This is a genomic window from Rhodococcus sp. WB9 (genome assembly GCF_007558985.1).
Lineage (GTDB): Bacteria > Actinomycetota > Actinomycetes > Mycobacteriales > Mycobacteriaceae > Rhodococcus_F > Rhodococcus_F opacus.
In genome coordinates, this window is the sequence record NZ_CP041769.1 from 4327508 (window position 1) to 4383573 (window position 56066).

Below are 56066 nucleotides of genomic sequence, written 5' to 3' on the forward strand. Positions count from 1 at the left end.
TTCTGGCGCGCGTTGCGCCCCTACGGTGACGGCGCCTACGTCAACGTGCCCAACGCCGCCGCGGCGGACTGGGAACGTGAGTACTACGGCTCCCACCGCGAGCGGCTGCGCGAGGTGAAGGCCACCTACGACCCGGAGAACGTGTTCAACTTCGAGCAGAGCGTGCCCCTGTCACCGGCTGACCCGTCCCGCGTCCTACGCTGGGGCGATGGCGGTCAACCGGAGTCGCAGGGCCAGGGGCGCCCGTAAACGCAAGCTTCGGATGGAGAGTGTCGAGCACGATCTCACCACCGAGCAGTGGAGTGCACTCACCGAGGCGTGGGGCGGCTGCGCGTACTGCGGCGCGACCGACAAGCCGCTGCAACGCGACTGCGTGCAGGCACTGTCCCGCGGCGGGCGTTACACCCTCGACAACATCGCCCCGGCCTGCGGCTCGTGCAACGCCAGTAAATGCAACGACGAAGTCACCGGCTGGCTGCGGCGCAAGCGGCTTGACGAGCGCGCCTTCCTGTTGCGTCACATCGAAATCAAGACAGCACTCGCGCTGCGGTTCCCCACGCAACCGGGCACCGAACTCGAGGCGCCGGAAATCACCGGCCCGTAATCGCAGACCCGGGTGACGACCGCGTCTACTACTTGGTGCCGAAGAGTCGGTCGCCGGCGTCCCCGATGCCGGGCAGAATGTACCCGTGCTCGTCGAGTTGGCGGTCGACGGCGGCGGTGTAGATCGGGACGTCGGGGTGCGCCTTGTGCAGGGCGGCAACGCCTTCGGGGCAGGTCAGCAGGCAGACGAACTTGATGGATTTGGGACCGCATTCCTTCAGCCGCTCCACCGCCGCGACGGCGGAGTTGCCGGTGGCCAGCATCGGGTCGATCACCACCACGTCGCGCTCCAGCAGATCGCCGGGCATCTTGAAGTAGTACTCCACGGCTCCGAGGGTTTTGGGATCGCGGTAGAGACCGATATGGCCGACGCGCGCACCCGGCACAATTGTCAGCATGCCGTCGAGGATGCCGGTACCCGCGCGCAGGATGGAGACGAAGACCAGCTTCTTGCCGTCGATGACCTTGCCGGTCGTGAATTCCAGCGGTGTCTCGACGTCAATCTCCTGCATCGGGATGTCGCGGAGGACCTCGTACGTCATCAACGCGGAGATCTCGTTTGCCAATCGTCGAAAGCTATTGGTGGAAGCATCCTTACGGCGCATCATCGTGAGCTTGTGCTGCACCAGCGGGTGGTCGATCACGTGTACCGTGCCCATGTATTCGTCCTCGTTTCGTTCTAGAAGACCGTGCCGTCGCTGACGACGTTCAGCGGCGGCAGCCCACCACGCGAGCGCTGTGCCAGCGCACGGCCCGCCGCCCAGGTGCCGCCCTCCAGGACGCAGGCCAACGGCATCGCTCGGGAATCCACACCCAGACGTGCGCGCACCAGCGGGGCCAGCTCGTCCAGGAGCGCTACCGTCAACGCGCGCCACTCGACCACCAATTCGTCTCCCGCCGTCCAACTTTGCGCAGCCCACGCCGGATCGTGCAGGCGGAGCACGCCGGTGTCGAGAAGCAGACCGCCGTTCCGGTACTCGGGCAGGCCGGTCAGCTCGTCCAACCCGACCACCTCGACACCGGCCCACTGGAAGGGCTCGAGCAACGAATAGCTCAGCCACTGCGACAGTTTGTGAAACGGTATCCAGCCCTGGGTCAGGCCCGGACCGGCCACCGCGCCATGGCGCCAGCAGTCGCCCAACGGCTCCGCGCCGATGGTGTTGTCCGCCGGCCAGATGCCCGACAGCGACGTCAGGAGCTGCGACAGGATGTCGTGGGCGGCGACCGTCGCCGGGGCCGCACCCTGCTGGGCGACCAGAAGGTCGAAAAGGCCACCCGGCCGACCCTGCGGTCCGAACACCTCGGGCTGTGCGGAGAGCGCCTCGCCCAGTCGTCGCAGCAGCAACACGCGACCGTCGAGGCCTACCAGCGGATTGGACGGGCCGGCCTGGAACACCTCGGCCAACCGGTCCGTGTCCAGACCACGCAGTCCTGCCGCATCGACCTGCAGCGGGTGCGCCGCGTCGCTCGAGAACAGGCCGCCCAGGAACGCGTGCCAGCTCGCGACGCCCAGCCCCTCGGAACGGGCGAAGCGCTGCCCGCCGGCAACCTCGTGGTAGTGCCAGTCGGGTCCGGCTCCTGCATCGAGCAGCACGCTGACCACGGCCAGGTCGATCATGGCGCGGGCGCGGCCCGGTGCATCCAGCGCGGTCAGCCGTGCATCCAGCTCGGCTTTACGGTCGACGCCGCCGGCTTCGAAATGGCGCCAGCGGCTGTGGTACGGGATCTTCAGGTCTGGATAGCGGGCACGCGTGACGTCGGCGACCTCGGCAGCGGCCGTCTGCAACGCGTAGTCGTCGACGTCGAACCAGAGTGAATCGCCCTCGCGGGCACGGGACAGCAGCTGTCGCGCGCGCTCCCGCACGGCCGACGTGGTACGCAGAGCCGCGACCGCGCCCTCGGCCCGCCCGGTGTCCAGGGCAGGACCGACGCCGATCACGCTCATCCGTCCAGCTCCCGGCCCTTGACCTTCGCCAATTCGTCAGCGTCCGGCACCGCGCCCGGGGTGAAGTAACCGGCGGCCATCTTGGCGTCGATCTCCACTCGCGCGTCGGCCGGGATCAGACCCGCGGGGAGGTCCACCCGCTCCACGACCTCGATACCCGAGCCGGTAATGGCGTCGTACTTCATGTTGCTCATGGACACCAGACGGTGGATCTTTCTGACGCCCAGCCAGTGCAGCACGTCGGGCATCATTTCCTGGAAGCGCATGTCCTGCACGCCGGCCACGCATTCGGTGCGGGCGAAGTACTGATCGGCCGTGTCGCCGCCCACTTGGCGCTTGCGCGCGTTGTAGACCAGGAACTTGGTCACCTCGCCGAGCGCACGGCCCTCCTTGCGGGAGTACGCCACCAAGCCCACGCCACCGCGCTGCGCACCCTGGATGCACTCCTCGATCGCGTGCGTGAGGTACGGGCGGCAGGTACAGATGTCGGAGCCGAAGACGTCCGATCCGTTGCACTCGTCGTGTACGCGTGCGGTGAGCTCCACGCCAGGATCGGCAAGATCACGAGCGTCGCCGAAGATGTACACGGTCTGACCCCCGATCGGGGGCAGGAACACCTCGAGGTCCGAGCGCGTCACGAGTTCGGGGTACATGCCGCCGGTCTCCTCGAACAGCACGCGGCGTAGATCCGTCTCGCTGCAGTGAAAGCGCTCCGCCACACCCGGCAGGTGCCAGACGGGCTCGATGGCCGCCTTGGTGACCAGCGCAGCACCGCTGGGCAGCAGGAAGCGGCCGTCCGGGTGCAGGCGACCCTTCTGGATGGCCTCCATGACCTCCGGCAGGATCACGTGCGCCTTGGTGACGGCGATGCTGGGGCGGATGTCGTGACCGGCCGCCAACTCGGCGGCGAAGACCTCGGCCACCATGGCACCCCACGGGTCCAGGCTCACGATCTTGCCGGGCTCGCTCCACTGCAGGTACGGGCCGATGATGTTCGTGGGCGCGGTGTTGGTGAGGTCGGCCTTGTGATGGCGCGACAGCGCGCCCGACGCCACCGCCAGTGCCCGGTAGATGCTGTACGAGCCGCTGTGCGTTCCGATCACGTTGCGGTGGGCGCGGTTGGTGGTGGTGCCGACCACCGGTCCGCGCTCGGACGCCGTGGGTGCTCCCCAGCGGATCGGCAGGGCCCCGACACCGCCGCTGTGTGAAGTCAATCGGATGTGGCCGCCGGCAGAGTCGGGCGTGGCGGCGACGGATTCAGCGGACATGGCGTTCCTCCGTTAAGGAAGGCCCGGCGGCACGGCATGCCGCCGGAACGTGTCTCCGGCGCCGGATGCTGCCGACCACCGGAAACCGAAGCATAACCACTCTGTCGCCACAATGTCGTGTGGCGAACACGGGGACCCGTCCAGGCGATCCGGCAGCATGAGCGAACCGACTCGCGAGGCCCATCCTTCGCAGGTCACCGACGTCATTCACGCGTTCTGAACTGCCCGGGCCGACCTCAGGCGGACCGGCCCGCCGTCGTCGTCGCGGAGCACCACCAGCTAGCCGATCCCATCGCGCGCGATGGGTTGGCGCCGACGAGCGGAAAGCCTCGAGGACCTGGGATAGTGTCGCCGAGGTGACGAAGAATCGAACGCGAACCGTCGACCTGCGAACCCAGATCGAGGCGGACGACGTCTTCGCGCGTGGCGACGCGTTGCAGGCCACCGTGCCGTCGAGTGCGCACGGGAGCGCCGCGGTCGGCGCTGGACGGCCGGATGTGCTCGATTTCGTCGAGGCCAGTAACCAGGGGAGGCTGGCGGATCTGATTCCGCTGCGAATCGGTCGAATGATCGCCTCCCCGTTCGCGTTCTTCCGCGGCGCCGCCGGCCTGATGGCGGCCGACCTCGCCACCTCTCCGGTCACCGGATTGACAGCGCAGTTGTGCGGTGACGCCCATGCGGCCAACTTCGGCCTGTACGGGACACCGGACGGTCAGATCGTCATGGACATCAACGATTTCGACGAGACCCTCCCCGGCCCGTGGGAGTGGGATCTCAAACGCCTCGCCGCGAGTCTGGTCCTCGCCGGACGTGAAGGCGGTGTGTCCGAGAACGGTTGCATCGAGGCCGCCGAAGATGCCGTCAAATCGTATCGGCGCACCATCCGCGATCTCGCCGAACTGCCATTCCTTCAGTCCTGGAATGCGCTGCCGGACAAGTCGGTGCTCGAGCGGGCCAAGGCCGACGCCCTGCTCGACGACTTCGACAAGGCCGCGCAGAAAGCGCGACGCAATACCAGCGAGAAGGTGGCGGCGAAGTGGACCGCCCACCTCGAAGATCACGAGACCAGGATCCGCCGGCGACGGTTCATCGACGACCCGCCGGTCCTCACCCACGTCGACCGCGCAACCGCCGATGCCGTGACCGATGGTCTGGAACTCTATGTCGAGTCATTGCGCGAGTCCCGCAGGAACCTGATCGCCCGATTCGCCGTGGCCGACGTCGCGTTCCGGATCGTCGGAACCGGCAGCGTCGGTCTGCGCAGCTATATCGCCCTGCTGCACGGTAATCGGGACGAGGTGCTCGTACTTCAACTGAAACAGGCCCGGCCGTCCGCACTGTCGGCGTTCCTACCGGTCGACGAGCCGAAACACGAGGGCAAGCGGATAGTGCACGGCGCCCGGCTGGTGCAAGCGGAATCGGACATCCTGCTGGGCTGGACGACGATCGACGGCCTCCCCTACATCGTGCGACAGTTCCGAAATCTCAAAGGGGACATCGATCCCACCGGTCTCGAGCAAGACCATCTCGACGACTACGGCCGGCTCGCCGGCGCCCTGCTCGCGCGTGCACATACCCGCTCGCTCGATCCGCGGGTGCTCGCCGGTTACTTCGCCAGCGACACGGAACTGGACGAGGTGATCGGGCGGTATGCCGTCAGCTACGCCGATCAGACCGAAGCCGACCACGCAACACTGGTCGCCGCGGTGAAATCGGGGCGAATCGCCGCCGAGCCGGCCTGATTCGGCACGCAAGCACCACGAGCAGCTGGTGGCGAATCCGAGAGAGGCCGCCACTCCCCAAGATACGAGGCGCAGGTGCACCTCGTATCCACCCGAGCCGAAACGCCTCGGATTCGTGAGTGTGAGTGGCGACCTCTTTCGTCGCAACGAGAACGTACCTCGCACCTCTGACATGATCTGCACCGAACTACTTGTTCCGACGCCGACCCCATCAATATTCACTGGATTCTCCGGCGGCAGAGCGCCGGCGCCGCCAGATCGTCCACCGGACGGACAGGGCAAGCACACGCGGCACGACGAAATACACCGCGGTCGGAACGACGACACCGGTGAGCGACAGAGCCCGCAGCCAGGTCGGCCAGGTGGCCGTGATCGGGCCCGACAAGGTCATGACGGTCATGCCCACCGTGACGAGCGGGAAGATGGACACCCAGGTGACGACCACCCGCAAGTGGATGGACGCGGCCCCCAGCGGCATGAGATCCCGAGGGCGCCCGTCGGCACGTTCCGTTCGTGGAGGCCGGCGCTTCGTGGTCGTCGGAGCGAGATATTCGACCACTGTCGATGCGAGAGCAAGAGATTCCATCCTGAGTAGCCCTTCTCGTAACTCCAACTATTCAGTTGCCGTTCGACCGTAGAGGCTGGACATGCGGATTGCAACCAGACAGTTGGAGTTGTCGTAGGATGCAGCCGTGGCGTGGGATACCGAACGAACCAAGCGACTTCTCATCGAGGCCGGAGTTGCAGAATTCAGTTCGTTCGGTCTGGCCGGTGCTCGTGTCGATCGGATCGCCGAGAAAGCAGGCGTGAACAAAGAGCGCATCTACCAGTACTTCGGCAGGAAGGAAGCGTTCTTCAGCGCGGTCCTCGAACATGAACTCGCAACCACGCTGGCCGCTGTCGAACTGTCCGGTCACGGGGTCGCCGCCATCGCCGACTACGCCGGTCGCCGATTCGACTACCAGCGCGAGCACCCCACCTTCACCCGTCTGCTGTTCTGGGAGGGACTCGAACTCGAGGCACCTGTCGCGGAAGCATCGCGACAGAAGCACGCTCAGGCGATCGTCGCCAGCGCACGGGAAGCTGTCCCCGAACTTTCCGAGAGCGACGCCCAGGAACTGCTCATCACCGTGATCACGCTCGTCGACGGCTGGGTAGCTCTCCAGACCGCAGACCGGCTGTTTTCGACACCTCGTCCGCGTGGTCGCGACCGGGACGCGCGCCGACGCGATTTCATCGTGATGACAGTTGAGGCCGCCACGCGGGCCGCACTCACCCGAACCCCGTCGGCCCGGACCCAACTCGCAGCCGGCTCGCCGCGGATGGGTGATGCGGGTTCCGCATTGCGGTCCACCCGAGCGAATGGAGCCGGCAAGGTCTAATCATGGCGTTCGGGTGGCGGTCGGTCACTGCGGAGTGGCCGCTGGTGATACCACCGGTCTCCGTCGCGGTGCTGGGCCTGACGTGGGGCCGAGACATCGGCACCGTTCTGGTGCTCGTCGTGGCGGTGGTGCTGGTCGGTGCGGTGCTGGCTGCCGTTCATCACGCCGAGGTGGTTGCGCACAGAGTCGGCGAGCCGTTCGGATCGCTGATCCTCGCTGTCGCGGTCACCGTCATCGAGGTCGGATTGATCGTGACGTTGATGATCTCGGGTGGCCCGGCGACGGCCTCGCTTGCCCGCGACACGGTATTTGCTGCGAATTCTCCTCGGCTCAATTGATATTCGCGGCAGTGGCGTCGCTGGTTCTGTACGGGATGTTCGTCATCACCCAGACCGGACCGCATCGGCACTTTTTCCTGCCCGTCATAGCCGACGAACCTGTGAGCATCGACGACCGGAACGCCGCACCCCCGACGGGCAGGATGGCAGGCATGAGCCTCGCCCTGCTGGTGCTGGCTCTGTGCGCAGTCGTGGGATTGGCGAAGGTCGAGTCCCCAGCGATCGAGGACGCGGTCGCGGATGCCGGATTGCCACAATCCATCGTCGGCGTCGTCATCGCACTGCTCGTACTCCTGCCGGAAACCCTCGCCGCGGTGCGGGCGGCGCAGAGAAACCGGATCCAGATCAGCTTGAATCTCGCCCTGGGATCGGCGATGGCCAGCATCGGGTTGACCATCCCCGCCATTGCCGTCGCCTCGATCTGGCTGGACGGCCCACTCCTGCTCGGTCTCGGTCCCACCCAGGTCGTGTTGCTCGCCATCACCGTGGTGGTGGGCATGCTGACGGTGGTCCCCGGCCGTGCCACCCGACTCCAAAGTGGCGTCCACCTGGTGCTGCTGGCCGCCTACGTGTTCCTTTCCGTCAACCCTTGACCATCGTCCGGCGCGTCACCGCTCGCGGAGACATCACCAGCGAGCCTTCCCGATATGCGGTCGGGTAAGTTTCCGCGCATGAGAACCGCATCGTGGGTCAGCGCGGCGGCTGCGGTGCTGTTCGGTGCCACCACTGCCGCAGCGTGGCGGAAGGCAACCCTCGCCGATCAGGCCAGGCGCGAGGCCGAGGCTGCACTGGACGCGGCGCTCGAGCAGGTCACCGTGTTGACCCGGATCGCCGAAGCCGCGCAGCGAGCATTCCCACAGCCGCAGGACGTCCAGTTCGAAGTCCAGCGGATCCGTGGACCCGTCGACCGCTTCCGGCTCCGCAACGTCGGAACCGGTACCGCCACCGACGTGCGATTCATCGTCGATCCCGCCGAGGAGCAGAACCGCCGGATTCCCACGCCGCAATGGCTGCAGGAAGAACCCGTGACGTTGCTGCCGAAGGAAGGGGCCGATTTCGCCGCGAGCGCGTTGTCTCCCGTGGGCGGCTCGTGGCGAATAGTCTTTCCGGCCTTCGTCACCGTGATCTGCGACGAAGCCGGCCCTCCACGACGGGTGGACCTGCCGACCGCTGTCGTTGCCGAAGACGGCGTGATCGGCTGACTCTCCGAAACCCGCACCCGGCGAACAGCGGGGCCGTCAGCGACTTCCCTGTCCCAGACGGTTCCCGACGCGATCGAACCACTCGAGTACCGCACGTTCGTACACGATCCCGAAGTCCAGTGTGGCCAGCGCAAATCGGTTGGATCCGTGCACCGCGGCCTCATGCTCGTATTCGGCGAGCTGACTCTCGTGCGCTGCACGGTGCGAGTGCAGCATCGCGGCCAACCTCTCGGGCGGAAGGTGCGCGCCGAACGCGACGGTGAGAAGCATCGGATAACGGATGTTCTCCGGGCCGGGGTCGCGCTCGATCCACTCAGCGAACGCCCGGCGACCGTCCTCGGTGAGCGTGTACGGCTTGCGCTCGCGGGCGCCTCGCTCCCCCGCCTCGATCAACCCGGCACGCTCCATCGCGGCCAGCTCCCGGTACACCTGGCTGGTCGTGATCGACCAGAACTTGCCGATGCGTTCCTGTGCGGTCACCACCAGGTCCCATCCCGTCTTGGATCCCTCGTGCAGGAATCCGAGGAGCGATGCCGCAGTGGCGTTGAGGGGGCGTTCGGCCATGGCACGGTCCTTCGCGCAGTCGGGGGTTGACATTCCACTGTGGCATATCGATCATGGTATAAGCGACATTCCACAATGGAATGTCATCGCTGAGGAGGGTCCGATGCAGAACGCGGACAACATCCGGATATCCGATTCCGAACGCGAGCAGGTCGTTGGTGAACTCGGGCGGCACCTCACCGCCGGGCGACTGACCATCGGCGAGTTCGACCAGCGGGTGGCACAGGTATATCGATCGACCACCCAGCAGCAGGCGCATCAGGTGTTGCGTGATCTTCCGCCGGCACCCCAGGCAGTTGCCACCGCCAGGCCCGGGGCACCGACGACCCGCCCCTCGCGTCGCCGCATCCCGGGGCACCAGCGGATCGAGTGGCTCGCCTGGCTCGCCGCCGGTGGGATCAACATCGCGATCTGGGGCATCGTCTCGCTCGCAACCGGCAGCTTGATCTACCCCTGGCCGATCTGGGTGATTGGCCCGTGGGGGCTAGTGCTGCTGGGCAGGACACTGCTCGGCCGCGAGGGCGGGTGCAGCAAGATCACCGATGCTCTGCACGACGATCGGATCAGAGTCGTGGCGGGTCGCTGAACGCGTGCGGAACGAAGGGCGTTGGGCCCCGGTCCGTCGGTCACCCGGCGAAGCGCGCGATCCAGAGTCGGATCGTCTCGTCGGTGGCACCGTGCGCCCGTAGCCACGCGCGCACACCACCCGGGTGGGCGTTCCAGATGGCCAGGACACCCTCGATGGCCTCGGGGACGGCACCTCGGAGATCACGGTCGTTGGGATGCGCCCGACCCAGCTCGGGAGCGCAACGGGTGATTCGGGCCAGGACGGCGCCCATGTGCTCATTGGTCGCTTCGTAGTCGGCGACGATGTCGTCGGGTTCGACTCCGGCTGTACGCAACAGCAAGGCCACCGCGACGCCGGTGCGGTCCTTGCCTGCGGCGCAGTGCAGCAGCACCGGGCCCGGGGCGGTGGCTGCCACCTGCAGGACGTCCACGAGTCGCTCCCCCGCGTTGGTCAGAATCCCGAGGTAGATGTCGGCGAGCCGGGCACCCTGGTTAGGCGCTGCGACCTCGGCATCGGACAGCAGCGAGATCTGGTGCACGACAGTTTTCTGCGACCGCAGCGGATGCCCCCGGGTCGCGTATTCCCGGGGACTGCGCAGGTCGACGACGGTGCGGGCCGGCCATTCGTCGACCGCAGTCGGGCGGGCGTCGCCCGGTGCCGGCAGAGCGCTGCGGTAGAGCACCCCGGACCGGGTCCGGCGCCCCTCGGCGAGCGGAAGGCCGCCGAGGTCGCGCAGGTTGGGGAGAACATCGAGGTCCGTGACGGTCATGGAGCTTCCTTCCGAGGCGAGAGGCCGTGACCAGGCCAAACGGTCCGTGTCCCCGCCGGACGCGGGCTGCGAGGACCAGAAGATAGGTATACCCCCCGGTGATTCGGCCGATGCGCCGTGTCCCCGCAGTGGGCGACGATGTGACCTGTCTCATACTCACGAACCGGGGTCGCCCGTTGGTCCGACGCCGCCACTGACGGAGGGTGCTCGCACCGATGAATGCAGAACCGATTACCTGCGGTGACTACGTCACGGCGACCTTTGCGCGTGATTTCGTCGCCGAGGGATTCGACCACGACGCTGTCGAACGCATCCACAGCGGTCTGTTCGACGAGTGGAGTCACGCCCTTGCTCAATCGGGTCTGTTCACCAACCGAACCGTCGCGGCCGCGCTGCACTCCTGGCAGGACGATCCACACTCCCTCCTCGACGCCCTGCTCGCGAACGCGGACGAGATGACCCTCAAGCGCTACGACCTCGTCTGGGAGGCACTGGAACGCGCCCACGTCGGTTCGGCCGAGCGCCTCTCCGAATACGCATGACGCGGCCGCCGGCGGCCGCGGCGCCGCGAAGTCCACCGCAGCCGTTTTCACCCCCACTTTCACAGACACCACCGACCACACCGACGAACGAGAACAATGAGCACCAACACGTATCCCACCATCGAAACCATCCGCATCGGGCAGTCCGGTCACGAATGCCGCTACTGCGGGCACGCCGTCGCGAAGGACGGCCCAGGCTACCGGCACACCACTACCGGCCAGTACCGCTGCGATCCCGCCAGTCGAGCATTGAACGAAGCCCGTCTGTCCAACAGCATGGTTCGGAGCTGAGCACGATGAACGTGCAAGCGATGCAGGTGAGCGCGGCACCTGAAGGGCTCGGCCGGTACCGCGACGCGGTCGATGCGCTACGCGCCTTCGACAGTCCCGGCCACCGAACCGACCCCCACACGGCACTGCTGTTGGACAGTCTCACCGATGATCTGATCGAGGCAGCCCAGACGGCCGCCTGGGGCGACACGGTTCCACAGCACGACATCTTCGCAGTGATCGACACCGCGATCTCCCGCCCACGCCCGTCACTCTGAATCTCCTACGCCACGAGAGTGGGCAGTGACGGTCAACTCGATTCCACTTCCCCGCCTGATGGTGTCGTAGATCGGGCAGGACGTCGCGAACTTCGCGGCCAGTGAGTCGGCCGTCGGCTGGTCACCCCGTGAATCTCGATGCGCACTTCGGTGAAGTCGGAGCGGGGGCGCACCATGAGTCCGTCGCAGGACGCTGCCCGAACGATTCCCGCAGTCCGTCGGCGACTTCTGTTGCAGTGCCGATGAATCCACCTTCCACACGACCGCCGTAGCCCTTCTCTGCTGGTCATGGCCTTCGACGCCGGGTACCTCGACAAGCCTGGCGCTACACAACGAATGGCACAGCACGCTTCGCAGCGCGGCTCGCAAGAGGAAGCACAGGCTTCCTCCAATCTGCAGCAGATCGAAACGGAGCACCGAGATCCTGACCGCCGTGCAGAGCGGCGACGCCGCACCGTCGAGGATCCGGGCGTTACCTCACCGTCTACTACCATGCTTCACAGATGGGGATGCGCGGTCAGGGCGCCCGGTGAGACGAAGGATCGGCAATGACGAACGACCGCAGCGTGGACCCGAAATCTCGACTGTCCCCAGGACTGCGGCGGCGCCTGCCCTGGCTGCTGCTCGCCGCCGTGGTGGTCGTCGTGGGAGCGGTCGCTGTCGTCGCCTACGCGTTGACCTCCGGAGCCGACGAGGGCCGCGAAGCCCACGAGTTCTCGCCGAACGCGGACAATCCTGACCCGTCACCGGGAATCGAAGGGATCGTCACCGTCGACTATCCGCCCGCCGCCCATGTGCAGGCACCGCAACGAGTGGCCTACGACCAGAGTCCCCCGTTCGGCGGCGCCCACGACCAGTACTGGGCAACGTGCACCGGCATTGTCTATCCCGAAGCCATCCGCAGCGAGAACGCCGTCCACTCCCTCGAACACGGCGCCGTGTGGGTCACCTACGACCCGGACCGGCTGGACGACGACGACATCGCGGCGCTGGCAGAGAACGTCGACGGCGCACCGTACACCCTGATGTCGCCGTACCCCGGTCTCGATTCGACGGTGTCCCTGCAGTCGTGGGGTCACCAACTGAAACTCGACGACGTCCACGATCGCCGCATCTCCGACTTCCTCACGGCCTTGCGACAGAACCCGAACACCTACCCGGAACCGGGGGCAACTTGCTCGACGGTGCGGGGTGGATTCGATCCGGCCGACCCGCCACCGTTCGATCCGTCCGCACCGGGTGCGGATGCATTTCCGGTCGACGGTAAGTAGTCGCTTCAGCGAACGTTTCCACACCACTTCGCACGCGACTGGGATCCTGCGGTCGAAGCCGAAAATTACCTACCCGAAAATGTGCTCCGTGTGTCGATATCGCGATCGCCGATTCGACGTATCAGTAGGAGCACATGAGGAGGTGAGAGCGATGTTGGCGCCACATTTGTTGTCCGGCCTGACCAGTGAAGAGGTCGATCTGATCGTGGCGGAGGAACTGCATCTGCTCGGCGCCTCCGCATGAGGGGCGTCGACGCCGTGTCGAATACCGACCGGTGACGAGCGGGCACTGCTAGACGGTGCCCGGTCGGGGGATATCAGCGTCGAGCGTGGCGGCGATCCGCGTCCTGATCGAACGGTAATCGAGGTCGGTCACGAATCGGTGTGCCGGCCCCCGTACTGGAGTGACGCCCCACACGCCGGCGCGGCCGTCCTCGTGGATCACCCGGGGTCGGGCGTCGGTGGCGGACAGCACGACCGTGGGGTCGAGCATCACAGCGGCTGCGACGGAATCGTGTGCGGTGTAGATCGGATCCTCGGCACGATATGTGCTGGTGCAGTAGCGGTGATAGTCCTCGGTGATGTCACGGACGAAGGTCGCCGTCTTTCCCACCTCCGAACGAGCAACGAGATCGGCCCAGGCCAATCGAAGTCGGCCGGTGACATTCATTCCCACCCACGTAATCTTTCCAGGCGCTGCAGAAACCACCGTCGCCGCGTTTGGATCATGATTGGTGTTGGTGTCACCTTTCTCGAGAAACTGTGGTTGTACTGCGGCCTCGACGTCTCTACGAGAGGCGGGTCCCATCCCGCCCATGATGGTCACCGAACGGTAGCGGGTCAGGACACGTGGCTCGCGCGTGACGGCGGCGGCGATGTTGGCCAGCGGACCCAGGCACAGCAGGTCCACCGCACCGGGTCGGTCCGCGGCGACGCGCAGCAGTTGATCGACGGCGGACTCGGGCGCCGGGCCCACGCCGGGTCGTGGCCGATATCCGCGGTCACCGAGTCCGTCGAGTCCGTGTGGCGAACTGGTGGCAGGTGGCGGCCCGGGACGTGGTTGTCCGATGCACACCGGAACATCGCGTAGGCCGGCGACGGACAGAATGGTGAGGGCGTTCCGCGCGGCCTGCTGTTCGGTGCAGTTCCCGAACACTGTTCCCACACCGATGATCTCGGTTCCGGAGTGCTGCGCGATGGTGAGCATGGCGAGGGCATCGTCGACGCCGGTGTCGGTGTCGACGAGTACGTAGCGGTCGGTCACTCCCGGTCCTGTGTTCCGTGATCCATGATCGGATCGACTCGATTACATTCGCGCGCAGTGTAACCGGACCCCGGCCCCGGCTCGTTCCGCCGGTCAGTAGCTGAAGGTGACTGCCCCTTCGCCGCCGATCCACTTCCACATCGGCACCGTCCCGGCGAGTTCGGCATTGGATACCAGTGCGTCCTTGTCGAGGTGCTTGGCCTCGAAGCAGATCGGACACACCATGTAGATGGCGCCCGCGGTCTCGAATCGTGCCGCCAGATCGGGAAGCGGCGGACAACCTTCGCAGGCCACGCCCTGAATCGTGCCGTCGAGCACGAGCCGTACCGCTTCCTTCGTGAGAAACATCAGTGTCTCGAGCTATTGTTCTGCCGCACCGACCGCGACCAGAAACGCAACCGTCACCTTCTCGGCGTCCTCGAGACCGGTCGTGAGACTGACCACTGCCTTATTACCCATGGATTCGAGTCTTCGCCGCGCGAGGACTGCCGACAAGGGGGCTCATCGAGTCACAGGACTCGCACGTCGAGATCGGTGGCGGTTGCCTGTTTCGACCGCACCCGCAACTGATTCTCGCCTAACCTGAGAACGTGTTCGAACAGCGTCCGTTTCAGCAGGTTTCGATGACGTTACGCCTCGCAGTCCGTCACGATGGCTCTACCAACGCATCCGCCGACGAACGTATCGGGATTCACCCGCGGATGCTGACCGGGATCGGAGCCCAGCCGCGTCAGCAAGCTCGTGTGAACCATAGGGGGACGACCGCGCTGTTCACACTGATCTCAGCCGACGATACGGAAGACGACACCATCCGGATAACGGAGGGGGGCTGTCGTCGGCTCGGCGCGGAGCCGGGACAGACGGTGATTCTCGACCGTCGGTGCATCGCCACGGCGATGACCGAGGAAGAGGCCGAAAAAGAGGGTGAGTTCATCGAGCGGCTCGAAGACGACGGGCGACATCACCGTCTCGTGGTCCTGGCACCGCACGGTGGCGCCATCGAAACCCGAACGGACCAGCAGGCTGAACAGGTCGTCGGTTCGCTCGGATCGTGCGATTCGACGCTGTGGGCGTGTAAAGGCTGGCGACCGGTGGGCAACGCATACCGGGCTTGGCACATTTCCTCGAGCGATCTCAGCGTGCACAGCTTTCCGCTTCTCCGCTCCCTGTCCGCGAGACGATTCCAGTGGGCGCTGTCGTTTCACGGCTACCGAGGAAACGACGTCCTCATCGGCGGCCTTGCGCCCGCGCGGCGCAAGTCGGACGTCCGGGACGCGATCGCGAAGGCACTCGATGGAAGCGGAATCTGTGTTCGGCTCGCCGAACCCGGAGAACGACATAGCGGTGAATCCCCATCCAACCTGGTCAACCGCCTGACCATCGACGCCGCCGGCGGAATCCAGATCGAACAGTCCCGACCCGCGCGGACAGTGCACGGCCGCGCGATCGCTGCAGCTGTCAGCGAGGTCTACGACACCTGGATCGCCACCGACAACTGTCGGTGAGACTTCACGGGCCCGCGGGAGCCCAGCACGGCCCGTCCGGGGGCGGGGTGTGCTCGTAACCCGGGTAGCACGGCAGCACCTGCGGGGCAGGCGCGGGTGCAGGCGCCGGTGCCGGCGCGGGTGCCGGCGCATTCGCCGGTGGCGAGCCGGGCGGGAGACACGGACCGTCCGGGGGCGGGGTGTGCTCGTAACCCGGGTAGCACGGCAACACCTGCGGAGCGGACGCTCCCGGAGGCGGTGCCGGCACTACCGGTGGTGATTGCGGTGCCGGAGGCGGTATGACCTCCTCCTGAATGGGAGCCTCCGCGACCGGCGCCTGCGTCGGTGACGGTGCTTGCACCGACGGCACCTGCTCGGCAGCGGTCGGTGACGACGACGGCGATGCCTGCCCGGGCGCGCTCGACGACGGCGTAGGAACGGCGACTTGTGGCGATGGCGCTCCCGACCCGATGATCACGCCACCGACAATCGCGGCAGCAATGATCGCGGCGAGCGCAAGTCCGGAAACCAGGAGACGGCGGTTCCGGGCGATCGCAGGGGTCGCGGGAGTGGGATCGGCGGCAGGCTGTTGCGGTGGCACCGCGACACGAGCGGCAGCGGCCAACTCGCCCGCCGACCGATAGCGCCGCGCGGGGTCGACCGCCGTTCCGCGTGCGATGACGGCGGCCATCCCGACAGGCGGCGTCGGGATCTCCGACGTCGGGAACACCTCGCCGGTGAGGCACTCGTACAACACACAGGTCAGGCCGTAGACGCCCGACGCGGCGCCGAGAATCACGGGGAGCCCGACGTCGGTGAGCTGGATCAGTCCCCCGTCCTGCACGACGACGTTCGCCGACGACACTTCCTGCTCGACCAGCCCGGCCGCGCGCACTGCATCCAGCGCCGACGCCAGCTGCTCGACGACGCCGACCGCGCGCGATACGTCCATCGGTCCGGTGGACTGAAGGAGCGTCCGCAGGTTCGTGCCCTGGGTCGGCGGCGTTGCGAGAAAGAGTCGGTTGCCGATCTGCCCGAAGTCGTGGATCGGTACCACGTGCGGGTTGCGGATGTTGGCCGCGATGCCGGCTTCCCGTTCGAACCGATCGCAGAATTCGTCGTCCTCGGTTGCGTCCGGCGGCAGTGCCCGCACCACGACGTGACGGAACGTGACGGTGTCGAACGCCGCCCACACCTCGCCGCTCACATCGACCGTCAGCGGACGGTCCAGCCGGTACTTGCCGAATAGCGTTCCAGCTTGCATTGCCACTCTCCGCGCTCGAAATTGCCGCGTCTGCGGAACTGTGCACCCGAAATTCTAGGCGGTGCCGGCCAAAGGGTCTCGTTGGAGCCGGGTAGTGTGCTCGTATGCGCAGAACGCACCTAGGCGAGCTCCGGTCCGGGGCCGCCCCGACTCAGGAGAAGCCTGATGCGTACTGCATTCTGCAATACCCTCTTTCACGTTTTCGATCACCGGATCTGTTGTGGCCGGATTCCCGAATGGACCGCACACGTCGGTCAGCCGTGGACACCTACGACGTCGCACCGTGGAATCTGTACAACGCGATCTGGCGGATCCAGCACTGGATTCGCAGCGGCGTCGACGCTGATCGGTGACCTTGTTCCGCTCTTCGGCGGCGTCAGATTTCGAGTCGGGCGCCGCCCGGGTCTGGGTGCCACACGTTCTGACGCAGGACTCGCAGTAGGGTCCCTGGGCTCATCAGCCGCTCGGGACGATCGATCAGGGCGGCGACGCGGATGAAGGCGGTAGCGAGCACGGGATCGTGCTCGGCGGCTTCGTGCAGGCGCGTGATGTAGGCATTGCCGATCCGCATCTTCGGGCTGCGGTTTCCCATCACTTCCGGGAAAGCCAAGTCCCCCCCTACCGACATCTCCCACGGAACGTCGATCACCTTCGCAACATCGCGAAAGAAGCCGCGTGCGTGTGGTTCGGTGCCTCGCTGCAGGTGACGATGCAGTGTGAGCGCCTCGAGCGCCGCCACGGTCATCCCCTGCGCATAGATCGGGTTGAAGCTGCACAGGCTGTCCCCCGTCACGAGGAAGCCTGCTGGGAGGATCGACAGTCGTTCATACCGTCTGCGGACACTCGCCGGAAACCGGAAGGTCCGGGCTCGCTCGAGCGGTTCTGCGTCGCGGATCACCTCGAAGAGGTCGGGGATCCGCAGGGACCTCGCAAAGTCGAGGTAGCCGTCCGGATCGGTTGGCGGATAATCGCCGAGCATCCCCATCAGCGTCACCAGGAAGCGGTTTCCCTCGAGCAGCTGTAGCGCGCCCCCTCGCGGAGAATCGGGTGTCGGACCGATCACGATCCCTCGGTCGTCGCCCAACCCCGGCGCCGGGGCACGGTAGATGCGGGTAGCGTAGCCGAGGCCGACGTGCACCCTGTCCTCGTCCGGGCGTCCGAAGCCGAGATCCGCCAACCACATTGGGGCACGCGAGCCCCGTCCGGTCGCGTCCACCACCAGGTCGGCGTCGAGGATCTCCTCGGTACTGCCGTCGGCCCGCCGGAGAACACGGGCTCCGGTGACGCGAAGGCGGTCGGGTGTCGTGGCGATGCCCGCGGCATCGCAGCGGTCCATGATGGTGACCCCTTCGAGTTCGCTCACCCGGGCACGCACGTAGCCCTCCAAGAATGGCCGGCTGGCGCTCACGACGGTCATTCCGCTCACCGGCTGCGGAAATCGGTGCCCACTCAGGCACCACCGCACGTCACGCAGGTTGTCCAAGGTCGGCACCCCCAGCGCGACCAGGTCGTCGGTGAAGCCCGGGAACAGCTCCTCCAAGATTTGCTGGCCTCGTTCGATCAGCACGTGGGTGTGGCGGCCCTGCGGTACGCAGCGGCGCGGCTCGGCTGTGCCCGGGAGGTGGTCGTGATCGACCACGATTACCTGTGAATACGCTTCGGACAGTACGCGGGCCGCAAGCAAGCCGGCTATGCCGGCACCGAGCACGACCGCTCGGTTTCCCATCTGAATTGTCATGGAGCCTCCTCGATTGAATACGAGGAGAATGCAAGCAATCGGTGCTCGATCACCAGTCCGAATACTGCTCATTCGTGTTCACTGCGGGTGTCCGTAGACGTCCCGGTCCCATAACCACGAGACGATCCGCGCGACACCCTGTGTGAGGTGGCGCCGATACGTGCTGAACGGCACTCCGAGCACCCGGGCGGCGGCCTCCTGGGTTCCGGCCGGGCGCAGGTACGTCCGGTCGACCGCGCGCAGCAGTTTGTCGTCGCGTGGGTTGTCGGCGAGCGAATCCACCGCGTCGCGGAGCACGCTGTCGAGTTCGGCAACGCCCGGCTCCCCATCGCTGCGATCGCACACGACCCGGGTGCGCATCAGCGGGTTTCGTCGGAGCAGGTCGGGGCGGTGCCAGTCGTGCAAAGCCTGCCGGACCGCCTGCTCGAACTCGGGTTGAGAAAGTACCAGCAGGTCCGGCGTCGGACGCGGAGGTGCGGAAGGACTCTCGGACAATGCGCGCTCGGTGACCCGCTCGAGCCACGCGTCGACCGGGACACGACGGAAGTCGTGTGCGAACAGCCCGTACTTTCGGACGCCCACCTCGAAATCGGCGCCCTCGGCGCGCGGAAGGTCGGCGACCGCGAAGTACTCGTTCCACCGATCCGGTTCGGCAAGTGTGAGGAAGTCCCAGGACAGGCTCGGTGTGCACAGGTACCGCTGCATGGTGATGATCGGAATGGCGTTCATCGTGGGCGACGGGTCCTGATAGGTGTCGAGGTCGACGACGAACCGGGTCTGGGTGACGGTCTCCCCCGTTCGCGGAGGTGAGTGGCCGCAGGCGAACTTCCAGGCCGCCGCGGCACCCGGATCCGACGCCAGATCTTCCGCGGACGCGAGGCTCAGATCGATGAGACCGAAGAACCCGCGGGGCGCACCGTCGGGACGGCGCACGATGTAGAACCCATCGGGCTGGCATTCGTACCAGGCGGCCGCTATGGCCGCCGCCTCCGCACCCTCGTGGAGTCGGGTGAGCTCGATGATCGTTTCGCGATCCGCCGGGGAAGCGGGTTCCGGGTAGTGCCGACCCCACGATTCCCACTCCACCGGGGACAGGATCCCGGGCAGATTGCGAAACACGAACTTCAGGTCGAAGATCACGCGCTGCTGTTCGCGCCCGGTACACGACAGAAGCGAGCGGCGAATGTGCCGGCACACGCGGTGGAAGACGTCGGTGTAGGCGTCGAGGTCGCGCCACCGCAGGTCCGCGTCGATGACGTCTCGGGCCATATCGTGTGGGGCCAGGCCCTCCGGGCCTGCGTCGACGAACGACAACTGCCGCAGCCACACGAACATCGCGTGCGCGTCCTCGAGCCCGAGGGCGTCGCGCAGCAGTGCCTCGGCGGTCACCCGCGCGAGGGCGCACACCTCGAGTGCCCGCCGATGCGCGGGGCTCGGCACCACCGCGATGAACCGCTGCATCAGCTCCGCCATGAGGTCGGGGGTCAACGGATCGGCCGACACCTCGCCGCCGCGGGATGCCACGTCGGCCAAGAGCGCCAGCGCCAGCGGATGGCCGTGCGTGGCCCGGCAGATTCGTTCGTGCAGCGGAGGCGGCACCGCCACTGCCCGGAGAAACTCTCTGCTCTCCTGCGGAGTGAAATTTCGGAGGGACACGACCCGCAACAACTCGGACCACGCCGCGTCGGAACGCCATTCGCAGCTGGGCGGTGTCCGGGCCGCGATCACGGTGAGCGCCGTTGCCGGTAGTCGCGGTAGCAATTGCGTGCGCACCCACTCGTCGATCGGCGTCAGAACCTCGTATGTGTCGATGAGGATGCACAGTCGTTCCCCCGCCCGCGCGATCGCGCCCGTGTCAGGCACATCGACGGCCTCGCCCAACGCGGCCAGGACAGCCGACGGAGACGGCGGAATATCGCGCCCGTCGAGCCGGACGACCGACGCGCCCGTTTCCGCCGCGATCTCCGCGAACTCGTCCAGCAACGTGGTCTTCCCGATCCCTCCGGGGCCGTGCAGGAACAGCACGGACAACTGCGGATCGGCCGACTCCAGTCCGGCCCGAACCAATTCGCGCTCGACCCGGCGCCCGACGAAGGTCCGCCTGCGCCTCGAATTCAGGACGTCTCCGAGCGGTATCGAGGACTGTGCCGCGCCCTCCATACGTCCAATCTAGGAGCAGTGCCCTTCAGACGAAACCTTGGTGGGATCCGCTCAACGGTGTGCGCAGCGCACCCCGCTGCGTACACACCCGCCACTTACCAGTTCGGGTGCCTCGCGCGGGCGACGAGGACGTCGTCGCCGGCATCGATGCGGGTGCCGAAGCCGCGGCTGATCCCGTCGAGGACCCGCCGCAGCCATTCGGTGTCACCTGTCGACGCGCGTTGCAGTCGCATCTGCCGGGATTTCATCGGAACCATTCGCAGCTCGCGCAGTTCGTGGGTGGGCGCGTCGAGGGTCACCAGGTAGAGCAGACGCAGATCGTCGCGGAAGCGTTCGTGTCCCCCGATGCCCTCGTAGTCGTTGATCAGGTCGCCGCAGCCGTACAAGATCGGATGGCCTCGGTAGATCTCGACCGGCCGCGGGTGATGAGACGAGTGCCCGAAGACCACGTCGACGCCACCGTCGACGAGCCGATGCGCGAACTCGACATGCGCATCCGGCACGTCGTATCCCCAGTTCGAACCCCAGTGCACAGAGACCACCACCACGTCCGAGTTCCGCCGTACCAGCCGCGTCCGGTCGAGCACACGGTCCGCCTCGGCGCCGGTGGGTTCCGAGAGGTACGCGACACCGGGCCGGCCCCGGCGGGCGGCCCCGTGCGGCGACATCCCGCTCGACGACATACCTGCTGCCCAGATCAGCAGCCGACGCCCCGTCCCGGCCGCCACGACCACGGGACACCACGCCTGCGCCACGGTCCGCCCCGCTCCGACGGTCCGCACACCGTTGCGGGCCAGCACATCGAGGGTCTCCACGAGCCCATCGGGACCGAAGTCGAGCAGGTGATTGTTCGCCAGTACGCAAACGTCGATCCGCGCAGCGGTGAGCACCCCCACGTTCGACGGATGCATTCTGTAGTTGATTCCTTTGGACGCGAAGCGGGCACACGCGGTGACGGACGTTTCGAGATTGACGATGCGAACGTCCGGCTCCACCGCGTCGAGGACGCGCAACGCCTCACCCCACGGCCACCCGAACCCGACGGGGCGGGGGATCGAACCATTTCGCTTCTCCGCCAACGCCACGTACTCGCGGGCGTCGCGGACGCAACGCTCCCGCAACTCCGGGTCGCCGGGAAAGGGGAGGATCTGGTCGACTCCCCTACCGGTCATCACGTCGCCGGCGAGGAACATCCTGATGGTGTCGGACATCGAAATCCTCAGCGACAGCACGAGTACCGGGAACATGCTCGGAGACCGACATCACGACTCAGAGAATGCACCCGTCGCTCGCGCTGTCTTCAGGCACGAGCGCCGGCTCGGTCGAGCTGAGAGACCCGTTGCGGACTCAGCTCGAGGATGACACCGATGTCACGCACCGAGAGACCCGATCGGCGCAGATGCGCCACCGCAGCCCGCGAGGCCCGCGCTGCACATTCCTGCGCGTGGGCGGCGGACTCGACCTGCAAGTGGGCCGCTCTGGCCTCCATGAGCGCCGCCGAATCCCCGATCTCGTAATCAAGGACCACCTCGACGTCCTCGACCGGCACATCCTCGACCAGATGCACGGCATCCGCCACGATCGCAGAAATCTGATCGAGCCGCCGTGCTCGGGCGAGAGCCGCCTCGACTCCCGGGACCTCCACCACCCACCAGCCGCCACAACGGGTGGCCTTCGCCGTCACCTTCATCACGAACCACTTCCTACCCGGCCCGCATCTCGTGCGAAACTCGCCCCTCCAACGACAAGTCTAGTCCCCCTCGACCAAGGAGAACTACACGGACAGAAGACCTTCAGTTTGCACGACCGCTGGTGGAACGACCCCTCGATACCGGCACTCACCAGAAATCCAGTGCCTGTGCAGTCGCGGTGGACTCCGCGTGGGTGGGCCGTAGTGCACCGCCGATGGCGTAGACGGTGTGACCGACCGTCGCGACGGACATCCCGTGAGCCCCCGTGGGCATGGGCGGCAACGGTGACCAGGTCCCCGAGGCCACGTCGTAGGCCTCGACCGTCGACAGCACCTTGGTCGGTTGTTCGCCACCGACCGCGACGATGCGGCCGTCGATGAACGCCGCACCGAGCCCGCCGCGAGGAGTGGGCATGGCGGGCAACGTCGTCCACGTGCCCGCGGCCGGGTCGTAGCGTTCGACCGCGGCGGTGTTCTGGTCCGACGCCAGATCCCGCCCGCCGATGGCATAGAAGTACGTACCGTCCGACACCGCGGCCAGGTGTTCCCGTGGTGTGGGGATCTCCGAGACGGTCGTCCACTTCGTGCCGTCGAACACCTCGGTCGTCGCCACCAGTTCGCCGTCCGCCTGTCCCCCGGCGACCACGATCCTGTCGCCCACCACGGCTGCGGCACCGGCCGCCCGCGGCTCGTTCATCGGCGCCAGATCCACCCACTTGCCATTCCGAAGCGCGAGCACCCGGTCCGACGTCGTCCCGGTGAGGTTCGGACCTTTCGGCACCCAGCCTCCGAGGACCACCAACTCGCCCCCGTACTCGACGGCCATCGCGTGATTGAGGGGGACCGGAAGGTCGGGACCCGCCTTCCAGGTGTCGATGGCAGGGTCGTTCCCCTCGACCTTCGGGGTCGACCCCGCATTGTCGAGGCCACCGAGCACCCAGATCGTCCCGTCCGCAACCGCCGTCGCCGTCTGCTGACGGGCGATCGGCGCATCCTTCAGCGGACGCCACGCCGGCGCCCATTGAGTCTTGCGTGGCGCGAGCTGCAAGGCCTCGGACACAGCGGTCGATTCGGCGTGTGTCGGTTTGATACCGCCGCCGACGGCATACACCGTGTCGCCGACCGCGCCGACCGCCATCCCGTGCCGAGGTGTGCGCAGAGCCGGCAATTGCGACCACGTTCCCGCGACCACGTCGTAGGCCTCGACCGTCGACAGCACCCGAGTGGGTTCTTCACCACCGACCGCGACGATGCGGCCGTCGATGAACGCCGCACCGAGGCCGCCGCGAGGAGTGGGCATGGCGGGCAACGTCGTCCACGTGCCCGCGGCGGGATCGAATCGTTCGACCGCGGCGGTGTTCTGGTCCGACGCCAGATCCCGCCCACCGATGGCATAGAAGTACGTGCCGTCCGACACCCCGGCCAGATGCTCCCGTGGTGTGGGGACAGGCGCGACGGTCGTCCACTTCGTTCCGTCGAACACCTCGGCCGTCGCCACCAGTTGGCCGTTCGCCTGGCCGCCCGCGACCACGATCTTGTCGCCGACCACGGCCGCGGCACCGGCCGCCCGCGGTGCGTTCAGCGGCGGCAGGTCCACCCACCGACCGTCGCGCATGGCCATCACCCGATCGGAGTCGACCGCGGTCAGGTTCTGACCTTCCGCCTTCCAGCCGCCGATCAGAACGGGCTCGTCGTTGTAGGTGACAGCCATCGCATGATTGAGCGGGACCGGAAGATCGGGGCCCGCCTTCCAGGTGTCGATGGCCGGGTCGTAGCCCTCCTGCTGGGTGGAGACGCCGTTGTCGTCCAACCCACCGAAGACCCAGATCGTCCCGTCCGCGACCGTCGTTGCCGTCTGCTGGCGGGCAACACGGGCATCCGCGACCGGTCGCCACGCCGCGGTCGGGTCGACGGAGGGAGACGCGCCGGCGTCCTGAACGGTCGGTCCTGCGGTGCCGGTTCCGGTGGTTTCTCGAAGCACGAGGTACCCGCCGCCGGCCAGCACCAGCGCGACGACCAGTGCGAGCGCGGTCAGGACCGCGCGCCGACCTTTGCGGGACTCTCCGATGCTGCCCGGACCTCCGGCCGATGGCCAGGGCGGCGGGCCCGCGGGCGGCCAGAGCGGCGGTCCCGAGGGATGAGGATCAGGCTGGAGTTGCTGGGTCGGTTCGACCCACAGACGCCGGCCGCTGTCCGGACCTTCGTACCGGATTCGGCGGTATCCATCGGCACCGGACTCCGACCGGTGTGTCTCGGTCGTCTGCGCGGTCTCCAGAGGTGCCAGCGCCATCGCGTCCGAACGCAAACCGATGTGTCGCTGAGCGGCTTGGAGTTCGTGTCCGAACTCCTCGGCGGACGCCGGCCGAGCAGCGGGATTCGTCGCCATCGCCCTCTCGATCACAGCGCACACGCCGTCCGGGATGCCTTGGGCGCGCAGGTCCGGCACCGGCTGGCTGCTGATCCTCACGAACTGCGCCACGAGTTCCTCACCGGTCTTCCGCTCGAACGCCGCCCTCCCCGCGATCAGCGAGAAGATCGTCGCGCCCAGTCCGTAGACGTCGGATCTCGCCGTCGGCGACTCCCCGTTGAGCACCTCCGGCGCGGTGAACGCCAGTGACCCGGTAAACCCGCCGGTGGCCGTTTCGTACCCGCCGGCGATGTGTGCGATGCCGAAATCGGTGAGCTGCGGCTCGCCGTAGTCGGTGAGAAGGATGTTCGCGGGTTTGATGTCGCGATGCAGCGTGCCGGTCCGGTGCGCCGTCTCCAAGGCTCCCGCCAACTTCACCCCGATACTGATCGCCTCCGGCCACGGCAGCGGACCTTCCCGGCGTATCTGGACCGCCAGTGAATCGCGCGGGTGATAGTGCATGACGATGTACGGGCGACCGGTGTCGGTCACGCCGACCTGCAGTATGTTGACGATGTTCGGGTGGCCGGAGAGCCCACCCATCGCGTACCCCTCCCGCAGGAAGCGCTCGCGGTTCTCGGGGTCCAGGTCCGACGTCAGCACCTTGATCGCGACGATTCGACCCAGCGAACGCTGCACGCAGCGATAGACGACACCGAATCCGCCCCGGCCGACCTCCTCGGCACCGGCGAACCCGGCAGCGTTCAATTCGGCCACGATCCCGCGGCCCACCGCACGGACCGGCGCCGCCTGGGTCGCGTCAGGGTCGAAATCGGCCATCGGACGCCTCAGTTCCTTTCGACATCCACGACGATGTCGCGGTTGGGCCCGCCGAGTAGGGCAGGCTTCGTGCCGACGTGCACACTCGGGTTCATCGCATTCACCTCTGATGCAGGTCCAACCGACACGCCACCAGCAGTCGACGACTGCGAATATCTTTCTGTCACAAGGGCGAAGCGCGGTGTCATTTCGTCGGATGTCGACGGGATCCGCCCTGTTCAGAAAGTATTCGACGGGTCGAGATCCGCGTCAAGATGACAATTTCCCCTCCCTAGGGTGCCTATCGGCAGTCACGACTTCATGTCACGTCGGCGACAGCGCACAAATCGGGTTCTGCGGCAGTCCTAGAAGGGGCCGTCGTAGAACGCGTAACCGCCCGCCCCCGCAGCCTTCGCCCGATACATCGCCGAGTCTGCCCGGCGGACGAGTTCTTCACGGGTGCACTCCGGATCGGAGAGTGCGACACCGATACTCGCACTGATCGGCCAGTCGAGAGATCGTGCCCGGTTCAGGTCGGCGACGCTTCCGGTGATCCGGGCAGCAATCGCCACCGCCTCTGCTGCGCCCGCGACGTGCTCACACACCACCACGAATTCGTCACCGCCGAGGCGGGCAACGGTACCGCCCGGGCGCACCGCCGACCGCAGATGCCTGGCAAGAACGATCAACGCGTCGTCGCCGCCGGCATGGCCGAGGCTGTCGTTGACGATCTTGAAGTCGTCGAGATCGACCAACAACAGCGCAACGCGCGTGCCACCGCGCGGCGCGGCGTCCAGGGCGTCATCGAGCCGGCGTCGGCGCACACGATCACTGCCCCGCTGGCGGCGGCATACCCGGGTTGTGAGCCCCTTCCCGGGGCGAACGTCGTCGGCGAGGGCTCGGGTCCCCGATAGGCCAGCACGGCGAGTTCGCCGTCGTCGGACATCTGCGCGATCGACGAGCACTGCACACCCATCAGTGCGGCGGCCGCACCGGCCGCCGCCGCGAGGAGCTCGTCGAGGTCCCCGCCGACCGCGAGTTGGCTCAAGTCTGCGATCGCCTGCTGCCGCGGGCCCGGTACGCTGACTCCGCCAGAGCGCGATGCAAGCGTTGTTCGTCCTCTTCTGCGCCGCGGCGATCCTGTGCAAACGAGGCGACCAGCGACGGCCCGGTGCGCGTGTGCTGCAGCACGAATGTCGAGATCAGCATCGGGATCGGCTCGCCCGTCACGAAACGGCGGAATTCCGTCAGCCCGTTCCACTCCCCCCGGCTCGACCAGCGCCGACTCCACCTCACGGGCCTGCACGAGGCCGACATCGGTGAACAGCTCCGCCGTCGTCCGCGCGTACGGCATGCCCCAATCCGAGCAGACCGACACCGGCGGGATTGACATACACAATTCGCCCCGACACGAACACCAAGGCCGGAGTGTGTTCGAGGACCGCGAGCAACATCCCCGAATCCGGCAGAGCCTCCATGGGTACTCAATCCCCTGCGAACCTTCCGTCCCACACCCGCCTGTGACCTCCTCCACGATAAGCGGCGTCGGCACCGCCGCGGCGGTGCGGGCGTGGCACGTTGATTCTGCCTCGGTGTAGGTGCACGATCGTGGGCATGCGCAGAGCGCGTTGGCCGGCATTCGCGCCGCCGGCAGCGAGTGGGACCGCAGTGCACGGTCCCACCATCCTCGCGTCCAAAACTCACATCACCCTCGACTTGCTCGGAATCGTCGCCTTCTCGTCCGGAATCCATGTCCGACTCGCGCTGACTGCGACCGGGTGCGCCGCCGAACGTGCGCATCACGAGACACGATCGCTGTCCGATCCCACCGATCCCGACACCCAGTGGTCGTATCTGTCGGTCCTGCTGCAGCTGGGGTCCGTGGCGGGCGAAGCCGACCCCTACCTGCCGCGATCCGGTTCGCCGCTGAAGTGGGGTGGGGTGCCCGCGTACCGCACGGAGCCGAATTATTGGCTCGGTACGTGTACACGCCCGCACGACATCATGATCTCGGCGGGGTGGCCGGAGATCGGTCTCGGCACCACCTGTGTCACGGCCCTCCTCGACGCCAGTCCGTCCGCTGTCACATCCGACTGATCGTGAAAGCGAAGCCCGGCTCTGCTAGAGCGCCGAGGTCGTGAGGGAATCGGGTGCTGTCACGATCTCGAACGGCATTTCGATGTGCGCAACCGTCCCGGATCGAGGTCCGGGGTGGACGGAGAAGCTGCCTCCGGCCGCGACGACACGGAGTTCGTGCGATGTCAGTCCGATGTGGCCTCTGGTGAGGCTTCGGTCGATCGCCTCACGGGAGATGCCACACCCGTCGTCGGTGACATCGAGGACCGCATGCTCACCCCACCGCGCCAGCTCGACCCGGACGGTACGGGCGTGCGCGTGTTTCACCACGTTGCTGAGCAATTCGCGTGCCGCGCTGAACAGCACATCATCAGCCGTGGTGCGAAGGTCGTCGACCCATTCCGAGGTCAGAAGCTCCACGTCGAAACCGCCGCGTGCCTGGGCGGATCGGGTGATGTCGCCGAGAGCGCGAGCGAGACCGACACGATCGAGCACAGTGGGATGCAGCTCCGAGACGGTCGCCCTGAGCAGGGTCGCGGATTCGGTGAGTGCGTGGGTGATGCGATCCACCGCCTCCGGGTCGGCACTGCCGGTGAGGTCGTCGAGGTCCATTTTCGCGGCCAGGACGAGTTGAAGCGCCCCGTCGTGGAGTTGCTCGGACAGCGCACGTCGTTCGCGTTGTTCGAGACCCATCAACTCTGCGAGCAGGGCGGTGCGGTCGCGCACCAGGTGACCGATGGTCAGCACTCTGGAGCGTTGAATTCTGCTGAGCACGACGGCGCCTGCACCGAGGACGGCGAGGGCCATCGTGCTGAGCAGGATGGAGGTCCAGGGTTCTTCGTTCGAAGCCATCGTGGCCCAGCTGGCGGCCAGGAACACCAAGACCGTAGGCACGACCACGGACGCGCAGACACCTGGGCGCAGCTGCGTGGAGGCCAGGAGCGGGATCACGAACAAACCGTTGCTCAGGATGTCTGCGGTCCAACTCTGTTGCGCTGCAATACCAGTCAACAGGGTGAGGCAGCCGAGGACCGCGAGGTCGACGAACAGTGCGAGCCACATCGCGTTCACCGGCCCCGGACCGCCTCGACGAGTCCACAGCGCGAGCCCGCCGGACCAGAGTGCGTAGCAGATCAGGACCGCGACGCACACGCCCGCATCGTTCATGGGCGGGACGAACCCGAGAGTCAACGCAATGAAGAGCACCAGCACACCGCGAAGCGCGAGCTGCAGATAGGCGCCGCGATAAGCGTGCTCGAGGATGATGCGTTCGAGATCTGGGGTGCCGCCGAGATCCGCGGGTAGTACCGATGACTCAGCCATGGGACGGCCTCCTCGGCCGGGCGACTCCGACAGGAAGATGCGGGGACATCAACTGCTGGACCTGCGACAATGCCCAAGATTCTAGCACCGGACTGTGGGGGACCCCTGGTACTCGACGGTCTGCGCGCGGGCCCTGCGGACCTCCGCGAACTGCGCCTCGCAGTTCACCTTGCAGTCGCTGATTGTCCAGCGCCAGAGTGGTGGCGGCCCGCACGGCCGCCAGCAGCCTCGGTTGGTCGGCGACCGCAGGGTCGTACACCACCGCCCCCACCAGGACGCCGTCGCGGATGAGGGCGGTCGCCTCGCGGGGATCGTTCCTGGGTGGCGGAACCTGGGGACGCCCTTGCGCGTCCACATATCCGTCGTCCGCGCGGGAGAACGACCACAACGCAGGGTCCGGGTCGCGCAGTGCCGCGCGCACCCGCGTCGATGAAGCGATCACCGAGCGGGGCGGTGCCGATCTCGATCATCGAGGTTGCGCACTGCGGCTCGGGCGACGCGGTAGCGCAGAGCGGCGATCCACAGCGGCGCCACGGCGGCCCGGTAGGCCGGTGAACCCGACCTCCATCGGGCGATCACCACGCCGATCAGGACCACCCCGAGGGCGATCCCCACTGCACCGAACATCACGTGCAGCGCCGCGAAGACCCTCTGGTCGTCACGCACCAGGAGCAGATTCAACGACGGTGGATGGGCCGGGCTGATGCGGTGGGTGTCGAGGAACGCAAGCTCGGACACGACGGCGACGGCGTAGTACGCGTAGCTTCCGTCGACGAACCACCGCTCCCACCGGTGGCGCAACCGCCCCAGGGAAACCTGAACACGAGTTGGATCAGCACCGCAATGTACATGTTGGTCAGCGCGGCGCCGACCGTGAACAGGGCCGGAACCGCGATCCTCGTGGGGATCCCGATTCGGCAGCATCACCACAGGGTGGGGTAATGCGACACCTGGGTGGGCCTTCTCGACACCTTCGGCCCCTGTCGCCTGCCGTTGTTCGGCGCGGATCGATCGATGCCACGCGGCACACCGGCATTCGTGGGAACATCTCATCCGATCGGTCCAGCAGACTGAAGAGAAAGGGGTGTGGTTCATGACCAGGATCCGATTTCGGCCCGCGGTGGCACTGGCATCGATCGCCGGTGCGTCGACCCTGTTTCTTGCGGCCTGCACCCAGGACGCATCGTCGACCGAGGGCATCGAATCGGCCACGCCGAGTGCCTCCGACGAGGCGCCGGCCGCGGAGGCACCGGTCAACGGTGTCGATGCGAAGGTGTACGCCTCCAGCGACCCGGAAACCGATGCCTACGGGTTCGTCACACCGTCAGGGAAATGGCAGTGCGCGATCATTCCCACCAGGAATCTTGCCGGATGTGCATCTCATCCCACTGCGGGGCCATTGGGAGTCCCGGGGACTCCGCAGATCGCCCCGCCAGACGGAGGCCCGCCGGCCGAGGCGAACCTCATCGCGGTCGAGGCGGGGAAGGATCCGAGCTTCCAGAACTGGAACCAGACGGTCTTTCCCGCCAACGCCAAGGTCCTCCCGTACGACACCACGCTGGCGATCGACGGATTCAGTTGCAATGTGCAGTTCTCCGGCGTCTCCTGCAGGGAGGATGCAACGGACAAGGGGTTCACCATCTCCACCAGCGGCTACAAGTTCGAGTTCACCCCGATACCCGTGAGCCTCCCCAGCGCGACCCCGGCACAGATCGCGCCTACGACGGCCCCGCTTCCCCAGCAGGCGCGCGGATCGAATCAGTGTGGCCCCGTTGCCTATCCGGAGACGGGAAAGCCTGCGACCGTGGTCATCGTGAAGGGAACACTCCGCTGCGACGAGGCGCATGCGATGCTCACGAAGTATTTCGCCGCACCGGACAAGAACGAACCGGTGTACAGCTTCGACGGGTGGGAATGCCGCCTCGCGGGAGACCCGGGATCCGCGGAGATCGGCTACACGATCAACTGCACCGACGACAACGGGAACACCGTGGTCGCACAGCCGTAGACCGATCACCCGCGACACTCGACGCTCGATGTCTACGCTGGCGCTATGCAACCACCGAATGACCAGGACGGTACTTGGGAGGGTTCGTGGCTCGCGGCAATGACGGTGATCAAGAGTGCTCAGCGGGTTTTCACGCCTCAGAACCGCCCTCCCTCCGAGCTCCTTCCTCTCGTCGAACCCCTGAGCCGGTTGGGTGATGCGCTCCGGGCAGCACCGCCCCCGAAGAGTCCCGCCGTCGCGCGGCCGAACTGGTGGCCGATCGAGACCTGATCGAATGGGCATGCCGGCCGGATCAGCCCAGCGAGATCCGGGAGTTCGGGGCGACCTTGGCCTTCCTGTCCACGAAACTGACCACCGGAGCCTCGGGCTGTCCACGCCGCACAGGCGTCCGGACCGCTCAGAAGTCGTAGTCCACGACGACCGGAGCGTGATCGCTCATCCGGCGGTCGGCCGCCGGATCACGGTCGGTGCCGGCCGTGACCGCCGCTCGTGCCAATTGCGGCGTCGCGAGGTGGTAATCGATGCGCCAGCCGATGTCGTTCACGAATGACTGCCCCAGCCACGACCACCACGAGTACGGACCCTCGACGCCCGGATGCTGTCGCCGGACGACGTCGACGAGGGTGCGCGGCGACAGGATGGAGTCGAACCACTCGCGCTCCTCCGGCAGAAACCCCTCGGCCTGATTGCTACGCCGCCAGTTCCGTACGTCGGAACGGGTGTGCGCGATGTTGAGGTCACCCATCAGCAGAAGCTCCCTGCCGCGTGCGCGCGCCGTGCGCCGCGACCGGGTCAGCTGTCGCGCGAACGCGGAGAGGAAGCGCATCTTGCGGTCGTACCGGGCGCCGCCGTCGGGCGCTTCCCGCATCCGCCCGGGCTTCTGGAGGTGGGCCGGAAGGCCACCCTTCGGCAGGTACATCGATGCCACGGTAATCGGCGCCTCGGCGAGATCGACCTCGACGTACCGACCCTGGTTCGCGAACTCTCCCAGCCCCCGGGCCAACGGCTCCGGATCCAGTTCGACGCTGTCGGTGTGCATTTCACCTGGCGCCCGCATCAGCGCCGTACCGCTCCACGTCCGAACTGCGACGGGCGCCTGCCGGGTCAGGACCGCGACACCGTTGCGGCCCGCGACGTCCCCCTCGTCGTACGTGAGGTGGTAGTCGCCGAACACCCCCGGCGGGATGGACTCGGCACGAGCCCGCACTTCCTGAAGCGCGACCACATCGGGGCCGCGGTCGCCCAGCCAGTCCTCGAAGCCGCGCCGCTGCGCCGCGCGGATCCCGTTGACGTTGAAGGTCGCGATTCGCACGAGTGACAGTGTAGGGATCCGACCGACGCGTCGAATCTCGCCATACCTTTCACGTGCCGTCTGGCAGTTCTGCGGAGTTGGCCGATTTGTATGTGAACTCGAGTACGCGTTGCTAGCCTTCCCGTGATTGAGACCACACTGCAGGGGGAGATCTCGATGCGGATCGCGCGGACGCGGCCAGGAAGTGCCCGGCGAGGTGTGGCGACCGCGGCCCTGGCGGTATCGGTTGTCCTCGGGGTCACGACGAGCCCCGTGCCTGCCGTCGCGTCAGCCGAGACGTTCTTCTTCGACGACATCGGCTCGACGGCCGTTCCGAGGGCGAACTGCGGCCCCGGCTCGCTGCCCGAAACGGGCATGCAGGGCGACGTTCCAGCCGAGGACCGAAACAACGGCCGAAGCACCCAGGCCTATCGATGCAATATGTCGCTGGTCGGAGGCTTACAGGATCGCGGTGGTGGCCTGCTGTCGGTGACCTACGACCACTGCTCCTACACCAGCACGTTCTTCCCCGGGAACCTGCTCAACCCCACAACGCCGGGCGTACAGGTGCTCGACGTGTCGAACCCTGCGCAGCCGGTGTTGTCCACGACCCTGAACGAGCCCGCGATGCTGGGCGGAACCTGGGAAAGTCTGAAGGTCAACAAGGCACGCAAGTTGCTCGCGGCCACGGCGGTGCCGATCGCTGCCGGCACCGGCTATTTCTCCGTCTACGACATTTCCGACTGCGCCCACCCCCGATTGCTCAACCGTGGTGCCGGTAGCGACGTCACGATGCCGCTGCCGTTCATCTCCCATGAGGGCGGCTTCTCGCCGGACGGCAACACCTACTGGGTGTCCGGCCCCGCACCGGGTTTCCTCACCGCCATCGACATCAGTAACCCCGCCGAGCCGCGGATCATCTGGCAGGGATTACACGGACTCGGCGGGCACGGCTTCGGCATCACCCCCGACGGGAACCGGATGTACCTGTCGAATCTCGGTGGGATCACAGTCCTCGACATCAGCGCGGTGCAACGGGGCGACTCGTATCCCACCGTCCCGCAGATCGCCACCTACCTGTGGACCGACGGCTTCTTCAATCAACACAGCATCCCGGTCACCTATGGGGACAAGCCTTACATCTTCACCGTCGACGAAACCGGCGGCGGTGGAATCAAGGTCTTCGATGTCGCCGACCCGGCGCACGCCGAGATCGTGCAGAAGATCAAGCTCGAGATCCAACTTCCGGCCAATACCGCCGCGAACCTTCGGTCGTCGCAAGGCGGCTCGGTGTTCTCCTACGATCCGCACTACTGCGTGGTCGACCGTCCAGCCGACCCGACCGCACTCGCGTGCTCCTGGGAGTCGTCCGGGATCCGCGTGTTCGATATCCGTGATCTGAACCGCATCAGTGAGATCGCCTACTACAACCCGCCGGCACAGACCGGGAAGAACGTTCAGCTCACCAACTCTCCACACGCATTGTCCTCGCTGATCGGTGTCTCACTCTTCAACTTCGTTCCGCTCGCCCGCGGCGTCTTCGAGGGCAAGACGGATCCGCGGGTCGCGTTCGGCCCGCGCGCCGGAATGGTGGCGTTCGGCGACCTATCGGCGGACTGGTGCTTCTCACCTCCGGAGTTCCACGGCAACCAGATCTGGACCTCGTGTAGCGACAACGGCTTCATGGCGTTGCAACTTGACGACACCGTTTATCAACCACCGGCGAATCAGGCTCCGACTTATGGTCAGTGACACCAAGTCTTCGTCGTTCCGCGGTCCCCTCGTCCTCTTGCTGTGCGCCATCGTGCTTGGCGTCGCCGGGGTCGCCGCCGGAATGTGGTTCGAATCGGAACGCGACACCAACCCCGACACGGTGCAACTGTCATCAGCGGACATCGGCTTCGCACAGGACATGTCGGTGCATCACGAGCAGGCCGTGCTGATCGCCCAGACGTTGTCGCAGGACGTCGATCCGCAGACCCGGGTCATCGCCGATCAGATCGTCGTCGCACAGACGTCCGAGATCGCGACGATGCGCGGTTGGCTCACCCTCTTCGACGAACCGTTCACTACACCGCAACCGATGCAGTGGATGCACGGATCGGATCACGCCATGACTGACCACGGCGGCGCACCCATGCCGGGGGCAGCGAGTACCAGCGAGATCACCCAGCTCGCCGGCCTGCGCGGAGCAGATGCCGAGACACTGTTTCTGCAGCTCATGATCCGGCACCACCAGGGGGGAGTCGACATGGCCGACGCAGCCACCCACGCAGTTGCATCCGAACCGATCCGCCGCATCGCACGCGGGATGATCCGTGACCAGAGCAATGAAATCGCAGTGATGACAGCCATACTCGACACCCGAGACGCGACACCGCTCCCCCATCCTTGAGGCGTTGAGGCTCTCGACCGCCCCACACCCGGAAGCCCGACGCATGTCGCGCAGATGCCGGGACCACGAGGTCCGCTCCCGCACCGCGCGACGTTGTAGTCCGGCGCGAGCTCGGGGTCGGGGCCCGTTCGGGTCGATCTCGACGGTCTCGAGCAGCGTTTACCGGCTTGTCGTCGATGCGTAACAACCGCACCTACCGATAGCCTGCCACGATCGACTGACGAGCCGGTCGTGCTCGATGTCATTGTGACTGCTCCGGGGCGGGCTAGTTGATGCGTGATCCCCGGACGAATTCGGCGTTGCGCGGCGGGAAGGGTTCGCCGCTGTTGTATCTGCGTTCGAGAACGGCGAGGTACTGGTCGAGGGCTTCGTCGACGAGGTTGGACCAACTGTTGGGGGCGCCGGCGATGTGGCCGATGGCAGCGATGGCATTCTTACCATTTTCGACCTTGGCGCTGTTGATGTAGACGGATACCTGCTTCTTGTCTGCGGGCACCCGTTTGGTGGTCTTCTTTTCCTCGCCGCGGGCCACCGGCCCCGGTTGAGGTTCGGCGATGGTGGCTGCTCCTTGTGCCAGGTCCACGCCCTGCTCGACGAGGTTCGGCAGTCGTGGCTTGCGGCGTTCGAGGGGGTTGTTGGCGAGTCCCGCTTTACGTGTCACGTTCGTCAGGAGGTCCTTGCGACTCGTTCTCGAGTACGTCCCGTCCTGGTGCGCGCCTGTGCGGGGCTGGTGGCGGCGTTCGAGGGGGTTGTTTGCGAGTCCGGGTTTACGTGTCACGGTCATCGGGGGTCCCTTTCGACGAGTTCTTGGGCGGCGTCGCGGTAGGCGCGAGCTGCGGAGGAGGACGGTGCCCACCTGACGACGGGTTCTTCGGCGCTGTAGCTTTCGCTGACTCGGACGGACTTCGGGATGATGGTGCGCATCGTCTGCTCGGCGTAGGTCTCGCGGAGCGCGGCAAGGACCTGCTGGTCGATGACCTGGCCGAGTTCGACGCGGCCGCACAGAATGTGATTGAGCCGTGCGGTGGGGTTGAGCAGCTCGACCTGCTGGGTGATGTAGTTTTCGATCCGCATGAGCGCTTCGAGTTCCATGGCTCCTGTCATGACAGCGGCGAGCACTTCGGTGCAGGCGACGAGTGCGCTGATGGTCAGGTGGTCGAAGTCTCCGGGGCAGTCGAGGAGGTTGAAGTCGACATCGGGGGCGCTGGCGAGTGCTTTGCGCAGGATGCCGTGTGCACCGGGCTTCTTGAGGAAGTAGGGTCCGACGGAATCGAGTTCCTTGGTGGCAGGAACGAGGTGGATCCCGGACGCGGTGATGGTGGTGGCGTCTTCGATGCTCGCAACCAGCATGAGTACCGACAGGACATCGTTGTCGACGGCTTCGGGCGTGGCGCCGAGCCAGGTGGTGGCGTTGCATTGTGGGTCGAGGTCGATGACGCGGACGGTATAGCCGGCTTCGACGAGGGCTTGGGCGAGGTTGACCGTGCTCGTGGTCTTGGTGGAGCCACCTTTATGGTTGACCACTGCGATGGTGCGGGTCATGTGGGCCTGTCCCTTCGTGTAAATATAATGACGCCCCTCAAGATACTTAACTTGGTCGAGGCACGCGGATGACCCGCCGATCTGAGCTGGAACAGGTCCGATCCCACCGCTACGACCACGAGTTCGTCACGGTTGATCGGCCCTCACCGCGGTCTCGACGAATCCAACACCATCCGAGAGTCCGGTGACTGCAGTCCTGTTGGCAGCACCTGCTCATCCCCTCCGCGGGTGGTTGCTACCCTCGACTTCGACGTGTTCGCGGACAACGATTTTCAACTTCGGGACCTTCTCGGAGGATGCGGACCTCGCCATCATCGCCGCCACGGGACACTCGACACCGAAGCGGCAGCCGTCGACTGGTGTCTCCTCGAGTCGAGTGCCTGTGGGTGTTCGTCCAACCGGCAGCCCCGTGTCAGTCGACGACAGCGCCCCCGGTGAGGTTGATCTCGGTCGCGGTCATCGCAGTGGCCCAGTCGGACGCGGCGAAGACGGCCGCGTTGGCGACATCGGCGTAGCTCGGGCGCCGCGGCAGCAGCAGACGGGTGGCGTCCGGGTCGGGCTCGCCCTGTTCCGGGGAGCCCGGCGACAGTAGCCAGGCGACACGGACACCCTGCGGCCCCAGCTCGGCGGCCAGCTGTCGGCACAGGCCGGCGAGTGCGGCCCACGCGACGTGGGAGCCACCGAGGTTCGGGATCGCCTCCCGCCCACCAGCCATGACGAGGATGACGCCGCTGCCGCGTCCCACCATGTGGCGCGCAGCGGCCGTGGCCACGGTGAAGCTCGTCGTGACCGCCTTGGCGACCGGCTGCATGACGTCGCCGACCCGCATGTCGACAAGCGGCGTGCCCTGGATGTCGTCGTTGAAGGTGGCGTTGAAGCAGACATCGATGCCGCCGCTCTGGTCCGCCACCGCCGCGGCATGCCGCTCGACCGCGTCCCGGTCCACCGCATCGAGAACAGCGACGTGCGCAATCCCGCCCTCGTCCCTGATGCTGTGGGCGACATCCTCGAGCGTGGCTCGCGTGCGTCCGGTGAGGTGCACCTCAGCGCCTTCCCGCGCATACGCCCGCGCGACCGCGGAACCGACGGCGCCACTGCCCCTGGAACAGATTCCGCTAGGTCATGCGCTGCCTCGAGCGGACCGTCGTCCGAGTGGTCTATCACGACCCACAACACGACTTGACGGCAGAGCTCTCAGGCCGGACACCGAAGCCCATGGCAGGCTTGGATCAGGTGGGTACCGATTTCACACACCACCCTCGACCCGACCATCCAGCGTGACGCGCACATACGAAAGGGGCGTCGCCGATGACCGTCCGTACCGTGAGCACGGAGGCAGGGCGACTCTCCGGTGACCACACCGACGGGGTCGCCCGATTCCTGGGAATCCCCTACGCGGCAGCTCCAGCGGGCGAACGCCGATTCGCACCCCCTGCCCCTGCCGAACGATGGGCAGGGACCAGGAACGCCACCGGTTACGGCGCGACCGCACCCCAGCCGCCGTTGCACCCCGCCCACGCGAATCTGGCGCCGCTGATCGGACCCGGATGGGTCGCCGGAGACGGCGAATACCTCAATCTCAACGTCTGGACACCCGACCCCGGCACGAGTGGGCTTCCGGTGATGGTCTACGTCCACGGCGGCGGGTTCGTGATCGGGTCGGGCGCCGCCCCCGCCTTCGACGGCACCTCGTTCGCGCGCGACGGCGTCGTCCTGGTCACCGTCAACTATCGACTCGGGGTGGAGGGCTTCCTCGCACTGTCCGGTGAGATCACGAACATTGGATTGCGCGACCAGATCGCAGCACTGCGCTGGGTTCGCGACAACATCGCCGGGTTCGGCGGGAACCCGGACAACGTCACCGTCTTCGGCGAATCGGCCGGCGGCTCCTCGGTCGCGTTCCTGCTGCACTCCCCGCTGGCCGCCGGACTGTTCCAGCGCGCGATCGTCCAGAGCGGACACGACGAGATGGCCCGCAGGCTCGAGCTCACCGAAGAACTCACGAAGGCACTCGCTGCCAGGCTCGGAACCTCCGCGACCACAGACGCATTCCGAGAATTCTCTGCCCCCGACCTGCTACGCGCGCAGGCAGCGCTGCTCAGAAACGACCCCCACCCAGACCTGCGCGACGACAACGGTTTCGACCCGGGCCACCGTCGTGCGCTGTTCCTCCCCACCACGGGTGACGACGTCCTCCCCGATCCGGTCGGAGTCCCGAGTACATACTCGCGCGGCGTCGACCTGTTGATCGGCACAACACTCGAGGAAGTCAACCTCGGTTTCGGTGCCGACGAGTTCGCCGCCTTCGACGCGCATGACGCCGTAGCCGAGTTGGCCGCCACCTACCCCGATGCCGAAGCGCTCCTCGAACGACACGGTCTCCACGACCCGGCCGTCACCCCCGCGCACGCACTCACAGCCGCCTACACGGACCTGATGTTCAGATCACCGAGCCGCCGCACTGCGCGCCGCCACCCAGGCCCCACCTACGTCTACGAATTCGCCTGGCGATCACCACTGCACGGCGCCGCACACGGCCTCGACGTCCCCTTCGTCTTCGACACCGCACAGGCATGCCGCGACCTCATCGGCGACGCCGCACCTGGCGCACTCACCCGCGCGATGCACCAAACCTGGCTCGACTTCGCGACCCACGGAGATCCCGGCTGGCCCACCTACGACGACGCCAGAACTGCGATGAGTTTCGATGCCAGTCCCCACCGCTGCGAGGACACCGCTCCCGACGACACCGGCGCGAAATACCTGCCGGGCACCTCCACAATCCGAAGCTCCGCGCACGGACAAGCATGAGAAGCCGCTCCCATGCCGGCAACAAATTCCATTGGTCGCCCTCCCGAGGTCGCAGCGGCTGTCACCGGCGGAGTCGACTTCGTCCGTCACCGGACAGTGTGTGCAGTGGCACGTCCAACGAACTTCCCGATTGACGAACCTGCACCGGGACGAGATCGGCGCCGAGCGCGCACACCCGCAAGGGTCCACGCGCGTCCCGAAAGCGGATCTCTGTTCGGTCAGCTCTGCGCACGGTCGTTGGCGCTACGGCCCTCGTCTTGGTGATGCGGTGAAGCCATGACGCGAGAGCCCAACCGAGTACACGGGTTCGGCGAACACGCGGTCGCGTCCCTGTTATCTGTTACTGGCGATAGATCTCCACGCGGGCGTTGGTGATCACGCCGGCATTCAACGAGGGGGCACCCCAATTCGTGCTGCAAGCCCCGGTGGCCTGACCTGTCGGCACGAATGAGGGACTGGACTGACTGAAGGGCCCGATCGCATACAACGGAAAGGCGTTGGGGATTCCGTGAAGGCCCCAACAGTCGACGATAAGCGCGTACTCCCTGCCGGCGGGCGCATCGGTGTCATGGCAGGTCGCCGTCGCGCTGAGGGCATCCCGCTGGATGACGCAGTCCTGGGGGTCCGCCTGGGCGGTGCCGGAGCCGATGATCGCTGTGAAGGCCAGCCCCGATACGACGGTGGCCGTGACGCGTGCTGCAACGACAGTAGCGTTTCTCATTGAGATCCTTTCAGTAGCAAGAACTCTGATGTCGGGTATCCCGCTGGGGACGTGTCGAAGCCCCGCGGCCGAGCATCTGGCCGGCTCAGATGACGATGGGTGCACCCGTGACGAGGTCCCAGAGTCCCAGGCCGAGGAACAGCACGGTGCCCACTGCCGACTGCACCGGATTTCCGTTCAGGAAACCCTCGGCACCCCAGGCGACCAAATCGGTGAAGACTTCAGACGAACCCATTGTTCTCGCTCCTTGTGTCGGTATAAGACCTTGGCATCTTGATCGTCCAGACCGAATGGTCTGTTACGGATCCGGCGCGGAGTGCCACATGTCGGCGAGCAGGTCGTGGACACCACACTCTTGCTACGTGGATGACAACGAGCTCTAGTCCATCGTCCAGTTGGCTGAGCGCGACGCCAGGCAGTGGCTCGCCTCGACCTGGTCCGCACGCTATGCGATCTCGGGCTGTCTGTGGCCCCATCCGGAAGGTGCTGGACAATGACGTGTCCTTGAAGCAAGTCCCGGTTACGCACGCTCAGGCACGTGACGTCCAGATCCACACCCTCCGGCTGCGCGAGTCACATCTCGTCGGCGCAGGACGATACCCATACCATGAGGGGCGAAACGCGCACACCGATCCTGTTCGTCGCAATGACGACTTGTATCGCCCTGGCGGCGGGCTGCCAGTCGCCCAGCGAACAAGTGGGATCCGTCGAAGGAACGACGATCCCGTGGAGCATGGTCCCCGCTGCACAATCCGGCGGAGGTGCCGCGCCCCAACCACCGGATCCTCCCCCGCCGACGGACCCGAACGCGGGTCCCGGTATCCCCGACCCTCCCACACCGACAACACCGGGCCCGAGGATACTGGTCGTTCCACCCGTCCCCGGAGTTACGGCCAGTGGCGTGCACATCGAACGTCACGACGGATTCGATCGCATCGTCTACGACTTCGGCGGCACGTACGCACCTCGCTGGCGCGCCGAATACGTCGCCGAGGCAACGCAACGCGGCCAAGAGACCGCGACACGAATCCACGGTCGATCGATCCTGCAGATCTACTTCTTCGACACGGACTCCGCGGCCGAGAGTGGGATCGCCGCGTACAACGGACCGAACCCGTTGTCGGACCCCGCGGCGTACAGCGTCGTCGAGGTGCACCTCACGCCGAACTACGAGAGAGGCACCCAGTCGTTCGTCGGCCTCCGTACCGACTACCCGCAGTTCCAGGTCACGACTCTCACAGAACCGACGAGAATCGCTGTCGACATCCACGACTAGCGCCACATTCGGGCATTCGTCGCCCCGGCAGAGATTGCATTCCCGGGGCGACACGAGCCGACTTTCGTGACAGATCGTCAAACTCGTTGACATACTTGAAGTGATGACTATCCGGATAATGCTCGACGGCTTTCACAAGGATGCGATCTCGATGCGAGATAACAGGCCCGCAACCTCCGCACTGCAGCTCTACCGCGCCTTTCAGCACCAGCACCCCCGAACTCCGGTCCCGGCCGATTACGTCACCGAATGCGGTTTCCGACTGGGACGTTGGCAGGACCGCCAGCGGATTGCCCGCATGCTCGGCACTCTGCCGCCTCAGCGCATCGAGCAACTCGACGCGATCGGATTTCTGTGGAGCGATGACGACGTCCCACTTCCGGCCGTGTCACGTACCGACGCCAAGCGGCGACGGATGCTCACCGCCATCGCCGCCTACCGCGAAGAGCACGGCAACGCACTTGTTCCCGCGAACTATGTCACCGCTGAGGGTGAACAGGTGGGCCAGTGGCTCTACCGGGCGGTGAAGAAGTGGAGGGCCGACGCCTTGCCGGACAAAGAGCGTCGCACGCTCTCCGTGCTCGGCGTCTCCCCCGGTCCACGACCACGAGGCCCCCGAACATCAGCACACCTTGTCGGACAGGCGACGTAAGGCAGACGGCCCGTCCCCTGAATACTGTTGCTGTATAGAACTTCGAGCACCAGGTCATTCCCCGGACAGGTCGGCCGACAGATCCCGAACTGAGACACCGGCAGGAATCTCGACCTCGGCGACCAACTCGGGCCGGTCGTCGAATTCGAGACGAAGAGCGCGGCACATGGTCGCGTGCATGTCGTAAAGGCTGGTGATGTAGGTCAGTTCCAGAATCTCAGGATCCGTCAGGTGGGTCTTCAGCACCGCGAACACCTCGTCCGGTACCCGGCCGCCGTCGTAGACGAGGCCGTCGGTGTAGGCAAGCACGGCCCGCTCGAGCGCGGAGAAACAGTCGCTGACCTGCCAGTGCGGAACGGCCGCGATCTTCTCCTCGGACATCCCGAGGGTACGCATCTGCTTGCAGTGCTGGGAGAAGACGAATTGGCTTCCGCGCGCGTACCCGGCCCGGCCCTGTCCCAGTTCGCGCAGCAGCGGGTCCAGGGAGGCGTTGCGGTAGAGCGAGAACCCGCGTACGGCGTGCCGGAACACATCCGGTGACTGGGCGAATACGGTCCACCAGTCGCCGGGAGTGCCGTGGACGGTGCCGTGATCGACGGCAGGATCTTTGTCGGGTCCGAACAGTCGATCGTAGAAGAAGAGGATCTTCTCGTCGGTGACTTCGGCGCGGGGCACTTCACGTAGGCGGGGCACTGCGGCTCCTTTCGGACGGCGGACGGCGGGCAGGGTCAGGATGCGGTGGGTACGCGCCGGTCGGCGGCGGTCCTCGGTTCGTGCGAGACGTCGGATTCAGTGAAGGTTCTTGTCCAGCAGGCGAATTCGAGCAAGACACCATCCGGGTCCTGGAAGTAGAACGAGCGCACGAAGGTGCCCGGGTGCACGTGCCGGGACACACCGGAAGGGCTGTCGTCGTGGTTGAGTATCCGGCTGACCTTGATTCCCTCGGCCTGCATCCGGCTGTAGTACTCGTCGAACTGTTCCGGGGGCACCGCGAACGCGACGTGATTCATCGATCCCACCGCACTGGCGAGTTCGCCCTCGTCGGGCAGTCCCTTGGGGGCGGCGAGACCGGGCGCAGCCTCGGGGGAATCGGCCAGCCAGAAGAAGGCGATGGTGTTGCCGTTGCCGCAGTCGAAGAAGAAGTGCTGACCCAGATCCCCCGGCAGCTCGATGGTCTTGATCAGGGGCATGCCCAACACGCCTGAGTAGAAATCGATGGTGCGTTGCATGTCCGAGCACACCAGCGCGAGGTGGTTGATACCACGAAGTTCGTACTTGGAGTTCGAAGTGCTCATAGCGGTCCTTCCGATGTGGTGAAGTCGTCGCGAGAAGCGATCAAAAATGACTTGACAGTCATGTCATCTATTGGGAGAGTTTGTCTGTGAGCAAGTCATCTGTCAATACCCCGTCCACGCCGGCGACGGCCGACACCCTGACCGCGCGCGGTCGCAAGACGCGTGACGCACTCCTCGACGCTGCGCAGAAGGTGTTCGAGACAGTCGGATTCCTCGACACCCGGGTCGAACACATCGCCCAGGAGGCGAAGGTCTCCTACGGCACCTTCTACCGCTATTTCGAGTCGAAGGACGACGTGTTCCGGGAGTTGAGCACCCGACTGTTCGAGGACATGCACCGCCGGGAGCCGACCGATACGGATCTGTCCCCGGTGGAGAAGCTGATCGCCTCCAACCGCTCGTACTATCAGGCCTATCGCCGAAACGCCCGACTGATGGCGATCGTCGAACAGGTCGCGACCTTCAACGCCGAGTTCCGCGAACTCCGCCACGAGCACCGTCGTCAGTTGATCGACCGGACCTCCCGCGCCATCGCACGCTGGCAGCAGGACGGCCTGGTGACGGCCACCCTCGACCCGGTACTGGCCGCCCGCGCCATGGCCGCCATGGTCGACCACACCCTGTATCTGTGGTTGATCCAGGGCGACGAGGCCGACGAGGCGGCTCTGCTCGACACCCTCGACCAGATGTGCCTCGGCGCACTCGGGCTGAACCGGGATTGAGCACCGAATTTTCATCCCTTCTCATCCCCCAAAGGCAAGCACCATGACAACGCATGCGCCGCCCTCGACCGCCACTGATGAGATCCCTCCGGGAGCACTCGACGGCCTGCGGGTACTCGAACTGGGCACCTTGATCGCCGGCCCCTACTGCGGACGGCTGCTCGGAGACATGGGGGCCGACATCATCAAGATCGAGGCCCCGGATCGTCCTGACCCACTGCGAGATTGGGGGCAGGCCGAGGGTGGGCACCAGTACTTCTGGTCCGTGCACGCCCGCAACAAGCGATGCGTCAATCTCGACCTGCGAACCGAAGCCGGACGGCAGATCTTCCTCGACCTCGCCGCCACCGCCGACGTCGTCGTCGAGAGTTTCCGGCCCGGAACCCTCGAGCGCTGGGGCGTCGGCTACGACGTCCTGCGAGAGATCTCCCCAAGACTGGTCTTGGCTCGGGTCTCCGGATACGGCCAGACCGGACCGTACGCCGGCCGTCCCGGATACGCCTCGGTCGCCGAAGGCATCAGCGGATTGCGCCACCTCAACGGGTTTCCCGGACAGGCGCCGCCCCGGATCGCTCTCTCCCTCGGAGACAGCCTCGCCGGGATGTTCGCCTTCCAGGGTGTCCTCGCGGCACTGATCGCGCGCGAGCGCACCGGACGGGGACAGATCGTCGACGCTGCGCTCACCGAGGCAGCCCTGGCCATTCAGGAATCCACCGTTCCGGACTACCACAAGACCGGCCATGTCCGGCAACCCTCCGGCACCCGACTCGATCGCGTCGCACCGTCCAATCTGTATCGGACGCAGGACGGACTGTGGGTGATCATCGCGGCCAACCAGGACACGCTGTTCGCGCGCCTGGCTGCCGCGATGGGTCGTCCGGAGCTGGCCACCGACGTCCGCTACGCCACCCACACCGCACGCGGTGATCACCAGGACGAACTCGACGCGGTCATCGCCGAGTGGGCGGCCGGTTTCCCGGCCACCGACCTGATCGGACTGTTGACGAAGTTCGAGGTGGTCACCGGACCGGTCAACACCGTTGCCGAGGTACTGGCAGACCCGCAGTTCAACGCCCGCGAGATCTTCGTCGACCATGTCGACCCGTCCGTCGGGCCCGGAGACGAAGGATTCGACCCCGAACCCGTGAAGGGAGTCGGGGTGATCCCGAAACTCAGCGAGACCGCGGGCGGGGTCCGCTGGGGCGGGCCGAGCAGACCGGGAACCCACACCGACGAGGTGCTGACCGAGCTCCTCGGTTACGACGCCGAACGGCTCGCCGCGCTGCGCGATCACGGCACGATCTCATGACCGAGACCCCACCGAGGGTTGACATCCGTGAGGTCGGACCCCGCGACGGACTGCAGATCGAGAGACCCATTCCCACCGAGGCCAAGCTGGAGCTGATCGACGCACTCGCGGCCACCGGCGTCGGACGTATCGAGGTCACGTCTTTCGTCTCCCCGCGAGCAGTCCCGGCATTGGCCGACGCCGAGGGCGTCGCCGCCCACCTCAGCCGCTGGCCACACGTGACGTTCTCGGCGCTGGTGGCCGGACTCGGCGGGGTGAAGCGGGCACTCACGGCCGGCGTGTCCCGCCTCGAGTACGTCGTGTCCGCCTCCGACGGGCACAGCCGAGCCAACGTCGGCCGCAGCAGCGAGGAGTCGATCGCGCTGATCGCCTCCGTCGCCGAACTGGTCCACCAGGCCGGCGGCCATCTCGAAGTGATCATCGCCATCGCCTTCGATTGTCCGTTCGACGGCCCGACCCCACCGGATCGGGTGGCCGAAATCGCTCGCCGTGCTGTTCTTTCGGGCGCGGACGCCTTGTCGGTCGCCGACACCATCGGCACCGGGACACCGGTGCGCACCACCGACGTGCTCACCCGGGTACGCGCCGCCGCCCCCGATATCGATCTCGGCCTGCACCTGCACAACACCCGCGGTCAGGGCCTCGCCAATGCATGGGCGGCGTACACCTTGGGCATCCGCCAATTCGACACCTCCGTCGGTGGCCTCGGTGGTTGCCCCTTCGCGCCCGGAGCCAGCGGCAACATCGCCACCGAGGAACTGGTCTACATGTTCGAAGATGGCGGCATCACCACCGGCATCGACATCGACAGGGAACTCGCCGCCGCCCGTTTGGCTGAGCGCCTGCTCCACAAATCCCTCCCCAGCGGACTGCTCCAGGCCGGAGGCCTACCGGTACCGGCCGGCGCCGCCAGCAATTGACCACCTCGCTGCCGCCACCGGGACGGACGACCCGCTTCGCCGACCACAGCGCCAGCACCGCACGGAAGTGACGAATGATCATGAACGACTTGGCCGATCGCTTCTTCACCGCCGTCAGTGACGGCGACGAGACGACGCTGACTGAACTGTATGCACCTGACGCACGGATCTGGCACAACGACGACGGGCGCGAGCAGACGGTCACCGAGAACCTGCGCGTGCTGCGCTGGCTCTCACGCACCCTCGACGACCTGCGCTACGAGGACATCCGCCGCCACGAGTTGCCGGACGGCTTCGCTCAGCAGCACGTACTGCGCGCCACATTGCCCGGGCACGGACTGCTGGAGGTGCCGGCGAGCCTGTTCGTCCGCGTCGTCGGCGGCCGGATCACCCGCATCGACGAATACGTCGACTCCGCCGCCACCCGGCCTCTGCGCACGCCGACTGCCCATCCACGGGAGCACTGACATGACCGACACCCGTTCCGCCGTTCCCCTCGCCGAACTGTGCGCGCAGATGCGCTCGTTCATCGACGAGACCGTCATCCCCGCCGAACCCGTCCTGGTGAACGAGGACGGCGCCGCGCATGAGGCACTCGCCGAATTGCGCGAGCGAGCCAAGGAACTCGGCCTGTGGGCACTCGGCCACCCCGCCGAGCTCGGGGGCGGTGGCGTCCCCTTCCTCGACTTCGTCTACCTCAACGAGATCATCGGACGCTCGGAATTCGGCCAGATGGCCGTCGGCTCGGTCTCCATGCAGGACACGCTGATGCTGCACAAACACGGCACCCCCGAGCAGAAGCAGCGATGGATACCCCCGATGGTTGCCGGCGACCTGCTCCCCTCGGTCGGTCTGACCGAGCCGGAAGTGGCCGGCTCGGATCCCACTCTCGTCGCGACGCGCGCCGACCTCGCCGGCGACACCTGGGTGATCAACGGGCACAAGTGGTTCACCACCGGAGTCCAGAATGCGGGCTACTGTTCGGTCTTCGCCCGGACCGAACCCGACACCACACCGCAGCACGAGCGCATCAGCGCGATCATCGTGCCGACCGACACCCCCGGATTCGAGATCGTCCGCTCGATCCCCACGATGGGGCACAACCCGAGTGATCACTACGAGGTCCGGCTCACCGACGTCCGCGTTCCGGCGTCCGCCCTCCTCGGCGAGCGCGGCAAGGGTTTCGCGGTGGCCCAGGACCGTCTCGGCCCTGGGCGGATCTTCCATTGCATGCGCTGGCTCGGGCAGGCGCAGCGGGCATACGAGCTGATGTGTGACCGCGCAAACACCCGCTTCGCCCACGGTTCCCTGCTCGCCGAGAAGGGCGAAGTGCATCGCTACATCGCCGAATCCGCCGCCCAGATCCACGCCGCCCGGCTCATGACGCTCGATGCCGCCCGCGCGATGGACGCCGGAGAGGATGCCCGGGTCCGCATCGGGTTGGTGAAGTTCTGGGGTGCCCGCATGCTGCACGACGTCGTCGACCGTGCCATCCAGATCCACGGAGCCCTCGGTCTGACCGCCGATACCCCGCTCGAGCGGATGTACCGGCAGGCGCGGTACGCACGTATCTACGACGGACCCGACGAAGTGCACCGCATGTCCACCGCCCGTCGGTTGCTGCGCGATCCGGAGGCCGCCCCATGGCGATGACTCACGCCCCCGTCACCCTCGAAGACGGCGTCCGCGCCGTGCTGACTGCCGCCTATGGAACCGGGACAACCGTCGGGGAACTCCGGCAACTCACCGGCGGTGCCAGCCGGCAGGTGTGGGCCGTCGACGCCGAGAGCCCGGACGGGCGTCCTCTACCGGTGGTGCTGCGCCGCGACCCACCCGGGCACGGCGACGCCGCCCGGATGCGGGCGGAGGTGGCGTGCCTGCGGGCCACCGCCTCTGCCGGAGTACCGGTGCCCGTGGTCCTTGCTTCCGGCGACACAGCGCCCGGCATCGACGCTCCGTACCTGCTCATGGACAGGGTGGAGGGAGAGGCACTCCCCCGGAGGCTGCAGCAGGATCCGGCGTTCGAGGCTGTGCGCAGCCACCTTGCCGTGGACATGGGTTACGTGCTCGGCCGGATCCATCGCACTCCCCTGGACACTCTCGACATGCTTGACGCCACCGACCCGGTGGACGCGATCGAGGCCGTCTACCGCGACCTGAACGATCCCCGTCCGGCGGTCGAGGCCGGTCTGCGATGGTTGCGCGATCACCGCCCGACGGATCGCCCGAATACCCTCGTACACGGTGACTTCCGGATCGGAAACCTTCTCGTCGACGGTACCGGCATCCGCGGGGTGCTCGACTGGGAACTCGCCCACCTCGGCAACCCCGTCGAGGACCTCGGCTGGTTGTGTGTGCGGGCGTGGCGGTTCGGTGCGCCCGCACCGGTCGCCGGCATCGGCACCCGCGAACAGCTCCTCGACGGCTACGAGAAGGCCACCGGGACACGCCCCTCGGTGGCCGAACTGCACTGGTGGGAAGCCTTCGGGACGCTGAGATGGTTGGTACTGAGCAGGTTTCAGGCCGAACGTCACTTCGGTGGGGCGGAGCCGTCTCTCGAGTTGGCGGCAATCGGACGGCGGGTCTGCGAATCCGAGTACGACTTGCTCGATGTGCTGGGTGTGCTCGACGACTCCGTGCCTACTCCACCGACCACCCCGCCCGGGCCCACCGTACACGGAAGGCCCACCGTCACCGAGATCGTCGATCTGGTCGCCGACACGCTGGCCATCGACATCGGCCCCACTCTCGAGGGCACGCACGATCGGCAGCGGTATCTGCTGCGGATCTGCGTCAACCTGCTGCGCACCGCGGGACGCGAACTCGACGCCGGGAACGGCATCAACTCCGGTCTCGGTGACGCCCTCGGTGCGCTCGGGTGCGTTTCCGAGGCCGAGCTCGCCTCTCGGCTGCGCGAGGGAGCGCTGGACTATTCGGACGACGGGGTGCGTCGGGCGCTCTCGATCGCGGTGCTGGCCCGACTGCGTGTGGCCGCTCCCCGGCACCTGAACCGATAGAACGCGAACACCAGGCAGTGCCCGGCGGATCCGTCCGCCGGGCACTGCCTGTCTTCGCAGCCGATGTCAGTCGTCAGTGGGAGACGACCAGTTCCCGTGGATCCTCGTCGGCCGGCGTCGTCGACCGGGTGTGTAAGCGAGTGCCCGGGATCCTGCTCACCAGTGGCCCCAGCGCCCATCGGACCAGGCTGATCACCCCGTATGGGAGGACGAAGATGAAGACGATCAGCGCGGCTCCGTAGGTCATGCCGGCCGCCGATTGATTGATCTCCGCCGTCCACTGCGGCACGTACTGCACGAAGAACGCGCCGAACACGACGCCCGGAACGGTGCCGAGGCCACCGATGACGATCATGGTGATGAAGGCGATCGCCAGCGGCAGCCCGAATGCCTCGGGTCCGACGTACTGGACCACGAAGCTATAGAGCACGCCGCCGACACCGGCGAATGCCGCGCTGAGCGCGAACACCGTCGTCTTGGTGCGGGTGGCGGGGACGCCCAGAGTGGTGGCGACGGCTTCGTAGTCTCGGATTCCGATCAGTGATCGGCCGATTCGGCCGGTGGAGAGCCGTCGCACGACGAGGTAGGCGATCAGCGCCACGACCAGGCACAGGTAGTACACCCACTGGTCGCGTTCGAGTCCGCTGAAGCCGGGCGGTTCGGCACCGGCGACGTTGATTCCCGCCTGTCCGTCGGTGACGTGTTCGAACCGTTTGATCACCGCGGGGGTCACCAGCGCCAGACCCAGCGTGGCGAGTGCCAATTGGAGTCCGTGCAGGCGCAGGGCGGGCAGGCCGAACAGGTACCCGATGACGTAGCAGACCGCGAACGCGATCGGAAGGAGCAGCAGGTACGGGACGTCGTGGTTCTCGACCAACACGGCGCTGAGGTAGGCGCCGACGGCGAAGAAGAAGCCGTGGCCGAGCGAGATCTGACCGGTGTTGCCGGTCAGCAGGTTCAGTCCCAACCCGACCACCACGTACACCAGCACCATGGAGCGGTCGAAGTTGACGTATGGCGCCGACACCAGCGGTGCCACCGCCGCCACGAGAACCACGACTACGACGGTGGCCCTTGCCAGCCACCGCGGTGGGTCGAGTTCGGCGCGGGGCCGGCGAAGGAGTTCGACGATTCTCATACCCGGGCCACCTTTCGTGCACCGAACAGGCCCTCGGGTTTGAGGAGCAGCACCCCGAGGATGAGCGCCAGCGCGACAGCCTGTTTGAAGTCGTGTCCGATCCAGGAAATATAAGTGCCTGAAAGGTTTTCCGCGACACCTACACACAACCCGCCGACGAGAGCGCCGACCGGGCTGTCGAGGCCGCCGAGAACGGCGGCGGCGAATGCGTAGATCAGCGAGGCGACGAGCATGTTCGGTTGTAGGAACAGTTGTGGCGCCGCGAGGGCGGCGGCGAGGGCCCCGATGGCCGCGGCCAGGCCCCAGCCGATCATCAGCATGCGACCGACGGGGACCCCGATCAGTTGCGCGGAGTCGGGGTTGGCGGCCGCCGCCCGCATCGCCAATCCGACCTTGGTGCGTTGGAACAGGACGAACAGTAGCGCCGCGACGACGCTGACGGCCCCGACGATCACCAATGACTGCCGGGAGACCGCGACCGGACCGAGGGTGAGTACCGGTCCGGCAGCGATCGCCGGGAACTCCTTGCTCTGCACACCCCAGATCCACCCCGCGGCGCTGTTGAGTACCAGCATCGAACCGAGAGTGATGATGACCAACGGCATGTGGTTCGGTGAGGACGCCAGTGGGCGGATCAGGACTCGTTCGGCGACGGCGCCACCGCCGAAGGCCACCACCATCGCGCCCAGGACGGCGAGGTACAGCGGCGCACCCCACTGGTGGAACTGCCACGCGAAGAACGCCGAGAACATCGCCATCTCCCCCTGCGCGAAGTTGACGATCCCGGAGGCTCGGTAGACCAGGACGATGCTCAACGCGAACGCGCCGTACAGGGCGCCCCACGTGAGCCCGTCCACCAATTGTTGAAGAAATACATCCATGACCACTCTCCTGTGCTCAGTAGCCGAGGTACGCGCGGCGCACCGACTCGTCGTGGGCCAATCCGGCGGCAGCGCGTTGGGCGACGACACGACCGGCGTCGACGAGCACCGCAGACGTCCCGATGTCGAGAGCCAGGTGCGCGTTCTGTTCGACGACGAGGATCGTCGCCTCGGTCTCCTCGCTGATCCGGCCGAGCGCGCGGAACACCTCCTGCGTGATGCGCGGGGCCAGGCCGAGAGACGGCTCGTCGAGCAATAGCAGCCTCGGACCTGCCACGAGTGCCCGGGCGATCGCGAGCATCTGTTGCTCACCGCCGCTGAGCCCGCCTGCCTGTTGCCGTCGTCGTTCCCGTAGTCGCGGGAAGAAGTCGTACCAGTGCTCGATCGCCCGGTCGGTGGCGGCGGCAGAGGTGGTGTATCCACCGACACGGAGATTCTCCTCCACCGTCAGGTCTCCGAATGTACCGCGCCCCTGAGGTACGTGGGCCACACCGAGGCGGGCGATCCGGTCGGTCCGCATGCCGGTGATGTCGCGGCCGTCGAGGGTGATTCGCCCCGTGGTACGCACCAACTGGCAGATCGATCGCAGAATGGTGGTCTTCCCGGCCCCGTTCGCGCCGAGCACCACCGTCACCTCCCCTGCCGGTACCTGGAAGTCGATGCCGTGCAGCACTTCCGCGCGCCCGTACCGGGCATGCAGGTTTTCGACGGTGAGCACGTTCATGCGGCACCGCCCAGGTATGCCTCGATGACCTCGGGATGGGCAGCGACCTCGGCCGGTTCTCCCTCGGTCACCTTCTGCCCGAAGTTCAGCACCACCACACGGTCGGAGATCGACATCACCATGGCCATGTGGTGCTCGACGAGCAGCACCGAGAATCCCCGTTCGTCGCGCAGGCGCCGGACCGTGTCGGCGAGTTCGAGGACCTCCTCGTGGATCAGGCCGTTCGCCGGTTCGTCGAGCATCAGAAGCCGGGGTCGTTGCATCAGTGCGCGTGCGAGCTCGACCCGTTTGAGCGTGCCGTAGGGCAGGTTGCCTGCCGGTTCGCGGCCGACGTGCTCGAGATTCATCGATTCGAGAAGCGCCCAGGCCTCCTGCCGTTCGTCGGCCTCCTCCCGGCGGGTGCGCGGCAGTCCCAACGCGGTGGCGAGGAAACCTGCCCGGGTGCGTGAGTACGCCCCGGTAAGGATGTTGTCGAGCACCGAGATCGTCGGGAACAAGCCGATGTTCTGGAACGTGCGCGCGATCCCGGCCTCAGCGACCGCGTCCGCGGACAGCGCGAGCAGGTCGGCAGACCCGAAGGTGATCTGTCCCGACTCCGGTTGGTACAGCCCGCTGATGCAGTTGAACAGGGTGGTCTTCCCCGCGCCGTTGGGGCCGATCAGCCCGACAATCTGGCCGGGTTCGATGGTGAATGATGGTCCGTCGAGGGCGACGACTCCGCCGAATCGCAGGCGAACGTCGTTCACCTGCAGCGGAGGCACCCCCAGGGGTCCGGCGGTCATCGCTCGGTGCTGCGGGTGACCACAGCGTCGTAGTGCCAACTACCGTCGCGGAAGGTCATCGGAGCCATCGACGTGATCGCGTACGGGTAGTCCGCGCTGGTATCGAACGTGACACCGTCGATAGACAGGGCCGTGGTGACTCCCTGCAGGTTCCGGACGGAGTCGAGCAGATCGGCGCGGGTGCACCCCTTCATCTGTTCGAGGGCGGCGACCAGCAGCTGAGCAGTGTTGTACCCGGTCGCCGCGATGGTGTCGGTCGACTTGATCGCTTCGGCGTGCCGCTCGGCGAACGCCCGCCAGTTGCGCATGCCCGGGCGCTGGTCGTGGTCGGTGCTGCTGACGTCGTAGATCCAGTAGAAGGAGTGCACACCTTCGGCCGCGTCGAGACCGGCAGGCGCCAGAACGAAGTTCGTGTCAGTGGCGCCGGAGTAGATGTAGGTCTCCGGCTTCCAGCCCAGCTCGTGCGCCTTCTTCAGCGACTGCGTCACGAAGCTGGCGGTCGCGAAGTTGACGAAGACGTCGGCCCCGGAGCTCGCGAGGTTGACGACCTGGGAATCCACGGACGGTGTGGTCTGCTCGTACGACTGCTGTGCAACGATCCGCGCGCCGCTGCCGTCGAGGCCGGATGTCAGGGCAGCGAGGCTGCCGTTGCCCAGACTGTCGTTCGGATACAGCACCGCAACCCTCGCTTGCGGGTGATCGCGCAGGATCTGCTCGGCGCGCTCAGCGACCTCCCAGCCGGTCTGCGGGTTGACCGCACCGGCGACCACGGGCCGCTCGCCGAGGGTGGCGAGCAGTTCGTCGGTGCCGGTCATGGGGAACACCAGCGGGACGTTCTTCTGCGCGAGATAGTCGACGACGGCGAGGGTCGACGCGGTACCGATCAGGTTCTGGATCGCGAACACCTGCTGCTGTTCGACCAGCGACCGGACGTTGCCGACCGTGCGCGCCGGGTCGTACCCGTCGTCGAGTGCGGTGTAGATGATCCTGCGGGACTTGCCATCACCCATGGCGACGCCGCCCGTGGCGTTCAACTCATCGAACAGGGCCGATGCCGCGGTCGCCTGGGACCCGGCGATCGATTGCACCAAGCTGGTGCCGAAATGGATCTCGGTGTCGGTGATGCCGGGGTCGCAGTCACCTGCGGCGGTGGCAGTGTCACGGCCCGAGCATGCGCTCAGGGACGCGGTGGCGCACAGGGCTGTCAGGCCCACGGCGAGGATGCGTTTCATGGTCGCTCCGTTGATGGAAGGCAGGGGAGCCGGAAGCGAGCCCGGCTCAGGTGTTGTCGGCAGGGCGCAGCGACGGCGACGAGGAGTCGTCGCCGCCGTGCGCTGGTGTGGGGCTTAGACAGTTACGTGAGAGAAGCGTTCACGCAGATCGCGTTTGAGGACTTTTCCGGTGACGTTCTTGGGCAGGGTGTCGATGAAGACGACCCGCCGGGGTACTTGGAATCCGCCGAGCTGTTCTCGGCAGGTGGTGATGATGTCGTCCGCGGTGGCGGCGGCGCCTTCACGGAGAACGACGACCGCACAGACCAGTTCGCCCCAGGTCTCGTCCTCGACGCCGATCGCCGCGGCCTCGGCGACGGCGGGGTGACGGTAGAGAGCCTGCTCGACAGTCAGAGACGCGACATTCTCACCGCCGCTGATGATCAGATCCTTCTTCCGGTCGACGATGTAGACGAAGCCCTCGTCGTCGCGGCGTACCAGGTCGCCGGTGTGGAACCATCCGTCGGTGAATGCGGCCGCGGTCGCGTCCTCGTCGTGCCAGTAGCCGGTCATTACCTGGTCGCCGCGGACCACCATCTCCCCCACCTGACCGGTAGGAACGTCGCGCATGGTGTCGTCGACGATGCGGATGTCGACCAGGCGCATGGGTTTACCTGCGGCGGCGAGTAGTTCGCTCTCCCCGCCCGCGGCACGCCGGTGCGCGTCGTAGTCGAGGTGCAGCACGTTGCCGGCGAGTTCCGTCATGCCCATGCCCTGGTAGAAGTCGCAGCGGAGGCGTTCGAGCCCCTGACGCAGTACCTGGGCCGGGATTGCCGACGAGCCGTAGCCGATTGCCTGTAGGGAGCTGAGGTCGTGGTCGTCGAGCGCTGGATCCTGGAGCAGGAAGTTGATCATGGTCGGTGCCAGGCCCGTCTGCGTGACCTTCCACTGTTCCACCAGACGCAGGAACGTCGCATTGTCGTACGTGCGGAGAATGCCGACGGTGCTGCCCATCAGGTGGTTGAGTAATGTCACGTACCCGCCGACGTGGCACAGCGGGAAGCAGAACAGAAAGACCGTGTCCTCCGGCAGTGCCCACTGCAGCGCCGACGACGTGATCCCGCTGACCAGGCTGCGATGACTGATCATCACACCTTTCGGCATGCCGGTGGTGCCCGACGTGTACACCAGCCACGCAATGTCGTCCGGTACCGGTCGCACCGACGGCGCCGGCGCAGGCCCGTCGCCCACGAACTCGTCCCAGCCGAGGGTTCCCGGGGCGGTTCCGATGGAGACCACGGTGTGCACCGACGGGAATCGATCGCGAATCTGTGCGATAGTCCCGGCGAACTCCGCGGCCACGATCAGCACGGTCGCACCGGAGTGCTCGATCAGCGCGGCGATCTGGTCGGAATGCAGGCGGAAGTTGAGGATGGTCAAGGCCATCCCGGCCATCGGCACACCGTAGTAGCAGTCGAAGTATTCGGTGCAGTTCGTGGACAAGATTGCGACCCGGTCCTCCGGAGCCGCGACGCCGAGCAGAGCGCCGGCAAGCCGTCTGCTGCGGTCACGCAGCTCGACATAGGTCACTGCCTCGTCCTCGAATCGCAGCGCGATCCGGTCGGGATGTTTGCGCGCGCCGTACTCGACGATGTCGCTGACCAGCATTCAGTTTCTCCTAGGTACTGGTGAGGTGGCGGTGGAGTGGGTGCTCACCGGATTGCGAGGGGGTTGATCGGCGATCCCACACCGCGGGTGAACTGCAGGGGCGGTCCGGCGTAGAAGAAGTCGTAGATGCCGTCGGCAGCACAGGCGGCGGACAGCTCCTCGAAGTTGAGCAACTCGGCAAGGGTCATGCCCATGTCCCGAATGAGCACCATGTGAAGCTCGAACAGCGCCCCGGGGTTCTCGCCGGGCATCACCTCGACCGCCCAGTTGTCCGAGCCCACCACCGCGACGTCGCGCTCCCGCAGCCAGGACGCGCACGACAGGCTCAGGCCCGGCTCGCCAGCCATGAAGCCGGCCGGGTCATGGTCGGCGAGAAACTTTGCGCGCCAACCGGTGCGGATCATCACGATGTCGCCCGAACCGATCTCGACGTTCTGAGCGGCGGCGACGGCGTCGAGTTCGTCCGGGGTGATCGCGGTCCCGGCTTCGAGCCAGTCCACACCGCGTGCCAGGGCCACGTCGAGCAGCACGCCGCGCCCGGCGATCCCCTTCGCCTGGGTGTGAATTCCGCACTTGTCGGCACCCTTGACGGTGACGCCGGATCCCGGATGCCCGTTGTAGAGCTGGTCGTCGTAGTGCACATGGGAAAGGGAGTCGTACTGCGAGCCGGCCTGCAGCGGCATGAAGACATAGTCGTCGGCCCATTTGAAGCCGCCGGGAAGCACCTGCTCCTGCCCGTTCTCGGCCATCAGTCGGATCGGATTGATCCGATTGCCTCCCGGCTGGGGCCCGTCAC

Annotated in this window: 57 protein-coding genes and 2 pseudogenes (2 of these 59 running past the window's edge); 25 read left to right on the forward strand and 34 right to left on the reverse strand. The window is 66.5% G+C overall.

The genetic code is table 11. The features are described from left to right. Both FND50_RS19930 and FND50_RS19935 read left to right on the forward strand, forming a co-directional pair. A protein-coding gene (locus FND50_RS19930; RefSeq protein ID WP_260850539.1) for an FAD-binding oxidoreductase crosses the window boundary here: on the forward strand, positions 1-249 show its final stretch. Its footprint begins 1191 nt before the window's first position; the window shows 249 of its 1440 coding nt (coding positions 1192-1440); its start codon lies off the left edge, out of view; it ends in the stop codon at positions 247-249. A 13-nt stretch (positions 250-262) separates the two neighbouring features. Then, positions 263-604 (forward strand): HNH endonuclease, encoded by a 342-nt coding sequence (locus FND50_RS19935; RefSeq protein WP_144289113.1) that lies wholly within the window; start codon positions 263-265, stop codon positions 602-604. 28 nt (positions 605-632) lie between these two features. On the opposite strand, the gene upp is transcribed toward FND50_RS19935, so the two are convergent. The 3 genes from upp to FND50_RS19950 are packed head-to-tail and all read right to left on the reverse strand — an operon-like array spanning position 633 to position 3816. Beyond that, positions 633-1262, reverse strand: coding sequence for a uracil phosphoribosyltransferase (upp, locus tag FND50_RS19940; RefSeq protein WP_005253200.1), 630 nt, complete (start codon positions 1260-1262; stop codon positions 633-635). Between the two features lie 20 nt (positions 1263-1282). Then, positions 1283-2548, reverse strand: coding sequence for a URC4/urg3 family protein (locus tag FND50_RS19945; RefSeq protein ID WP_144286826.1), 1266 nt, complete (start codon positions 2546-2548; stop codon positions 1283-1285). Next, the gene (locus FND50_RS19950; protein WP_144286827.1) at positions 2545-3816 is read right to left on the reverse strand and encodes a GTP cyclohydrolase II; all 1272 of its coding nucleotides are present in this window, start codon (positions 3814-3816) and stop codon (positions 2545-2547) included. The genes FND50_RS19945 and FND50_RS19950 overlap by 4 nt, the downstream gene beginning before the upstream one ends. 356 nt (positions 3817-4172) lie before the next feature. Between FND50_RS19950 and FND50_RS19955 the strand changes: the two genes are divergently transcribed. Continuing rightward, positions 4173-5558 (forward strand): DUF2252 domain-containing protein, encoded by a 1386-nt coding sequence (locus FND50_RS19955; protein WP_144286828.1) that lies wholly within the window; start codon positions 4173-4175, stop codon positions 5556-5558. Between the two features lie 211 nt (positions 5559-5769). Here FND50_RS19955 and FND50_RS19960 read toward each other — a convergent pair whose 3' ends face one another. Next, entirely contained in the window at positions 5770-6036 is a 267-nt protein-coding gene (locus tag FND50_RS19960; protein ID WP_144286829.1) for a hypothetical protein, read from the reverse strand. A 214-nt stretch (positions 6037-6250) separates the two neighbouring features. Between FND50_RS19960 and FND50_RS19965 the strand changes: the two genes are divergently transcribed. From FND50_RS19965 to FND50_RS19975, 3 genes and pseudogenes are all read left to right on the forward strand, one after another. Further along, positions 6251-6940 carry a TetR/AcrR family transcriptional regulator gene (locus tag FND50_RS19965; protein ID WP_144286830.1) on the forward strand — a complete coding sequence of 230 codons (690 nt, stop codon included), beginning with the start codon at positions 6251-6253 and terminating at the stop codon, positions 6938-6940. Positions 6941-6942: 2 nt separating this feature from the next. Then, a pseudogene (locus tag FND50_RS19970) lies at positions 6943-7871 on the forward strand (calcium:proton antiporter). Positions 7872-7949: 78 nt separating this feature from the next. Further along, positions 7950-8480 carry a hypothetical protein gene (locus FND50_RS19975; protein WP_005253193.1) on the forward strand — a complete coding sequence of 177 codons (531 nt, stop codon included), beginning with the start codon at positions 7950-7952 and terminating at the stop codon, positions 8478-8480. A 36-nt stretch (positions 8481-8516) separates the two neighbouring features. On the opposite strand, the gene FND50_RS19980 is transcribed toward FND50_RS19975, so the two are convergent. Continuing rightward, on the reverse strand, positions 8517-9044 hold the full coding sequence (locus tag FND50_RS19980; RefSeq protein ID WP_144286831.1) for a PadR family transcriptional regulator: 528 nt from the start codon (positions 9042-9044) through the stop codon (positions 8517-8519). 103 nt (positions 9045-9147) lie between these two features. Here FND50_RS19980 and FND50_RS19985 point away from each other — a divergent pair, with 103 nt between their 5' ends. Further along, a complete protein-coding gene (locus FND50_RS19985) occupies positions 9148-9630 on the forward strand; it encodes a DUF1707 domain-containing protein (RefSeq protein ID WP_144286832.1) in 483 nt (160 codons plus the stop codon). A gap of 40 nt (positions 9631-9670) precedes the next feature. Here the strand turns inward: FND50_RS19985 and FND50_RS19990 are convergent, their stop codons facing one another. After that, complete coding sequence (locus tag FND50_RS19990) at positions 9671-10381, reverse strand: tyrosine-protein phosphatase (protein ID WP_144286833.1); 711 nt, start codon at positions 10379-10381, stop codon at positions 9671-9673. A 215-nt stretch (positions 10382-10596) separates the two neighbouring features. Here FND50_RS19990 and FND50_RS19995 point away from each other — a divergent pair, with 215 nt between their 5' ends. The 4 genes from FND50_RS19995 to FND50_RS20020 all read left to right on the forward strand — a co-directional run bounded on the left by FND50_RS19995 (position 10597) and on the right by FND50_RS20020 (position 12742). Further along, on the forward strand, positions 10597-10923 hold the full coding sequence (locus tag FND50_RS19995; protein ID WP_043793774.1) for a hypothetical protein: 327 nt from the start codon (positions 10597-10599) through the stop codon (positions 10921-10923). A 96-nt stretch (positions 10924-11019) separates the two neighbouring features. Continuing rightward, positions 11020-11214 carry a hypothetical protein gene (locus FND50_RS20000; protein WP_005253188.1) on the forward strand — a complete coding sequence of 65 codons (195 nt, stop codon included), beginning with the start codon at positions 11020-11022 and terminating at the stop codon, positions 11212-11214. A gap of 5 nt (positions 11215-11219) precedes the next feature. After that, entirely contained in the window at positions 11220-11471 is a 252-nt protein-coding gene (locus FND50_RS20005; protein ID WP_005574284.1) for a hypothetical protein, read from the forward strand. A gap of 548 nt (positions 11472-12019) precedes the next feature. Beyond that, positions 12020-12742 (forward strand): DUF3105 domain-containing protein, encoded by a 723-nt coding sequence (locus FND50_RS20020; protein WP_144286834.1) that lies wholly within the window; start codon positions 12020-12022, stop codon positions 12740-12742. Positions 12743-13034: 292 nt separating this feature from the next. Here FND50_RS20020 and FND50_RS20025 read toward each other — a convergent pair whose 3' ends face one another. Further along, complete coding sequence (locus FND50_RS20025) at positions 13035-14006, reverse strand: nucleoside hydrolase (protein ID WP_144286835.1); 972 nt, start codon at positions 14004-14006, stop codon at positions 13035-13037. A gap of 93 nt (positions 14007-14099) precedes the next feature. After that, positions 14100-14465, reverse strand: a pseudogene (locus FND50_RS20030) (peroxiredoxin). Positions 14466-14869: 404 nt separating this feature from the next. On the opposite strand from FND50_RS20030, the gene FND50_RS20035 reads away from it, so the two are divergent. After that, a complete protein-coding gene (locus tag FND50_RS20035) occupies positions 14870-15511 on the forward strand; it encodes a poly-gamma-glutamate hydrolase family protein (RefSeq protein WP_260850542.1) in 642 nt (213 codons plus the stop codon). 4 nt (positions 15512-15515) lie between these two features. On the opposite strand, the gene FND50_RS20040 is transcribed toward FND50_RS20035, so the two are convergent. From FND50_RS20040 to FND50_RS37815, 9 genes are all read right to left on the reverse strand, one after another. Beyond that, complete coding sequence (locus FND50_RS20040) at positions 15516-16754, reverse strand: serine/threonine-protein kinase (RefSeq protein ID WP_144286836.1); 1239 nt, start codon at positions 16752-16754, stop codon at positions 15516-15518. A gap of 376 nt (positions 16755-17130) precedes the next feature. Then, positions 17131-18462: an NAD(P)/FAD-dependent oxidoreductase gene (locus FND50_RS20050; RefSeq protein ID WP_260850543.1), complete on the reverse strand. Its 1332-nt coding sequence runs from the start codon at positions 18460-18462 to the stop codon at positions 17131-17133. 108 nt (positions 18463-18570) lie between these two features. Continuing rightward, on the reverse strand, positions 18571-20652 hold the full coding sequence (locus FND50_RS20055) for an ATP-binding protein (RefSeq protein WP_144286838.1): 2082 nt from the start codon (positions 20650-20652) through the stop codon (positions 18571-18573). 95 nt (positions 20653-20747) lie between these two features. Continuing rightward, on the reverse strand, positions 20748-21863 hold the full coding sequence (locus FND50_RS20060; RefSeq protein ID WP_144286839.1) for a CapA family protein: 1116 nt from the start codon (positions 21861-21863) through the stop codon (positions 20748-20750). Positions 21864-21952: 89 nt separating this feature from the next. Continuing rightward, positions 21953-22342, reverse strand: a complete 390-nt coding sequence (locus tag FND50_RS20065; protein WP_005253179.1) for a hypothetical protein — start codon at positions 22340-22342, stop codon at positions 21953-21955. Between the two features lie 148 nt (positions 22343-22490). Continuing rightward, positions 22491-25529: a serine/threonine-protein kinase gene (locus FND50_RS20070; RefSeq protein ID WP_144286840.1), complete on the reverse strand. Its 3039-nt coding sequence runs from the start codon at positions 25527-25529 to the stop codon at positions 22491-22493. Positions 25530-25873: 344 nt separating this feature from the next. Continuing rightward, positions 25874-26266, reverse strand: coding sequence for a GGDEF domain-containing protein (locus FND50_RS36900; RefSeq protein WP_260850544.1), 393 nt, complete (start codon positions 26264-26266; stop codon positions 25874-25876). Beyond that, positions 26194-26556: a hypothetical protein gene (locus tag FND50_RS36905; protein WP_260850545.1), complete on the reverse strand. Its 363-nt coding sequence runs from the start codon at positions 26554-26556 to the stop codon at positions 26194-26196. Before FND50_RS36905 ends, FND50_RS36900 begins: the two co-directional genes overlap by 73 nt. 244 nt (positions 26557-26800) lie before the next feature. Then, a complete protein-coding gene (locus FND50_RS37815) occupies positions 26801-26986 on the reverse strand; it encodes a PAS domain-containing protein (protein ID WP_397492187.1) in 186 nt (61 codons plus the stop codon). A gap of 136 nt (positions 26987-27122) precedes the next feature. Between FND50_RS37815 and FND50_RS20080 the strand changes: the two genes are divergently transcribed. Further along, on the forward strand, positions 27123-27605 hold the full coding sequence (locus FND50_RS20080) for a hypothetical protein (protein ID WP_186301085.1): 483 nt from the start codon (positions 27123-27125) through the stop codon (positions 27603-27605). A gap of 24 nt (positions 27606-27629) precedes the next feature. Here the strand turns inward: FND50_RS20080 and FND50_RS20085 are convergent, their stop codons facing one another. Both FND50_RS20085 and FND50_RS36910 read right to left on the reverse strand, forming a co-directional pair. Further along, positions 27630-28907 (reverse strand): sensor histidine kinase, encoded by a 1278-nt coding sequence (locus FND50_RS20085; RefSeq protein WP_144286841.1) that lies wholly within the window; start codon positions 28905-28907, stop codon positions 27630-27632. A gap of 438 nt (positions 28908-29345) precedes the next feature. Then, the gene (locus FND50_RS36910; RefSeq protein ID WP_260850547.1) at positions 29346-29708 is read right to left on the reverse strand and encodes a hypothetical protein; all 363 of its coding nucleotides are present in this window, start codon (positions 29706-29708) and stop codon (positions 29346-29348) included. A gap of 292 nt (positions 29709-30000) precedes the next feature. On the opposite strand from FND50_RS36910, the gene FND50_RS20095 reads away from it, so the two are divergent. After that, positions 30001-30915, forward strand: coding sequence for a hypothetical protein (locus FND50_RS20095; RefSeq protein ID WP_144286842.1), 915 nt, complete (start codon positions 30001-30003; stop codon positions 30913-30915). A 397-nt stretch (positions 30916-31312) separates the two neighbouring features. Here the strand turns inward: FND50_RS20095 and FND50_RS20105 are convergent, their stop codons facing one another. Further along, a complete protein-coding gene (locus tag FND50_RS20105) occupies positions 31313-32227 on the reverse strand; it encodes an exodeoxyribonuclease III (RefSeq protein ID WP_005571759.1) in 915 nt (304 codons plus the stop codon). Between the two features lie 156 nt (positions 32228-32383). Between FND50_RS20105 and FND50_RS20110 the strand changes: the two genes are divergently transcribed. Continuing rightward, the gene (locus tag FND50_RS20110; protein WP_144289117.1) at positions 32384-33958 is read left to right on the forward strand and encodes an LVIVD repeat-containing protein; all 1575 of its coding nucleotides are present in this window, start codon (positions 32384-32386) and stop codon (positions 33956-33958) included. After that, positions 33948-34601 (forward strand): DUF305 domain-containing protein, encoded by a 654-nt coding sequence (locus tag FND50_RS20115; RefSeq protein WP_144286843.1) that lies wholly within the window; start codon positions 33948-33950, stop codon positions 34599-34601. Before FND50_RS20110 ends, FND50_RS20115 begins: the two co-directional genes overlap by 11 nt. Positions 34602-34866: 265 nt before the next feature. Here the strand turns inward: FND50_RS20115 and FND50_RS20120 are convergent, their stop codons facing one another. From FND50_RS20120 to FND50_RS20135, 3 genes are all read right to left on the reverse strand, one after another. Beyond that, positions 34867-35385 (reverse strand): hypothetical protein, encoded by a 519-nt coding sequence (locus FND50_RS20120; RefSeq protein WP_005253169.1) that lies wholly within the window; start codon positions 35383-35385, stop codon positions 34867-34869. Then, positions 35382-36143, reverse strand: coding sequence for a ParA family protein (locus FND50_RS20125; protein WP_144286844.1), 762 nt, complete (start codon positions 36141-36143; stop codon positions 35382-35384). Before FND50_RS20125 ends, FND50_RS20120 begins: the two co-directional genes overlap by 4 nt. A 412-nt stretch (positions 36144-36555) precedes the next feature. Then, positions 36556-37185 (reverse strand): SDR family NAD(P)-dependent oxidoreductase, encoded by a 630-nt coding sequence (locus FND50_RS20135; protein ID WP_260850549.1) that lies wholly within the window; start codon positions 37183-37185, stop codon positions 36556-36558. Positions 37186-37451: 266 nt separating this feature from the next. Between FND50_RS20135 and FND50_RS20140 the strand changes: the two genes are divergently transcribed. Continuing rightward, the gene (locus tag FND50_RS20140) at positions 37452-38954 is read left to right on the forward strand and encodes a carboxylesterase/lipase family protein (RefSeq protein WP_144286846.1); all 1503 of its coding nucleotides are present in this window, start codon (positions 37452-37454) and stop codon (positions 38952-38954) included. Between the two features lie 340 nt (positions 38955-39294). On the opposite strand, the gene FND50_RS20145 is transcribed toward FND50_RS20140, so the two are convergent. Together FND50_RS20145 and FND50_RS36190 are read right to left on the reverse strand one after the other, a co-directional pair. Then, positions 39295-39675, reverse strand: a complete 381-nt coding sequence (locus FND50_RS20145; protein WP_186301087.1) for a hypothetical protein — start codon at positions 39673-39675, stop codon at positions 39295-39297. 85 nt (positions 39676-39760) lie between these two features. Next, entirely contained in the window at positions 39761-39910 is a 150-nt protein-coding gene (locus FND50_RS36190; RefSeq protein WP_166680588.1) for a hypothetical protein, read from the reverse strand. A 666-nt stretch (positions 39911-40576) separates the two neighbouring features. Between FND50_RS36190 and FND50_RS20150 the strand changes: the two genes are divergently transcribed. Both FND50_RS20150 and FND50_RS20155 read left to right on the forward strand, forming a co-directional pair. Then, positions 40577-40951: a hypothetical protein gene (locus tag FND50_RS20150; protein ID WP_005571763.1), complete on the forward strand. Its 375-nt coding sequence runs from the start codon at positions 40577-40579 to the stop codon at positions 40949-40951. Positions 40952-41102: 151 nt separating this feature from the next. Then, positions 41103-41603 carry a helicase associated domain-containing protein gene (locus FND50_RS20155; protein ID WP_065493090.1) on the forward strand — a complete coding sequence of 167 codons (501 nt, stop codon included), beginning with the start codon at positions 41103-41105 and terminating at the stop codon, positions 41601-41603. Positions 41604-41657: 54 nt separating this feature from the next. Here FND50_RS20155 and FND50_RS20160 read toward each other — a convergent pair whose 3' ends face one another. Continuing rightward, a complete protein-coding gene (locus tag FND50_RS20160) occupies positions 41658-42296 on the reverse strand; it encodes a carboxymuconolactone decarboxylase family protein (protein WP_144286847.1) in 639 nt (212 codons plus the stop codon). Positions 42297-42331: 35 nt separating this feature from the next. Then, the gene (locus FND50_RS20165) at positions 42332-42898 is read right to left on the reverse strand and encodes a VOC family protein (protein WP_144286848.1); all 567 of its coding nucleotides are present in this window, start codon (positions 42896-42898) and stop codon (positions 42332-42334) included. Positions 42899-42984: 86 nt separating this feature from the next. Between FND50_RS20165 and FND50_RS20170 the strand changes: the two genes are divergently transcribed. The 6 genes from FND50_RS20170 (at position 42985) to FND50_RS20195 (ending at position 48866) form a co-directional block, all read left to right on the forward strand. Continuing rightward, on the forward strand, positions 42985-43620 hold the full coding sequence (locus FND50_RS20170; RefSeq protein ID WP_144286849.1) for a TetR/AcrR family transcriptional regulator: 636 nt from the start codon (positions 42985-42987) through the stop codon (positions 43618-43620). A gap of 43 nt (positions 43621-43663) precedes the next feature. Continuing rightward, positions 43664-44929 (forward strand): CaiB/BaiF CoA-transferase family protein, encoded by a 1266-nt coding sequence (locus FND50_RS20175; RefSeq protein ID WP_144286850.1) that lies wholly within the window; start codon positions 43664-43666, stop codon positions 44927-44929. Continuing rightward, positions 44926-45849 (forward strand): hydroxymethylglutaryl-CoA lyase, encoded by a 924-nt coding sequence (locus FND50_RS20180; protein WP_144286851.1) that lies wholly within the window; start codon positions 44926-44928, stop codon positions 45847-45849. The genes FND50_RS20175 and FND50_RS20180 overlap by 4 nt, the downstream gene beginning before the upstream one ends. A gap of 80 nt (positions 45850-45929) precedes the next feature. Then, entirely contained in the window at positions 45930-46316 is a 387-nt protein-coding gene (locus FND50_RS20185) for a nuclear transport factor 2 family protein (protein ID WP_144286852.1), read from the forward strand. Between the two features lies 1 nt (position 46317). Next, positions 46318-47502, forward strand: a complete 1185-nt coding sequence (locus FND50_RS20190; protein WP_144286853.1) for an acyl-CoA dehydrogenase family protein — start codon at positions 46318-46320, stop codon at positions 47500-47502. Continuing rightward, the gene (locus FND50_RS20195) at positions 47493-48866 is read left to right on the forward strand and encodes a phosphotransferase family protein (protein WP_313905271.1); all 1374 of its coding nucleotides are present in this window, start codon (positions 47493-47495) and stop codon (positions 48864-48866) included. The genes FND50_RS20190 and FND50_RS20195 overlap by 10 nt, the downstream gene beginning before the upstream one ends. A 73-nt stretch (positions 48867-48939) precedes the next feature. Here FND50_RS20195 and FND50_RS20200 read toward each other — a convergent pair whose 3' ends face one another. The 7 genes from FND50_RS20200 to FND50_RS20230 form a co-directional block, all read right to left on the reverse strand. Continuing rightward, positions 48940-50004 (reverse strand): branched-chain amino acid ABC transporter permease, encoded by a 1065-nt coding sequence (locus FND50_RS20200; RefSeq protein ID WP_144286854.1) that lies wholly within the window; start codon positions 50002-50004, stop codon positions 48940-48942. Next, positions 50001-50885, reverse strand: a complete 885-nt coding sequence (locus FND50_RS20205; RefSeq protein WP_144286855.1) for a branched-chain amino acid ABC transporter permease — start codon at positions 50883-50885, stop codon at positions 50001-50003. Before FND50_RS20205 ends, FND50_RS20200 begins: the two co-directional genes overlap by 4 nt. Positions 50886-50901: 16 nt before the next feature. Then, positions 50902-51609, reverse strand: a complete 708-nt coding sequence (locus FND50_RS20210) for an ABC transporter ATP-binding protein (RefSeq protein WP_144286856.1) — start codon at positions 51607-51609, stop codon at positions 50902-50904. Beyond that, positions 51606-52391, reverse strand: coding sequence for an ABC transporter ATP-binding protein (locus FND50_RS20215; RefSeq protein ID WP_144286857.1), 786 nt, complete (start codon positions 52389-52391; stop codon positions 51606-51608). Before FND50_RS20215 ends, FND50_RS20210 begins: the two co-directional genes overlap by 4 nt. After that, the gene (locus FND50_RS20220; protein WP_144286858.1) at positions 52388-53623 is read right to left on the reverse strand and encodes an ABC transporter substrate-binding protein; all 1236 of its coding nucleotides are present in this window, start codon (positions 53621-53623) and stop codon (positions 52388-52390) included. The genes FND50_RS20215 and FND50_RS20220 overlap by 4 nt, the downstream gene beginning before the upstream one ends. 114 nt (positions 53624-53737) lie before the next feature. Continuing rightward, on the reverse strand, positions 53738-55270 hold the full coding sequence (locus FND50_RS20225; RefSeq protein ID WP_144286859.1) for a long-chain-fatty-acid--CoA ligase: 1533 nt from the start codon (positions 55268-55270) through the stop codon (positions 53738-53740). Positions 55271-55314: 44 nt separating this feature from the next. After that, a protein-coding gene (locus FND50_RS20230; RefSeq protein WP_144286860.1) for a cyclase family protein crosses the window boundary here: on the reverse strand, positions 55315-56066 show its 3' portion. 175 nt of this gene lie beyond the right edge of the window; the window shows 752 of its 927 coding nt (coding positions 176-927); its start codon lies off the right edge, out of view — the gene reads right to left on this strand; it ends in the stop codon at positions 55315-55317.

Excerpts from the sequence above, each read along its gene's own strand:
- FND50_RS19935 (WP_144289113.1), top strand. The coding sequence starts at position 263 with ATGGAGAGTGTCGAGCACGATCTCACCACCGAGCAGTGGAGTGCACTC.
- upp (WP_005253200.1), bottom strand. The coding sequence starts at position 1,262 with ATGGGCACGGTACACGTGATCGACCACCCGCTGGTGCAGCACAAGCTC.
- FND50_RS19945 (WP_144286826.1), bottom strand. The coding sequence starts at position 2,548 with ATGAGCGTGATCGGCGTCGGTCCTGCCCTGGACACCGGGCGGGCCGAG.
- FND50_RS19950 (WP_144286827.1), bottom strand. The coding sequence starts at position 3,816 with ATGTCCGCTGAATCCGTCGCCGCCACGCCCGACTCTGCCGGCGGCCAC.
- FND50_RS19960 (WP_144286829.1), bottom strand. The coding sequence starts at position 6,036 with ATGCCGCTGGGGGCCGCGTCCATCCACTTGCGGGTGGTCGTCACCTGG.
- FND50_RS19975 (WP_005253193.1), top strand. The coding sequence starts at position 7,950 with ATGAGAACCGCATCGTGGGTCAGCGCGGCGGCTGCGGTGCTGTTCGGT.
- FND50_RS19980 (WP_144286831.1), bottom strand. The coding sequence starts at position 9,044 with ATGGCCGAACGCCCCCTCAACGCCACTGCGGCATCGCTCCTCGGATTC.
- FND50_RS19985 (WP_144286832.1), top strand. The coding sequence starts at position 9,148 with ATGCAGAACGCGGACAACATCCGGATATCCGATTCCGAACGCGAGCAG.
- FND50_RS19990 (WP_144286833.1), bottom strand. The coding sequence starts at position 10,381 with ATGACCGTCACGGACCTCGATGTTCTCCCCAACCTGCGCGACCTCGGC.
- FND50_RS19995 (WP_043793774.1), top strand. The coding sequence starts at position 10,597 with ATGAATGCAGAACCGATTACCTGCGGTGACTACGTCACGGCGACCTTT.
- FND50_RS20000 (WP_005253188.1), top strand. The coding sequence starts at position 11,020 with ATGAGCACCAACACGTATCCCACCATCGAAACCATCCGCATCGGGCAG.
- FND50_RS20005 (WP_005574284.1), top strand. The coding sequence starts at position 11,220 with ATGAACGTGCAAGCGATGCAGGTGAGCGCGGCACCTGAAGGGCTCGGC.
- FND50_RS20020 (WP_144286834.1), top strand. The coding sequence starts at position 12,020 with ATGACGAACGACCGCAGCGTGGACCCGAAATCTCGACTGTCCCCAGGA.
- FND50_RS20040 (WP_144286836.1), bottom strand. The coding sequence starts at position 16,754 with ATGCAAGCTGGAACGCTATTCGGCAAGTACCGGCTGGACCGTCCGCTG.
- FND50_RS20055 (WP_144286838.1), bottom strand. The coding sequence starts at position 20,652 with ATGGAGGGCGCGGCACAGTCCTCGATACCGCTCGGAGACGTCCTGAAT.
- FND50_RS20060 (WP_144286839.1), bottom strand. The coding sequence starts at position 21,863 with ATGTCCGACACCATCAGGATGTTCCTCGCCGGCGACGTGATGACCGGT.
- FND50_RS20065 (WP_005253179.1), bottom strand. The coding sequence starts at position 22,342 with ATGAAGGTGACGGCGAAGGCCACCCGTTGTGGCGGCTGGTGGGTGGTG.
- FND50_RS20070 (WP_144286840.1), bottom strand. The coding sequence starts at position 25,529 with ATGGCCGATTTCGACCCTGACGCGACCCAGGCGGCGCCGGTCCGTGCG.
- FND50_RS37815 (WP_397492187.1), bottom strand. The coding sequence starts at position 26,986 with ATGGAGGCTCTGCCGGATTCGGGGATGTTGCTCGCGGTCCTCGAACAC.
- FND50_RS20080 (WP_186301085.1), top strand. The coding sequence starts at position 27,123 with ATGCGCAGAGCGCGTTGGCCGGCATTCGCGCCGCCGGCAGCGAGTGGG.
- FND50_RS20085 (WP_144286841.1), bottom strand. The coding sequence starts at position 28,907 with ATGGCTGAGTCATCGGTACTACCCGCGGATCTCGGCGGCACCCCAGAT.
- FND50_RS20095 (WP_144286842.1), top strand. The coding sequence starts at position 30,001 with ATGACCAGGATCCGATTTCGGCCCGCGGTGGCACTGGCATCGATCGCC.
- FND50_RS20110 (WP_144289117.1), top strand. The coding sequence starts at position 32,384 with ATGCGGATCGCGCGGACGCGGCCAGGAAGTGCCCGGCGAGGTGTGGCG.
- FND50_RS20115 (WP_144286843.1), top strand. The coding sequence starts at position 33,948 with ATGGTCAGTGACACCAAGTCTTCGTCGTTCCGCGGTCCCCTCGTCCTC.
- FND50_RS20120 (WP_005253169.1), bottom strand. The coding sequence starts at position 35,385 with ATGACCGTGACACGTAAACCCGGACTCGCAAACAACCCCCTCGAACGC.
- FND50_RS20125 (WP_144286844.1), bottom strand. The coding sequence starts at position 36,143 with ATGACCCGCACCATCGCAGTGGTCAACCATAAAGGTGGCTCCACCAAG.
- FND50_RS20140 (WP_144286846.1), top strand. The coding sequence starts at position 37,452 with ATGACCGTCCGTACCGTGAGCACGGAGGCAGGGCGACTCTCCGGTGAC.
- FND50_RS20145 (WP_186301087.1), bottom strand. The coding sequence starts at position 39,675 with ATGAGAAACGCTACTGTCGTTGCAGCACGCGTCACGGCCACCGTCGTA.
- FND50_RS36190 (WP_166680588.1), bottom strand. The coding sequence starts at position 39,910 with ATGGGTTCGTCTGAAGTCTTCACCGATTTGGTCGCCTGGGGTGCCGAG.
- FND50_RS20155 (WP_065493090.1), top strand. The coding sequence starts at position 41,103 with ATGCGAGATAACAGGCCCGCAACCTCCGCACTGCAGCTCTACCGCGCC.
- FND50_RS20165 (WP_144286848.1), bottom strand. The coding sequence starts at position 42,898 with ATGAGCACTTCGAACTCCAAGTACGAACTTCGTGGTATCAACCACCTC.
- FND50_RS20175 (WP_144286850.1), top strand. The coding sequence starts at position 43,664 with ATGACAACGCATGCGCCGCCCTCGACCGCCACTGATGAGATCCCTCCG.
- FND50_RS20180 (WP_144286851.1), top strand. The coding sequence starts at position 44,926 with ATGACCGAGACCCCACCGAGGGTTGACATCCGTGAGGTCGGACCCCGC.
- FND50_RS20185 (WP_144286852.1), top strand. The coding sequence starts at position 45,930 with ATGAACGACTTGGCCGATCGCTTCTTCACCGCCGTCAGTGACGGCGAC.
- FND50_RS20190 (WP_144286853.1), top strand. The coding sequence starts at position 46,318 with ATGACCGACACCCGTTCCGCCGTTCCCCTCGCCGAACTGTGCGCGCAG.
- FND50_RS20195 (WP_313905271.1), top strand. The coding sequence starts at position 47,493 with ATGGCGATGACTCACGCCCCCGTCACCCTCGAAGACGGCGTCCGCGCC.
- FND50_RS20200 (WP_144286854.1), bottom strand. The coding sequence starts at position 50,004 with ATGAGAATCGTCGAACTCCTTCGCCGGCCCCGCGCCGAACTCGACCCA.
- FND50_RS20205 (WP_144286855.1), bottom strand. The coding sequence starts at position 50,885 with ATGGATGTATTTCTTCAACAATTGGTGGACGGGCTCACGTGGGGCGCC.
- FND50_RS20210 (WP_144286856.1), bottom strand. The coding sequence starts at position 51,609 with ATGAACGTGCTCACCGTCGAAAACCTGCATGCCCGGTACGGGCGCGCG.
- FND50_RS20215 (WP_144286857.1), bottom strand. The coding sequence starts at position 52,391 with ATGACCGCCGGACCCCTGGGGGTGCCTCCGCTGCAGGTGAACGACGTT.
- FND50_RS20220 (WP_144286858.1), bottom strand. The coding sequence starts at position 53,623 with ATGAAACGCATCCTCGCCGTGGGCCTGACAGCCCTGTGCGCCACCGCG.
- FND50_RS20225 (WP_144286859.1), bottom strand. The coding sequence starts at position 55,270 with ATGCTGGTCAGCGACATCGTCGAGTACGGCGCGCGCAAACATCCCGAC.